Below are 55,326 nucleotides of genomic sequence, written 5' to 3'. Positions count from 1 at the left end.
ATAGTGGTAGTCCAGCGCGACGTTGTTCGGGATGTGATCGTAGAGCAGCGGCGCACCGGGCTTTGTCGCTTCAGCCGCGTCGGTCACGGCGGGTAGCGGCTCGATCTCGAGTTCGACGGCCTCCGCCGCATCGCGCGCCTGCGCCAGCGTTTCCGCGACCACAAAGGCGATGGGGTCGCCGACAAAGCGCACCTTGTCGGTCGCCAGCGCCGGACGATTGGTCTGCAGTAGCGGCGAGCCGTCCCGGCTCTTCAGCGGCAGACCGCAGGTGAAGGGGTTGTAGCCGGCGGCTTCCAGGTCCTTGCCGGTCCAGATGCCGAGCACGCCGGGCATGGCCTTGGCGGTGGCCGTGGCGATCCCCTTGATGATTCCGTGGGCATGGCTGGAGCGCACCATCCAGCAATAGGCCTGGCCGGGCAGGGCGAAATCGTCGGTGTATTTGCCCTTGCCGCGGACCAGCGTGTCGTCTTCCTTGCGGCGCACCGGCTGCCCCACCCCGTATTTTTGCAGTGCGATAGCGTTGTCCAGGGAGGCGGCGCCCGTGTGATCTTGCATCGAAAAACACCTGAAATGCTTGGGATTCTCTTGGATTTTCCCGGTTCCGCGGGTTCCTGCTGAGATAACGCACTGCGTCATGCCCGACAACGCCTGATTGGGCATAGTCCTATGTGATGGGTTGTTGCGTAGCCCCTTGGCGCTGCTAAAGTTTCCGTGAACGGTAATTTTTCTTCGGCGGCCCGGAAGCGGCCTGCGGAAAGACAGTTTTGATGAATGACGATACGCGGCTGCGCGAAGGCCTTGAGGTCTGCGCTAGCCCGTCAGGGTCGGTTGCGGCGGCCACGGCAAACGGTGTCTATGCCGCGCTCGACCTTGGCACCAATAATTGCCGGCTTTTGATCGCCAGTCCGGCAGGCGATGGTTTTCGCGTGGTGGATTCGTTTTCGCGGATCATTCGGCTCGGCGAGGGCATTTCCGCGACCGGTTCCATCAGCGAGGCGGCGATCGAGCGCGCCATCGCGGCGCTCAGCATCTGCAGCGACAAGATCCGCTACCGCAAGGCCCACCGCCTGCGGTTGATCGCCACCGAAGCCTGCCGTGCTGCCGCCAATGCCGAAAGCTTTCGCGCCCGCGTCGCGAGTGAGACCGGCATCCGGCTCGAGGTGATCGATCGCGAGACCGAGGCGGCGCTTGCCGTGATCGGCTGCTCGCCGCTGCTGGACGCAAGAGGGCGGGGCGCGATCCTGTTCGACATCGGCGGCGGCTCGACCGAGCTGGTCCGGATCGAGCGCGATCCCGCCGAGCAGAATGCGTCGCCGCGGATCAAGGCGTGGATGTCGATCCCGCTCGGCGTCGTCACCTTGGCCGAGCATTTCGGCGGACGAGACGTCACGGCGGAATCCTATGCGCGGATGGTGCGCGAAGTCGCGCAATATGTCGCGCCTTTCGCTGGCGAGCACGGCACGGATTTGCACGACATGCATATGCTGGGCACCTCCGGCACCGTGACCACGCTCGCCGGCGTCCATCTCAATCTGGCGCGCTACGACCGCCGCCGCATCGATGGCATCTGGATGCACGGTTCCGACATTACCGCGGTGATCCAGCGGCTGCGCGGCATGAGCTATCTGGAGCGCGCCAACAATAATTGCATCAGCGTCGAGCGCGCCGATCTGGTGCTGGCCGGCTGCGCCATTCTGGATGCGATCCGCGATGCCTTCCCGCTGCCGCGGCTGCGCGTCGCCGACCGGGGCCTGCGCGAGGGCATGCTGGTCGAGATGATGCGCGAAGACGGCGCGCTCAGGGCGTGTTAATGCGCCGCGTGGCGTGATGTGCTAGATCGCGTCTGACACCCCAAGGCACCGACAGACATGGCAAAAGACACCACCGGACGCCTGCACGTCACGGTCAAGAGCGGTGGCAAGCGCAAGCTGTCATCAAAACTCTGGCTGGAGCGGCAGCTCAATGATCCCTATGTGGCGCAAGCCAAGCGGGACGGCTATCGCTCGCGCGCGGCCTACAAGCTGATCGAGATCGACGACAAGTATCACTTCCTCAAGCATGGCATCGCTGTGGTCGATCTCGGCGCCGCCCCCGGCGGCTGGAGCCAGATCGCGGCGAAGCGTGTCGGCGCCGTCAACGGCAAGGGCAAGGTGGTCGCGATCGATCTCCTGGAGATGCCGGAAATTCCTGGTGTCAATTTCGCCCAGCTCGATTTCCTGGCTGAGGACGCGCCCGAAAAGCTGATCGCGATGATGGGCGGGCGGGCCGATGTCGTGATGTCCGACATGGCGCCCAACACCACCGGCCATCGCAAGACGGATCAGTTGCGCATCGTCGGCCTGATCGAAACTGCGGCAGCGTTTGCCGCCGACGTGCTCAATCCCGGCGGAACGTTTCTGGCCAAGGCCTTTCAGAGCGGCGCAGACGCCGAACTGGTCGCGCAATTGAAGCGCGATTTCGCCAGCGTGCGCCACGTCAAGCCGGCTTCGAGCCGGCAGGATTCGTCGGAGCGCTACGTGCTGGCGATGGGATTTCGCGGGCAGCCCACCCGGCTTTAAGCGCAACCTTTACGCGGCCGCGGTCGATGAATGTCTGCCTGGTTGCGGGGTGAGCGGCGTTGACGCGCCTGAGTAATGCCATTGGAACTTTTTCCCGGATGGCGCATATTACCAGCTCGGCGCGGTCTGTTTATTCGCATGCAGCCTGACGCCAGCAGCAGTTCTGCAGCGTACGGCGCATCCGTCTGGGAAGGAGCTTTCCCGTGATGGAGCACAGGGCCAGAGTTGGTAATCGACTGTTAGCTGGATTGCCGCCAGCGGATCTTAAATTCCTAGTGCCTCATTTCCGAATGGTCCCGCTTGAACGTGACGCCGTGCTGATGCGGTCGGGTGACGTAGTAGAAAAGATCTATTTCCCTCTTAGCGGCTTGATCGCCTTCATCATGGATATGCCGAGCGGGCAAACGGTCGCGACGGCTCTCGTCGGCAACGAGGGAGCTGTGGGCATCCTGTCGACGCTGGGGCCTTCCCGCTCTCCGATGACCGCAGTGGTGCGGGTGGCAGGGACTACGTTGCAGATTTCGCCAACACGGTTTCAAGCGGCGCTCGACCGCAGCAGCGCCTTGAATGGCGCGGTTCAGATCCTCTCCAGGGCACTGATGGCACAATTTCAGCACGTCGCGGCCTGCAATGCGCTACACTCGGTCGAAGCCCGTCTGGCGAGATGGTTGCTGCACGTCCACGATCGGCTCGACGGGGACACCCTGCCGCTGACGCAGGAGACGCTTGCGGAATTTCTCGGCGTGCGGCGAACGACGGTGACGCATGCCGTTTGCAAGCTCCGTGACTCGGGTGCGGTCCGATCCAATCGGCGGTCCTTCATTGAGATCGACAGGCCGCGGCTCGAAGCAGCAGCATGCGAGTGCTACCAGCTCATGCGCCGCAGGATCGGTCGGATCGTCTTGCCGGAGGAGATGACGCCGCCGGGGCCCGTCCGGCATCCCCGGGACCGAGCTGCCTTGTTTGCCGAGGCAGAGGAGGTTCATCGCCGCACGCCAAGCCAGGGAGCGACCGGCCCCCGCTCGAGGGGCCATTGACGGAGTTGCGGCAACGGCTTCAGCGGCCCTACGCGGATTGCAGGCTGAGCGTGGCCTTTGGCTTGAGCCGCCTCTCTGATGGCTCGTGAACCCAGGCCTCCCTGGCAAACCATTCGTGGCTGGCTTTGCAGATCAAACAGAAGGTGCGCGCGAAAAACACCGGACTGCAGCGAAACCGTTCGCGATCCGCTTCCATACCTGTCGGAATGGCACGCCCCGTCTCGGGGCATTTGATCATGACGACGCCCATCTGCTCTTCCGTCCCTGGATTTTTGTGTTGCGGCATGTCAACTCGACGTCGGCTGGAATGCGCCCTTCTTGTGGAGCGCTCGTTCCAGCCGATCCTGTCGGGCTGCGAAAGTGACTTAAAACCAGGACGCTTTCTGCAGCATGCCGGCAAAGCTCTTCTTGATTGGATCGGCACTCTCGGTCGCGATCTTGCGGGTGAGCTCCCACATCTCCCGGTTTTGTGCTGCCGTGGCTCCAAAGTTCTTGCAGCCCTGTGCGGCGGAGAGCTGCAAGATTTCCGAGGGCGACTTCGTGCCCATCAGATGGGTGAGAAAATCGAAGGCGGAGCTGGTGTTGGCGGCCGAGAACTCGATCAATTTCGAGGCGTAGTCCGCGGCGCCTCTTGCGTTGGTTGAACAGGATTCCAGGAGAACGTCGGTGACTGCTCCCGAGGCAACCTTCATGTTCTCGATGCCTTCCTTCGCCCGCGTCATGTTCTGCTCGGCGATCCCATTAAAGATCCCAGGCACCGCGAAGAACGGCATGTCAAATCCGCGCTTTTCGTATGGTCCGGCGGCTTTCGGGTTCGGCGTATTGTTATTCACGTCAACGTTCATATTGGCATCACTCACGGGTTTCATCCTTTCAGCGAAACTGAACTCAACAACGATCGGATTTTTGTTCCCGGACCTTCCGAGGCGCGTGCCGCCGCAGAGACGGAACCGGGAACCATTTCCCCCAACTTCCAACAAGGGCAGGTGCTGCCGCGGATGACCGCCTCGCGCCCGCCTATACCAAAGTATATGGCGGACTGGCGCCGGGGCTTCCGTTCGCTTTGTGACTCTCACGGCGAATTTTTGAATGTCGGGTGTCATACACACCGGCAATGAAAAAACTCTCGGGGAGGCTCGGGCCTTCGGCCTTGCCGGTGCTGCCGTCAGGTGAGGCGTAGCTGCGCCTGGTCAGCCCAGCCGCTGATCGCGTGCGTCCTCGGTGCCTTCGCTGGCGGCCTTGGTAGCCGCCTTTGCCGCGCCCTTGCGGCTGGAAATCTCGACCACCTTGCGCCCGGAAATTTCGTGGCCGGCGTCATCGGGCATCTGCCAGAAGAAATAGGCCGACGCCGCCGAGATGACCGCGACCACGAGGAACGCCGGCGGGAATACGTCGGCGCTCAGTTCGGTGACATGGTGCCACAGCATGGTCGATTCCACCGAGAACGCACCGACCGCGACGCCGGCGGAAATCGCCAGTTGCTGGTTGACACTGACCAGCGTGGTCGCGCGGCTCATCTGCGCCGGCTCGACCTCGGCATAGGCCACCGTATTGATCGCGGTGAATTGCAGCGAGCGGAAGAATCCGCCGACGACCAGGATGATGAAGATCAGCAGCAGTGGCGTCGTCACCGTAAACAGGGCGCAGGCGGCGAGGAAGACCGCGCTGACGACGGCATTGACCGTCATCATGTTGCGGAAGCCGAAGGCGCGGATGATGCGTGCGGCCAGCGTCTTCATGCCCATCGCGCCGACGGCCGAGGCAAACGTCACCAGTCCCGATTGGAATGGTGTCAGGCCAAAACCTTCCTGCATCAACAGCGGCAGCAGGAACGGCAGCGCGCCGATGCCGAGCCGGAACAGGAAGCCGCCGATGATGCTGGCGCGCATGGTCGACAAGCGCAGCAGCGAGAAATCCAGCACCGGCGATCCGGTCCGCCTCGCATGCATCACATAGAGCGTCATCGAGATCGTGCCGACCGCAACGAGGCCGGCGACAACAGGCCAGGGCAGCAGGCCGAGGCCGGCGACCGAGAGGCCGAAGGCGATGCCGGCAAGGCCGATCCCGGCCAGCACCAGTCCGTAGAGATCGAAGCGCTCGGGATCCTCGCTCTTGATCGGGTCGATATACTTCATCGCCATGAAGATGCCGAGCAGCCCGATCGGGATGTTGATCAGGAAGATCCAGTGCCAGGAGAAGTAGGTGGTGATGAAGCCGCCGAGCGGCGGGCCGATCACCGGCCCGATCAGCGCCGGCACCGTCACCCATGTCATCGCATTGACCAGTGCGCTCTTGTCGATCGAGCGCAACAGCACCAGCCGTCCGACCGGCGTCATCATCGCGCCGCCCATGCCCTGCAGGATGCGGGCGATGACGAAATGGGTCACGTTCTGCGACAGCGCGCACCCGATCGACCCGATCATGAACACGCCGATTGCGATCGAGAACACCATGCGCGCGCCGAAACGATCGGCGGTCCAGCCGCTGGCCGGGATGAACACCGCGAGCGACAGCAGGTAGGACGTGATGGCGAGCTTCAGCGTCAGCGGGCTGGTGCCGATATCGGCCGCGATCGCCGGCAGCGAGGTCGCAATCACCGTCGAGTCCATGTTTTCCATGAACAGGGCAGTGGCGACGATCAGCGGGATCAGGCGTTCTTTGGTCATCGGGATCGGGGGATCGGAAAGTGAGGCAGGCGAGGGCGCTGTATCATTCCGCTGTTGCACAGGCCATTGCGGAACGGGGCAAACCACCTAAATCCTGCGTGACGCTGGTATGCACCGCGCCAGCCGCTGGAGGTCCGCATGATCTACGTGCTTGCTGCCTTGTTGCCGCCGGTCGGGCTGCTGCTGAACGGGCAGCCGTTTTCGGCGATCTTCAACCTGGTCCTGATCGTGTTTTGCCTGGTTTTCGGGCTGATTTTCCACGTCCTGCTGCTGGTGCCCTCGGCGCATGCGCTGATCGCGGTTCACATGAAGCGGGAGGACCGCCGGCACCGCGAGGTGGTGGAGGCGATCCGCCAGCACGGCCCGCCGCCGGGATACCGGCCCTAAGGCCGTCGCTAACCCCTTGGGATTGCGGCTTTTCCCGAAAAGCCTGTGCATAGCTGGCAAACGCTTTGATTCGGCGTCCCGCCATGCTATCGACCACCGTCAACCCCACCGATGGGCTTCGATTCGACGGCGATGCCGATAGCATCGCCGAAGGCGGCGTTCATCCATAAGAACTGATCGCGGCGATGAGCCGCCGAAAGGAGTTGGCAATGGCGCAGGGACTTCAGGGTATCCGTGAAGCCTTCACGTTCGACGATGTGCTTCTGAAACCCGGTCTCTCGGATATCCTGCCTTCTGAGGCCGATATCCGCTCGCATGTGACCCGCGCGATCCCGCTCAACATCCCGATCATCGCGTCCGCAATGGACACCGTCACCGAAGCACGCATGGCGATCGCGATGGCGCAGGCCGGCGGCGTCGGCGTCATCCACCGCAATTTCGATCCGGAGGGACAGGCCGCCCAGGTGCGGCAGGTCAAGAAGTATGAATCCGGAATGGTGGTCAATCCGCTGACCATCGGCCCCGATGCGATGCTGTCGGACGCGATGGCGCTGATGAAGGATCACGGCTTCTCCGGCATTCCCGTCGTCACCGGTGCCAGCAAGAATTCGCCCGGCAAGCTGATCGGCATTCTCACCAACCGCGACGTCCGCTTTGCGACCGATCCGAAGCAGAAAGTTTCGGAACTGATGACGCATGAAAACCTCGTCACGGTGCGCGAGGGCGTCAGCCAGGATGAGGCGAAGCGGATGCTGCACAAGCACCGCATCGAGAAGCTCTTGGTCGTCGACGACCAGTATCGCTGCGTCGGCCTGATCACCGTGAAAGACATGGAAAAGGCGGTCGCGCATCCGCTGGCCTGCAAGGATGAGCACGGCCGCTTGCGCGTGGCAGCCGCGACTACGGTCGGCGAGGGCGGTTTTGAGCGCACCGAGCGGCTGATCGATGCCGGCGTCGATCTGATCGTGGTCGACACCGCACACGGCCATTCCTCGCGCGTGCTGGAAGCGGTCAACCGCATCAAACGGCTTTCCAACGCTGTGCAGGTCATCGCTGGCAACATCGCAACGAAAGAGGGCGCGCAGGCGCTGATCGATGCGGGCGCTGACGCGATCAAGGTCGGCATCGGCCCGGGCTCGATCTGCACCACGCGCATCGTCGCGGGCGTCGGCGTGCCGCAGCTCACCGCGATCATGGATGCGGTGGAAGCGGCGAAGAAGGCAAACGTGCCCGTCATCGCCGATGGCGGCATCAAATATTCCGGCGATCTCGCCAAGGCGCTCGCCGCCGGCGCCGACATCGCCATGGTCGGTTCGCTGCTGGCCGGCACCGATGAGACGCCGGGCGAAGTGTTTTTGTGGCAGGGCCGTTCCTACAAGGCCTATCGCGGCATGGGCTCGGTCGGCGCGATGGCGCGCGGTTCCGCCGACCGCTACTTCCAGCAGGACATCAAGGATACGCTCAAGCTGGTGCCCGAGGGCATCGAGGGCCAGGTGCCTTATAAAGGCCCGGTCGGCAACGTCATGCATCAGCTCGCCGGCGGCCTGCGCGCCGCGATGGGCTATGTCGGCGCGCGCAACCTCGCCGAATTCCACGACAAGGCGCAGTTCGTCCGCATCACCGGCGCGGGCCTGCGCGAAAGCCACGTCCACGACGTGACGATCACGCGCGAGAGCCCGAATTATCCGGGCGGGGTGTAATCTTAGGCTGTCATTCCGGGGCGCGAAGCGAACTCAGGTGCGCAATTGCGCACCTGAGAATCTCGAAATTCCGGGTTCGGTCCTAGGCATCGCCCCGGAATGACGGCGTTGGAGGAGACGTTATTCTCCCTCCACCGTCATTGCGAGCCAACGGGTCGCGCGAATGCGCGCCCGATGACAGGCTCCGCGAAGCAATCCATTTCGCCGCTTGCGGAGGCGTGGATTGCTTCGCTACGCTCGCAATGACGAAGAACAACAACACTCGGAGGAACCTTCAATGTCCGCATCAGCAAAGCGCATCGTTCTCGCCGCTCGCCCGGTCGGCGAACCCAAGCCCTCCGATTTTCGCCTCGAGGATTGCCCGATCCCGACCCCGGGCACGGGCGAAGTTCTCCTGCGCACCATCTGGCTGTCGCTCGATCCCTACATGCGCGGCCGCATGAGCGACGGTCCGTCTTACGCGCAGCCGGTGCCGATCAACGGCGTGATGGAAGGCGGCACGGTCAGCGAGGTGATCGCCTCGAACAATCCCGGCTTTGCCAAGGGCGACATCGTGCTGTCGCGCGCGGGCTGGCAGACGCACGCCATCTCCGACGGCAAGGGCCTGGCGAAAATCGATCCGAAGATTGCGCCGATCTCGACCGCTGTTGGCGTGCTCGGCATGCCCGGCATGACCGCGTATACGGGCCTGCTCGACATCGGCAAACCGCAGGCCGGCGAGACCGTCGTCGTCGCGGCGGCCTCCGGCGCGGTCGGCTCAGCGGTCGGCCAGATCGCGAAGATCAAGGGCGCACGCGCGGTCGGCATCGCCGGCGGCAAGGACAAGTGCGCTTACGTGAAGAACGAACTCGGCTTTGACGATTGCCTCGATCACCGCGAAACCGATCTCGCCGCGAAGCTGAAGTTTGCCTGCCCGAAGGGCATCGACGTCTATTTCGAGAACGTCGGCGGCGCGGTCTTTGAAGCGGTGTTTCCGCTGCTCAATGCGTTTGCGCGCATGCCCGTCTGCGGCCTGATCGCGCATTACAACGATACGCAAGCCGTGGCGCCGAAATGGGCGCCGGCGATGATGCGCAACGTGCTGACCAAGCGGCTGACCATCCGCGGCTTCATCGTCAGCGATTTTGCCGCGCGTCACGGCGACTTCCTGCGCGACATGTCGCAGTGGGTTCGCGAGGGCAAGGTCAAGCACAAGGAGTTCGTCACCGAAGGTCTCGACAGCGCGCCTGCCGCGTTCATGGGCCTCTTGAAGGGCGCCAATTTCGGCAAGCAGTTGGTTCGCGTCGGACCGGATAAAATTTGAGCCAACTGGAACTTGCGGCGCGAACCTCACAGCCACTTGAGATGGATGAGGGAACGTGCCTTCAACGCTGTCGTTTGGTTTTGACATCCAATGGAGAAGCCAAATGATGAACTTCAAGAAACTATCGCTCGGTCTGGTTGCCGCAACGATGCTGGCCACTCCTGCAATGGCTCAAGTGGTCTACCAGGAACCCGGCGTGACGGGCTACTATCCGAACTCCGGTTACGTCACAGGAGGCTACGGTGTCAGGGTCACGCCCGGACCGGGCTACTATTACGGCAACCGGTTTCAGCCGGCTCCACGCGTAGGCGCATTTGCGACAGCGCCATGGGACGATGGTTCCTCCTTCTTTGGCCTCGTTGAGCGTCAGTGGTGATGCGCTCTAACGTGTGAAGCATGATCTGAAAATCTTTCGAGAAGGTCGTGCTCAAATCAAAGCGGAAGCAGAGCGGTCCCAAGAACGCCTCAAGAACGCCTCAGTCCTTAGCCGCTTTGCCGAGCAGCTCGTCCAGCCCGACATCGGTCTGGCCGGGCGCCCTGACGTGGCGGACTTCAAAACTGTCGGGCTGGAAACGGTACTCCACCAGCCCGACTTCCTTGACGCCAATCACTTCCTGCATCCGGTCCGGAATGACGAAGCCGGCAGACGGCGCCCAGACTTGGCGGGTATGGCCAAAGGTGAAGTCGCGGCGCTGGTGCACGTGGCCTGAGGCGACCAGCCGCAGATCGACCGCCGAAAACATCTCGATCAGATTCTTGCGCCGGGGCTGCGGAACGTAGCGGATCGCCGACGCCTCGATCTCGGGATCGTCAGGCGTGTTCAGATATAGAGGCTTATGCAGGAATAGCGCGACCGGCTTGCCGTTCACGCTTGCAAGTTCTGAAACCAGCCAGCCGAACTGCTCGGCCTCGCTCTCGATTCCGGTGTTCATGATCAGCGAGTTCAGCCCGATAAAACTCCAGCCGGCAGCATCGAAGCGCCAGCGGTCTTCGCCAGTCACAGACAGATATTTCCGCCGCTCTTCCTCGGTCGCCGGCTGCTTTGGCGCGGGGCCGATCGCTGTCGGGTTGTCGCCGATGTCGTGATTGCCGGGCAAAAGCCTGCACGGCACCGGTAGCGCGTCATGCATTTCTTTCGCAAATTCGAGATCGCTGCGGCTGGTCGGACCGTCGAAGGAGATATCGCCACTGTTGATGACGAGATCGGGCCGCGTCGCGTCGATATGCTCGCTGACGCGGTGAAAATTGTCGGTCAGTTTCTGCAGACGGCGGGCGAGGTGGGTATCGGAAATTTGCGTCAGGCGAAATTCGGACATGCAGCCTTCCTTTCGGGCCGATCATAACCGGACCTGAAGTCGGAACGATGACGAAAGCGTGTGGGTGGCGTCAGCCCAGCGTCCGCCGCCAGAACGCGAGCATATCCGCCCTGAACAGCTCAGCATCGCCGTCGCGGCTTCCGATTCTCGCGCCCTTCCGGCCGTAGCCCGCCTTCAGCGCATAGACCATCAGGTCACGGTCGACGAGCTTGCTGTCCGCGACGCCCGTGAGCGGATGGATGAAGGCGCCGTTGTCGGCGATATAGGACGTCGGCGCGGCGGGGGAGACGGATGCGTCGGGAACATTTTCGATACCTGTGCCGCGGTCAAAGCTGTGCTGCGCGTCGCCGATCAGCCGCATCGTCGCTCTTCCGCCGGAGAGGCGGATCGCCTGGCAATGGCCCTGCACCTGCATCGGCGAGCACCATTCGTCCGCGTCGCCCATGATGACGCGGATTTCGGTTTCATCGATGGATGGATCGAGGAACTGGTGGCCGCTCCAGGGATAGGCGGCGAGCACGCTGCGAAAACCGGCGCCGGCGCCGACCACCGCATCGGCAAAACGTCGCGTCGCCGCCGTCAGCACCGCCGAGCCGCCGCGGCTGTGGCCTTGCGCGCCGATCCGGGAAGCGTCGATCTCGGGATGATCAGACAGCACCATCCACGCGGCCAACACGTCATAGGCGCTGGCGCCAAATGAGAATTGGCTCTGGTTGGCGACGGTGGACGTCACATCGCGCGCGCCAAAACTGTCGAGCACAAAAGCCGCAAAGCCGTCATCGACCAGCGCTTCGGCGTGCGCCAGGTGAGAAGCCGCGACGCCGAGGCTGCCCGGCACCACCATGACAAGCGGCAGCTTCCCGTTGCGCTTGCGATGATCCGAAGTGGGCAGGAACAGCTTGCCGTCGATGACAAGTCTCGGCAGCTCGGCGGCATTGCTGATGACTTGGAAGTAATTGACCGGATTGGCGCTGAGGATGTCGATATTCTGTCCCTTGGCACCGCCAGCGAAAACAATGCCCTGATCGCGAAATCGCAAGTTGTAACCCTCCCGCGGCCACTCTCTTTCGGCGACCGTCGGGGATAAAGTAAAGCGCTGGTTGTTCCCGTCAAAGTAAAAGTGCCCGCGGTCTTGCCATCCTTGTCCTTCAGGGCAAATGGGCAACACAAGCGCTCCAGCGTCTTGGCCGCGTCGTGGCCGCCCAGCGTAGCGCCTCAAAGCACGCGGTAGCGGATCGCGAAGGCGTCGTGAATCTCTGACGTCACCGCGCTGCCATTGGCCGGCACGATGCCGTCGGCCAGATGCCATGGTCCGAACTGGCCGGAGCGTGTCGGGCTCGCCGGCAGCCGCAGCCGGAACGTGCCTTGGGCCTGGCCGGGCAGGTTCAGCACCATCACGCGCTCGGTGGTGCGATAATCCAGCGTCACCATGCCCCGCAAAATGCTGCGGCCGTCGGGGTGGAGGCCAGCGCCTCCTGAACGTTGGCCAGTTTCTGGTTCCGGTCGGTCAGCAATTCGACCTGGGTGTCGGCGGTGGTGGTCAAGGCCGCCTTCGGCAGGCGGATTTCAAATTCCACCGCGGGTTTTGCCGGATTGAGGCCGAGATAGGCCTGCGCCGCGTGCCGCATGTCCGAGATCGCGAAGGCGAGCAGGACCAGCACCGCGGAGGCGGCAAGGCCGTGTTTGAGGAGATCGTGGCGGCTGCGGTAGCCGCTGCGAAAGTAGACCGAGAGCACGATCGCGACCGCCAGCGCCGCCGCGACACCGGCCAACGCCGACATGATGATGCCGAGGCCGCCATCGGGGCTGTCGCTTAACCCGACCGCCCGGAGAAAGGAGGTCATGGAATAGCCGGGCAGCTCGGCCGCGTTGGCTGCGCCGGTCAGGATCGGGGAGGTGATGTTCATCGCCTGCTCGCGGGTTGCTTTGCGGCCGGTTCGAGACCAGAACCATCGGAATTCTCGATAGTTGGTCGCCAAGGCTTCGTCCGTGGTTCAAAAGGCTCGGGCTGTGGTTCAAGCGAGTGTCGGGGAACTGGATTTGTCAGGCGAGGGGTGCCTCGGTATTGCTTTAAGGTCTGGTGCAGGCTTCGGGGGAGATTCTCATGTCGGTTCAAATGGTTTTGCTGCCGGTTTTCGTGTCGGTCGGGCTCACTTTCTTCCTGATGCTATGGATGGTGTCGGCCCGCACAAAGGCGGTGAAGGCCCGGGAAACCAGCCTGAAGGACATCGCGCTGGGGCAGCCGAAATATCCGGCCCGCGTGGCCCAGATCGGCAATTGCTTCAGCAATCAGTTCGAAGTACCCCTCCTGTTCTACATGCTGATCGCGCTGGCGCTGCCGCTGCGCCGGGCCGATCTCTTCATCGTGCTGATGTCCTGGGTGTTCGTGGTGACGCGATTTGCCCACGCCGGCATCTTCGTCACGTCGAACAACATCCAGCAGCGCAGCCTGGCCTGGTTCGCCGGCGCAGTGGTGCTGCTCGTGATGTGGATCTACTTCGCGCTGAAGCTTCTGCTTCTGATTTAGAAAGCCCTTGATGACCCCTGCTGCCCGGCTGTCCGCCGCCATCGAACTGATCGAGACCATCGACGCGCAACGCGTTCCCGCGGCGAAGGCGCTGAAGGAATGGGGCACCGCGCATCGCTATGCCGGCTCGGGCGACCGCGCGGCGATATCTGGCCTGATCTGGGACGTGCTGCGGCGCCGGGCGTCCAGCGCCTGGCTGATGGACGCGGACACGCCGCGTGCGCGTGTGCTCGGCATGATGCGGCTCGAGCGCGGCATGAATACCGAGGCCATCGCCGTGCTGTGCGACGGCGGGCGTTTCGCGCCGGAGCCGCTGAGCGAGGCTGAGCGATCAGCGCTCACCTCGCGCACCCTCGACGGCGCGCCGCCGCACATCGCCGGCGATTATCCGGAATGGCTGGACGCGCCGCTGGCAGCGGTGTTCGGCGACGACCGCGTGGCCGAGGCGACAGCGATGGCGAGCCGCGCCCCGCTCGATCTGCGCGTCAATACGCTGAAGGCCAAGCGCGAAAAGGTACTCGCTTCGCTCAAGCATCTTGGCGCGCGGGAAACGCCGTGGTCGCCGATCGGCCTCCGCATCGAACTCGGCGCCGACGCGCGCAACCCCGGCATTCATGCCGAGGAGGATTTTATCAAGGGCGCCGTCGAAGTGCAGGACGAGGGCTCGCAGCTTGCGGCGCTGTTCTCGGCGGCAAAACCCGGCGAGCAGGTGATCGACCTCTGCGCCGGCGCCGGCGGCAAGACGCTGGCGCTCGCCGCGATGATGCAAGGCAAGGGGCGGCTGATCGCGACCGATCACGACAAGCGCCAGCTCGCGCCGATCTACGAGCGGCTGTCCCGCGCCGGTGTCCACAACGCCGATGTCCGCGCGCCGAAAGGCGACACTGATCCATTGGCCGACATCAAGGCCTCCGCCGATCTCGTGCTGATCGACGCGCCCTGCACCGGCACCGGCACCTGGCGCCGCAACCCCGACGCCAAATGGCGCATGCGCCCCGGCGCGCTCGAAGTGCGGTTGAAGGACCAGGCGGAAGTGCTTGATCGCGCGAGCGCCCTGGTCAAGCCCGGCGGCCGCATCGCCTATGTCACATGCTCGGTGCTACGAAGCGAAAACGGCGACCAGGTCCGCAGCTTTCTGTCGCGCCATCCGGAGTTTTCGATTCAGCCACTGAACGAGACGGCAAGCGTGCTCTGGGACAAGGCGGAAGATTTTGAAAACGCCGCGCTGAAGTCGGCCGAAGGCTGGCTGCTAACCCCGCGCCGCACCGGCACGGACGGGTTTTTCGTCTCAGTGCTCAAGAAGGCATGATCGCGTAGGGTGGGCAAAGCGAAGCGTGCCCACCATCTATCCGCGACCGTTGTCTTGAATGGTGGGCACGCTGCGCTTTGCCCACCCTACGATTCCTCAATCCACAATAAACAGCTTCACGCCCGTCTTCGTCGATGACCGATGCGCGGCGTCGCCGAAATCCGACACCTGATAGCTCATGCCCGGCTTGAGCTTGAACGTGCGGCCGTCGCGCAGTTCGGAATCGAGTTCGCCTTCCAGCACGTAGAGCACATGCCCGCGGTCGCACCAGTGATCGGCAAGGTAACCCGGCGAATACTCGACCATCCGCACGCGCAGATCGCCGATGTTGAGCGTGCGCCACAGCGCTTCGCCGGTTTCGCCGGAATGTTTCGTCGCGGCGACCTGGCTCCAGTCGGTCACGGTGAAGGGTAGGGTTGGAATTTTCATGCGGGGGAGTCCTGCGGTAAGAGGAGGGCGGGGTCTTTCCGCCGTCATTGCGAGCGAAGCGAAGCAATCCATCGTGCGGCACAAAGAAAGATGGATTGCTTCGTCGCTAACGCTCCTCGCAATGACGCGGTTGGGTCGGTGGTCCACGTTGGAACACGTCGCACAGGCAGGGCCTTAATGCGCGAGATGATTGGCCGAACCCTGCCTGATCTTTCCCCTCGCATCGAGCCGCAAATATTCGCAGATCTGCGCGCCGCGCTCGTTCTGGTAAAACACGACCACGCTGCCCGGGCTCACATAGGTGTCGATCAGGTCGAAATGCAGGCCGGGCAACAGTTGAAACGCCTTGCCCCAGTACATCCGCAAGCTTTCCTTGCCGCGCAGCGAGCCGCTTGCTTCCAGGCCGAGCGCCTGAATACGGTCGGAGGTCATTTCGGCATCCTCAGCGTAAAGCGCTAGGATGCGCTCGAGGTCGTGCGAGTTCCAGGCGGCGATCCATTCCCGGCCGAGCGCGGCGAGATCGGCCGCCGCGTAGTGCTGGCTTTGCATGGTTTCCTCCGTTTCCTCGCGATTTGCTCTCGACAACCGTCGAGCGCAAATTAGGTCAATAATACTTACCTAAATTGGATTTGTCCACGGCCCAGAAAGAATGTGGGCCAACCCTTTGCCGCGGTTGCGAGGCCGCGCCCCGTCGCGTAATTCCTGTCCATGACAGCAGCACAACAAGCCCGCGAGCAGACCACCTCGGTGGCCTCGGCGCATGACAAGATTCTGATTGTCGACTTCGGCAGTCAGGTGACGCAACTGATCGCGCGCCGGGTGCGCGAGGAGGGCGTCTATTCCGAGATCGTCCCGTTCCAGAAGGCGGAAGCTGCCTTCGACGAGATGAAGCCGAAAGCGGTGATCCTCTCCGGCGGCCCGGAATCGGTGCACGAGGAAGGCTCGCCCCGCGCGCCGCAAAAGATCTTCGATTCCGGCGTTCCCGTGCTCGGCATCTGTTATGGCCAGATGACCATGGCCGCCCAGCTCGGCGGCGAGGTCGAGGGCGGCCATCACCGCGAATTCGGCCGTGCCGATGTCGAGGTGAAGACGGCGAGCAAGCTGTTCGACGACACTTGGTCGATGGGCGAGAGTCATCCGGTGTGGATGAGTCATGGCGACCGCATCACCAAAATGCCGCCGGGCTTCAGTGTCGCCGGCGTTTCGCCGAACGCGCCGTTCGCGGTGATCCAGGACGAGAAGCGCAAATATTACGGCCTGATGTTCCACCCCGAAGTGGTGCACACGCCCGACGGCGCCAAGCTGATCCGCAATTTCGTCCGCAAGGTCGCAGGCCTCACCGGCGACTGGACCATGCGCGCGTTTCGTGAAGAGGCTATCGAAAAAATCCGCGCCCAGGTAGGCCCGGGCAGGGTGATCTGCGGCCTCTCCGGAGGCGTCGACTCTGCGGTGGCCGCAGTGCTGATCCACGAAGCGATCGGCCACCAGCTCACCTGCGTGTTCGTCGATCACGGCATGCTGCGGCTTGATGAAGCCAAGACCGTCGTCGACCTGTTTAGGCATCACTACAACATTCCGCTGGTGCATGTTGACGCGTCGAAACAATTCCTCGGCGAACTCGCAGGCGTCACCGACCCCGAAATCAAGCGCAAGACCATCGGCCGCCTGTTCATCGACGTGTTCGATGCGGAAGCCAAGAAGATCGGCGGGGCGGATTTCCTCGCGCAAGGCACGCTCTACCCTGATGTGATCGAGAGCGTCTCCTTCACCGGCGGCCCCTCGGTGACGATCAAGTCGCACCACAATGTCGGCGGTCTGCCTGAGCGCATGAACATGAAGCTGGTCGAACCGTTGCGCGAATTGTTCAAGGACGAGGTCCGCGTGCTCGGCCGCGAACTCGGCCTGCCCGAAATCTTCGTCGGCCGCCACCCGTTCCCGGGCCCCGGCCTCGCGATCCGCTGCCCCGGCGACATCACGAAAGAGAAGCTCGACATCCTGCGCCAGGCCGACGCCGTCTATATCGACCAGATCCGCAAAGCCGGCCTCTACGACACCATCTGGCAGGCCTTCGCCGTGCTGCTGCCGGTGAAGACCGTCGGCGTCATGGGCGACGGCCGCACCTACGAATACGTCGTGGGCCTGCGCGCGGTAACGTCAACCGACGGCATGACCGCCGACTTCTATCCCTTCGACATGAGCTTCCTCGGCCAGACCGCGACGCGGATCATCAACGAGGTGAAGGGGGTTAACCGGGTGGTGTATGACGTGACGAGCAAGCCGCCGGGGACGATTGAGTGGGAGTGAATTAGCATCTAGTCACACCGTTTCGCCGTGGCCGTCCACGTTCGCGAAGGGGTGCGGGCTGTGTTTACGCATGTGCAGGGTAGTGGGCAGGCTGTCAGCAATCCGGCTGAGGCGATCCGCGCAAGCGCCATTGCCACGTTTGAACCGCGTGACCGCGCATTAACGCCTGCCGTGATAATCTAGTGGTGAGCTGCGGTGGGGTGCTACCCTGCGCGAATCGCTCATGACAGGGTGGCGCAGGGCATCCGATGGCAACGGTTGAACAGGTCTACCACGACGCAGGCAGGGCGCTGGAAGCGGCGAACCTGCTGGAAACCGAGCTGGGCACATGCCTGCTGGCGCTCGACGCGCTGGAGACGGGCAGCTATGCCAACCCCGATGCAGATGCATATGCACGGCTGCGTGAGGCCATAGACAGCAACACGCTGGGCCGGTCAATTCGCGCGATCAAAGCAAAGCTGCAGATCACTGACAGCGTGGATGCCGTTTTTCAGGACGCGCTGGAGGCAAGAAACTTGCTCGCGCACAGGTTCTTCCCGCACCACGGGTTGAAGGTCCACGATCCTGCTGGGCGCGATGAAATGGTGGCGCATATCGACAGGCTACGCGATGCCATATGGTCCGCGTACACCATCGCCGGCAAGTGGTCGCCGCTACTGGTGGCGGCCGTGAGGGTGCTCATGCGGGCGAAGGCGAACTGAACCCGGTTTGGCGGGCTTTTTTGTGGGCGGTGCTACCGCTGTGGGTATGAACCCAAAGCGCGCCCCAAACGCCCGATAGATCGCGGAATGGCTGCAAGAAAGAAGGCCAGGTCCCCGCTCAACTCGTACTGACATGATGTCGGTGTCAATGACGGTATGGCGAATTCGCAACGCCAGGAAACCAATAAACATGCGGGTTTCGCCGGCTTATTGATTATCGAGTGGGAGTAGGGCCCCTAACAAGGTGTCGTTGGCCTAAACGGGCGAAGGCGACCAGGTGACTTCCAATTCGCGGAGCATTCCACCGGGAAGTCCTTCTTGATTGGGCAGTTCGCGAAATTTCGCCCTGTAAAGCGATGGCAGCGCTTCGAGAAGCACTACTTGCTTATCGAGCCATGACCTCAATTCATCGTATTCTGCGTCAATTCCGCCGTGGCCGGGATGCGTCTTAAGATCGGTTTCGCCGTTATGAAATTTACGTTCCCAGGCCCGATAGATGTTCCAATTGCGCGCCGCGCGTCGCATGAATTCTGTGCCGACGGGGTATAGTTTGAAATTGTCGGAGTAGTCGTCGGGGCCTTCGTCGTACTGAGAAGCGAAATAGTGCGGGGTGCCATCCAGATCAGCGACGCCGGTCCGAACTCCGTCATATAAGTCCCAGATTACATATACTCGTTCATATCGCATTTGAGGCATCCGATCCGCGATTGACACAAGTGCGCGCCTTCGCTGAAGCTGAGGTCGAGCATCACGATAGATACAGCAATGCGCATCCGACGACGATCACCCTAGCCCAAATGCAGGCTGTGCATCGCGCGATCTCATGTTAGGTCACCACGTCGCCCTTGTGGAGTCAGCCTTCATGTCCGTCGCAACCGCCGCCAGCCAGACCGCCACTCCGACCGCCGCCGAGACCGATCCCGAAGCACTCGGCTGGATGCAGGGCTTTCCCCCGCTGCCGGATAAAACCATCACTTTCCATAACGGCTCCTTCCGCAGCTTCCCCGAGCTGCGCTGGGCCTGGAGCAATATCCGCCAGCTGGTGCCGACGGTGAATGTCTGGCGCGGGGCAGGGCCTGTGTCCGCGTTGCCGCGCGAGGAGCAGGATATCGGCGCGTCCGCGTCGGTCACCATGGACGGGCGGCCGATGACGTTTGAGCGGATGCTCGAGGAAACCTATGCCGACGGCATAGCCGTGCTACACCGGGGCAGACTGATCTACGAGCGCTATTTCGGCGCGCTGAAGCCGCACAAGCCGCACATCGCGATGTCGGTGACGAAATCGTTCACCGGCACGCTCGCCGGCATGCTGGTGGCGGAGGGCAAGATCGATCCGCAGGCGCCGGTCACGGACTACGTCCCCGAGCTGAAGACCAGCGCGTTCGTGGACGCGCGCGTGCATGAGGTCATGGATATGACCACGGGCCTCGAATACACGGAAGTCTATACCGACAAGAATTCCGGCGTGTTTGGGCTGAGGCGGGCGAACGGTATGGCGCCGATCGAACCGGGCTATGAAGGCGCAACCAACATTTTCGATTTCCTGTGCGCGCAGAAGAAGCAGGGCGAGCACGGCAAGGCCTTCGCCTACAAGACCGTCAATTCCGACGTGCTGGCCTTTATCTGCCGGCGGGCGAGCGGGATGACGCTGTCCGATCTGCTCTCGGAGCGCATCTGGATTCCGATGGGTGCGGAGGAGGACGCGCATTATCATGTCGACCGCATCGGCACCGAAAGCGGCGGCGGTGGCCTCTCGACCAGCTTGCGCGATCTCGCCCGCTTCGGCGAGACGATCCGCAATCACGGCCGCTTCAACGGCCGCCAGATCGTGCCGTCTCAAGTCGTCGAAGACATCGCGCGCGGCGGCGATCCCGAAAAGTTCAAGCCGGCCGGCTACACCACATTGCCCGGCGCCTCGTACCGGAACCAGTGGTGGGTGACGCACAATGCCCACGGCGCCTTCATGGCGCGGGGTGTTCACGGGCAGGGCATCTATATCGATCCGAAAGCCGAGATGGTGATCGCCCGCTATGCCTCGCACCCGGCGGCCGGCAACGCCGCCAACGACCCCGTGACGCTGCCGGCCTACATGGCGCTGGCAAAGGACCTGATGGCGGGGGGCTGATGCCCCCGCCAAGTGCCTGTGTCTATCCGCGCACCGCCGCCTCGATCTTCGCAACGTCGATCTTCTGCATCGTCAGCATCGCCTCGAACGCGCGCTTTGCCACGTCGCCGCCCTTGGCCATCGCGTCGGTCAGGACGCGCGGGGTGATCTGCCACGACAGGCCCCATTTGTCCTTGCACCATCCGCATGCGCTCTCGGCGCCGCCATTGCCGACGATCGCGTTCCAGTAACGGTCGGTCTCCGGCTGGTCCTCGGTGGCGATCTGGAACGAGAACGCCTCGCTCTGCTTGAAGATGTCGCCGCCGTTGAGGCCGATGCAGGGCACGCCGCATACCGTGAACTGCACGGTCAGGACGTCGCCGGCCTTGCCGCCCGGAAAGTCGGACGGAGCTTTATGAACCCCGTCGACGCTGCTGTTGGGAAAGGTTTTGGCGTAAAACCGCGCGGCCTCTTCGGCGTCATGGTTGTACCACAAGCAGATCGTGTTCTTGTTCACCGTTGTTCTCCTTACATTTTCCGCAGGCGCGAGGCTTGCCGGCACCGCTACCAGCAAAGGACGATCGAACAAGTCGCGTCCCGACATCGCTCAACTCTTTTTTCGCCGCGGGTTCGCTGCCGGCAAGGGTCGTTTGGCCGGCGGGCACGGTCAGGCGGGCTTCGATTACTGATTCTCAACGATGATATCGAACCATCGATCCGGCGTGGCGTGCTGAAAATACCAGTCTTCCGCTTCGTGCCATTGCTGTTCCCAGGGACCGATGCCGCGTTCGCGCAGCCCTACGGGCTGCGATTTTCGCGCGTTCAGAGGAGGCGTCAGGGGGCAAGGTCCATAAGCACGGCCCCGGTCCTGAAATCGACGGGCAGGGAGACCGGCCGCGATAATGACGTTGCGGTCACCAGGCATACGACGGCGGCACATTCTCTAAACGGCCCAGCACAGCCCCGTTCCCCAGTTGGCCGAGCCGATTTCGATTGTGCAACCGGCCGTCTCGCAGAGCGTTCATGCTTCGACACTTAGGCGTGAACCAAAGCCACATGAACTTCGCGATTTCTAGACCCGGAGGAACGGCGATAATGGCACGATGGGCTTTACCAGAGCGGTTCTCGTTCGAGGAACAGGCGATCGCCTGCGGCGCTAGCAGGACGGCCCATATTTGCGGTCATCCACGAGACCGCCGACGCGCTGGCGGACGGTGAGGATCGCGAACGCGCCTTCGCGGCAATGCGCTGGATCTTGCGGCGAGCGCTTGAGCAGGAGGCCCGATGAGCAAGGTCCGAAAGAGCCGGGTTCTGGTTATTGGCGGCACGCGGGGCGCCGGGCTCCTGATCGCGCGCCTGCTGCACCAGCGCGGCTATCAGGTCCGGGTGCTCGCGCGCAACCTGGCCGCAGCCGCAGCCGAACTGGGCCACTCTTTTGAGGTCGTCGCCGGGGATCTCACAAAGGCGGAGACGCTCCCTGCCGCGGTGGCGGATGTGGATCACATCATTTTCACCGCAGGCGCGCCCAGCGGACGCTACGCGCCGGAGCGCCTAGTCAAGGCGACGGACTATCAGGGCGTGGTGGACACGCTTGCGGCCGCGCGCCGAGCCGGGTTCCACGGCCGCTTCGTCTATCTCAACTCGATCGGCATCGGGACGTCCTCTTTGGCCGGGACCCTGATCAACCTGCTCAAGAGGAACACGCTGGTCTGGCGCCGGCGCGTTGAAGACGATATTCGCGCCAGCGACCTGGACTACACGATCATCCGCGTTGGCTTCCTGCTCAATCGGCCTGCCGGGGAGCGCGCGGTCGTCGTCGGGCAGGACGCCCTGCCGCTGGCGCCTCGGAACCGGATCGCCCGCGCTGATGTCGCGGATGCGTTCGTCGAAGCCATGGAGCATCCGCACGCCTCGCGGACGACGTTCGAGATTGTGTGGGGCAAGGGTGCGCGGCAAGGGAGCTGGAACTCCCTACTCGATCGGCTCAGGCCGGACCCGCGATGATGGGCGTCTGACTGAAGGGTCGCACGTGATGAGCGAGGGCGCGATGGAGGCAACGCGTCTCTTTTGCTAGGATTGCGCGGGATTGCGGGGACCACGGTGACACAAAATTGCAACGGTGGCTCAAGGCCGCGTCACAAACCGGCACGACAGGCAAATCACTTCTGATTTTCCGAAATCGTGTCAAGGCCAGGAATCAAAAATATTCCGCTTTCGTTCTCACCCAAATCAGTCCCATAACTCCGCCCGTCTCACGGCGGATGAGGGGCGTTGGCCATCGTCACGAACGCGCGGTGAGATGCGGTGGACGCTGAGGGCGCGCTAGACGTACGCGCCGGAAGCGTACGGCGAAGTCGTGTGGTTCGGGCGCCGCGGTGCTGGCGCTAAGTTGGCGGGAAGTTTCCCGCCGACGACGGAGGCAAAAGAGCCGTTCTCCGGGAAGAGCACGAAGTAAGCCGTAAAGCCATTGCGCAGGGAAGGCCGGAATGCTCCAGCTGCCCTGTATGCTCGTGTGCATTTTTGTTTGCGCAAATCGCACGCGGGACCGCGGGTGCAGCAAGCACCCGGTCTTCCCTGCGCCCTCTGTCTTTCGAGAGGGTAAAATTAAAACAATAGCTCGGGCATTTCGTGCCGCGAGAACGTGGGTCCGTGCCCACGCTGTTTGACAGTTGAATCAGAAAGACCGCATTGCGTTCACGGACGAGCAAGCCGCCGGGGACGATTGAGTGGGAGTAGGGGGCCGAAAGGGCCTGACTCCGGCAGGTCCTCCGGAAGGTCGAGGGCCGGTGGCGACGACAGAAGGGCACGCGCCAAAAAAATGATCGCGGTGCTGTCGGATCTTGTCGATCTGGCTCGTCCTCAGGTTTGGACCGCCACAAGGAGACAGACGATGCGGGTGATGGTGTTCGGAAAAGCCGCTGACGGCAGCGAAAAAAGCGCGCCCCCCACGAAAGAGGCGTTCGCGGCGATGGACCAGTTCACCGAGGAGCTGGTCAAGGCCGGAATCATGTTGGCCGGCGCCGGCCTCCAAAACAGCGCCCAGGCCAAGCGCATCACCTCCGATGGTTCGAGCAGCAAGGTCATCGACGGGCCGTTCGCCGAGACCCGCGAGCTGGTCGCCGGCTTCATGATCTGGCAGGTCAAGGACATGGACGAGGCCGTGGCCTGGGCGAAGCGCAATCCCATGTTAGGTCCGAGCGGGGTGGAGATCCGCCCGTTCTACGAGGCGGCGGATCTGGCTGAGTATCTGACGCCCGAGAAGCCCTCGACGCCCCGTGAAGGCGAGCGCGGGAAGCTCGGCGTCGCCTGATACCGACGGCTGGATAGGCCGTCATCCGTCTCTGCCGGCCGTGAGGTTCCGTTTCTTCTGGAAAGCTGAGGAAATCGCTATGGCGAAGATCGTATTTGGAATGAACCAGTCTCTGGACGGCTACGTCGACCATGACCATCCGGAATTTGCGCCAAGCCCCGCGCTCTTTCGTCACTTCATCGAGCAAGTGCGCGGCCTGGCAGGCAGCGTGTACGGCCGCCGCATGTATGAGGTGATGCGTTATTGGGACGAAGACCACCCTGAGTGGAACGCTGCGGAATACGACTTCGCAGCGGCGTGGCGGAACCAACCGAAGTGGGTCGTGTCGCGCTCCCTGGAGTCAGTCGGCCCCAACGCCACGCTTGTCAAGGATGACCTCGAGGCGGTGATACGGGGGCTGAAGGCTGAGCGCGTTGGGGAGATTGACGTCGCCGGACCCGACCTGGCGCGAAGCCTGACCGATCTTGGTCTTATTGATGAGTATCAACTCTACCTCCACCCCGTCGTGTTGGGTCGCGGCAAACCATTCTTCTCCGGCCCCCGGCCGCCGCTCCGCCTCGTGGCCAGCGATCGAATTGGCGAGGAGGTGATCAGGTTGACGTACGTTTCTGCTTGAATTGCTCCGCTTGTTTGTGGGGCGGGGAGGATGATATGACCAGTTCGGTGACGATCGCTCCGCTGATCGCAGGCGCCGTTTCAAATCTCCGACTTCAGGTCGGCGAACGCCTCTTTTAGATAAATGGCGATAGGTCGCTTCCCCTGGTCGCGGTTCCAGTTGTCGATCGCAAGACGAAGTGCTCCGATCGACATCATGGCGACAATGCGCAGCGCAGGCTGCCGCTTGGGCTGCGGCCACATCTGGCAGAGCGCGTCGAATACCGCTTGTTCCTTCTCTACATATTTCGCCTGGTGTCGAATGCGAAGCGACTCGTTCGCACACATCAGGCGTTCGATCACCCTGGTTTGCTTGTAATCGGCCTGAAAGCTGCAGCGATAGATGCCGGTTTCGCCCCCATACGCCGTCAGGCCCACCTCAACCTTCGCGACTTTGTGGCCTTCAAATATTCGGTCGCGCGCTGCTCGAAGAAGTTAGCGCGCGCGACCAGTTCTCGGCGTCGATCACACGGTCGTAGATCGATTACTGCTCCTTCTTGAACAAATCCTGGAAGATGAGCTGGCCCCAAGTGCGACCGCGTGCGTGCACCAGCGCGCCACCCTCGTTGAGCTTTCCCAGCTTGACGGGTGCGAACCCGAGTTGTTTGGCCAAGGCCGCCACGGGAGCGATCGCGTCCTCGTCGTCGCTCGACAGAAAGACGACCCGGTGCCCGCCCTCGACGATCGGATCGGCAGCCAGGGTGGCCGCAATCAGATGATTGAAACCTTTCACGAGCTTGGCGCCGGTGAACGCCTTCGCGACGAAGGCGGAGGACGGTAGACCGTCCAGCTCTTCAGGGACTGGAAACGCATTCATCGCGTCGATCACTGTCTTGCCTTTCCAGCTCGGCAGGGCCTTCGCAACCTCGCGATGCTCCCCGAACGGGACCGCCAAGATGATTGTGTCGGCCTCGAGTGCTTCCCGCAACGACTTGGCGACGACCGTGGGTCCAATCGCCCGAGCCTGCGGCGCCAACGCCTCGGGCGGCCGGCGGCTCGCGACGGTCACCTCGATGTTTTTACGGGCGAAGGCGTGGGCGAGGGCCTGGCCTATCTTACCGAATCCTACAATCGCGTAGCTCATAATGGTTCTCCGATCCTTGTTGATATTGATTTCCCGGCCTTCAACGGCGCCTGCCGATCAGCCACTTCCGGCGATCCGGCGCGAATTCAGATGGCCGAGAAGCCGCCGTCGACAGACAACTCCACCCCATTCACGAAGCTCGAATCGTCTGAAGCAAGAAACAGCGCGACCGCCGCAATTTCCTCAGGACGACCCATCTTTCCCCGCGGGATCAGGGATTCGAACATCCGCTTCGCTTCCTCGGTGAGAACCTGGTCCTGCATCGGTGTGGCGATCGGCCCCGGGCTCAACACGTTCACCCGGATATTCCTGCCCTTCAGTTCGTTGAGCCAAGTGCGTGCGAATGAGCGCAACGTCGCCTTGCTCGCCGAGTACACGCCGTAACCAGGAAAACCTTTCACCGAGGCAACTGACCCCGTCATGAAGATCGATCCGCCATCGTTGAACAGCGGCAACGCCTTCTGAACCGTAAACAGCGTGCCGCGCGCATTCAGGTTGAAGGCCGCATCGAAGTGCTGCTCGGTAATCTCGCCCAGTGGGACGGCTTCGCCCATGCCGGCGCTCGCGTACAGGACGTCGATCCTGCCCTTTTCCCGCTTGACCGTGTCGAACAGACGGTCGAGGTCGTCGAGATTGGCCGCGTCGCCGCGCACGCCGGTCACGTTCCGGCCAATCAGCTTGACGGCCTCGTCGAGCGCCTCCTGCCTCCGGCCCGTGATGAAAATATAGGCGCCTTCTTCAACGAACCGCTTGGCGCTCGCCAGCGCCATGCCGCTCGATCCACCCGTGATGACTGCAATCTTACCCTCAAGCTTTCCCATGACTTCCTTTCAGACTCCGTCTTTGGTCGTTCGGGGATGCCCCCGAGAACCTCAACATGGGTCCGCCAGCGTCAGGCGTTGAGTGCAGAAGCGCGCACATCGGTGGTGCGAAATCGATCCGGCTGGACGACTGACGCCAGCCGCGACGATCGGTGTCCGCCGTTCGGAATTGGGCCGCGCTCGTCGACAAAGGCTATGACGACCGCCCGTATTGCTGCACGATATGTTAGATACGGGCTTTGGAAGGCGCACCGTGCGGTGCCGGAATGCACCATGATCGACTGGGATGACGTTCGCTACTTTCTGGCCGTCGCGCGCGGAGGCTCAGTGCGGGCTGCGGCGGAGCGCCTCGGGGTGAATCACTCGACCGTGCTGCGGCGTATTGCTCAGCTCGAGGAACACCTGGGCGCGCAGATGTTCGAAAAGTTGCCTTCGGGCTACCGGCTGACGGCTGCGGGCGAGGAGGTTCTCGAGCTCGCGGACCAGATGGAAGCGTCGTCGCACCAGCTGGAGACGCGCGTCTTCGGTCGCGACCAGAGCGTGCGCGGGCTTCTGCGGGTGACGTTGGCGCCGCCCTTAGCGACACACCTGCTCATGCCGGATTTCGCCGATTTCGCGCGTCTGCATCCGGACATCGAGATGGAAATCTTGTCGTCCGGCGAGCTGGCAAATCTGACCAACCGAGAGGCAGACGTGGCGATCCGCGTTGTCTACGATCGCAAAACCCTGCCGCTCAATCTTCACGGCCTGAAGGGACCGGAGCTGTTCGGAGGCGTCTACATGTCCCGCGATCGACTATCCGCGTCGCGTGCGGGCGCGCCTGATCCCATCCGGTGGATCGTCATAAGCATTCATGGAATCCCGGACTGGGCCCGCGAAGTCCGCACCATGGGGGTTCCGTTCAGGACCACAGACGCTGAGGCGCAGATCGTTGCAGTAAGGCAAGGGATCGGGATGACGACACTGCCGTGCTTCGTTGGCGATGCCGACCCCCTGCTGGTGAGGGTGCCGGGCACCGACCTGCACATGTACGGAACGGTTTGGCTTCTCACACAGGGGGAGACACGCAAGACGAAGCGTGTGCGGCTCTTCACGGAGTTCGTATCCCGCAGGCTCGCCGCGTACGCTCCGCTTCTCGCGGGGCTGTCCATATCGCGCGACTGATGCGCAGCAGGTCGCCGGCGACGCTTGCCGTAATCCGGTCGGAAGCCGATTCTCACTCTGCTGAACTGGCGTTTTCAATCCCTGCCGCGCAGGTCCGATCTGCGACCACTTTCAGGATGATGTAAGGTCGCTTCAAAAGGCGGAGTGCTCTAGCTGTGGAGCCTCAAGAGGTTGTTCCCGGCTAAACCGAGTCGGCTGATGGGTGTGTTGGCCTTCAGGCTACCATGCGGCCGGTGCCAATTGTAGCGATGCAGCCAGTTGGGCAGTTCGGCCGTTCGCTGGTCTGAGTTCTGGTAGGCCTGCGCATAAGCCCATTCGCGAAGCGCGGTTTGGATGAAGCGCTCGGCTTTGCCCTTGGTCTTGGGCGTATAAGGCCTGGTGAAGATTTGGCGAAGGCCGAGGCGTTTACAAGCTGCTCGGAAGCTCTCTGAGCGGTAGCACGAGCCATTATCCGTCATCACGCGCTCGACGCGGACTCCGAGCCTGGCGAAATAAGCGACGGCGGCCTCAAGGAAAGCTACAGCACTTTCCTTGCGCTGATCGGTCATGACCTGGACGAAGGCGACGCGCGAAGCATCATCGATGCAGACATGGACGAACTCCCAGCCGATGCCATGGTGGCGGTTGATCGCGCCAGGATACCGCCCGGTGATGCGATGTCCCACCGAGCCGATCCGGCCGAGCTTCTTGATATCGAGATGGATAAGCTCGCCAGGGTGCTCGCGCTCATAGCGGCGGATCGGCTCGGCGGGCTCCAGCGCGGCGAGCCTGTTTAGCCCGAGCCGACGCAGGATGCGGCTGACGGTCGCCGGAGAGATCCCGACCTCGGCCGCGATCTGCTTGCCGGTGTGGCGATGCCGGCGCAAAGCCTCAACTGCGGCGCATGTGGCAGGCTGGGTTTGGCTTGGCGATGAAAGGGGCCTTGAGGAGCGATCACGCAACCCACTCACGCCTTCCGCGCGGAAGCGGTTGACCCATTTGGCCACCGTCTTCGCCGAAACGTTAAATTTCAGCGCGGCTGCGGCGTTGGTCAGGCCACCTTCGATGACGCTCCGCACCATCGCCTCTCGACCTTTCGGCGTCAAAGGCGCATTCTTATGAGTGTCCATTCGGCTCCCCCTGCGAATCGCTGTGTGTTTGGCGACATCAGCGTTCACGGCCGGGGCCGAGTGGACAACCTCCTGAAAGTTCACATCTAGCTAGCGTAGAATAGTGCGCGCAAAGGCGGATCTGCTTCGCGCCGATTGCCGGAGATCGAAGCCTTCAGGAGACAGTCTCGCAATCAGCGCTCGGCTAGCTGCCGCGGGGCAGGGCAACGAGACTTGGCGCTCCATCGTCAGCGGCAAGACAATCTCGGTTCCCGCGCGATTCCATGAGAACCTCCAGCATGTTTCAAGTTTCCATCAGCCTGGAGGACAGGAATTCGATGAAGCGCTGGGTCTTGGCTGGAATAAGGCGAGTTTCGGTGACGGCGTAAATGCTGACCGACGACCCCTGCCATTCGGGCAGGACACGCCGGAGGCGGCCAGAGGCAAGATCTTCGGCGACGATCTTCTCGGCAAGCAGGGCGATGCCCTGGTGGTTGACCGCCAGGGCGCGGGTCATCCCCACGCTGTTGAGCGTGAAGCGGCCGCGAACGCCGACATCGACCTTGTTCATCCCCTGGTGCAAAGTCCAGGTCGGGATCCGCGGCATGCAGATGCATTCATGCTCCGCCAGGTCCGCCGGTGTCGCGGGCTCGCCTGACGCTTCGATATAGCCAGGAGACGCATAGAGGTGGCGCGAATGCCGCCCGATCAGGCGAGCGATCAGACTGGAATCTTCCAGTTTGCCGATGCGGATCGCCACATCGAACGGCTCGGCCACCAAATCGACGCGGCGTGGGGTCAGGTCGAATTCGAACGTGATGCCGGGATAGTGCCGCGCGAAATTGGCGATGATCGGCGTGAGGTAAAGCGTAGCGAAGTCGACCGGGAGCGAAACCCGCAGGACACCGCTCGGCTGCTCAACCATCGCGCCGAGTTGTTCGTGCGCGAGCCGTGCCTCGTCGACGATTCGCTTGCTTCGTTCATAATAGATCTGGCCGGCTTCGGTGAGCTCGATCTTGCGCGTCGTGCGATGCAGCAGTCGCAGGCCGATCGCCTTCTCCAGCTCGCTGATACGTCGCGACAGCGTGGAGTTTGGCATGCCGAGAGCCTCCGCGGCCTTCCGAAAACTCCTGGCTCTGGCCACCTCCACGAACAGCGCCATGTCGTTCAAACGGCTCAACTGATTGCTCCATATATGGAAATATGATTCCAATTCTATCGGATTTATCCCGAAATCGGAATGGTGGACAAGGACTCCAGCGAATGGGGAACCCAAATGAATCCACTGTTCACCCCGGTCCGCATTGGCCCCTGCATGCTTCCCAACCGGCTGGTCATGGCGCCCATGACCCGCAGCCGCGCCGCCTTCGACCGTCCGCGATCGCGCCGGGGACGGGCATGTTCACGGCGCCAATCCGGATTTCGTCGTTCGGCTGAAGGCTGATGCGGCGATGAACGAGCCAGACCACAACACTTTCTTCGGCGGCACCGCGCGAGGCTACGTCGATTACCCCGCCCTGAGCGCCCGAACCAATACCAGTTCATGACCGGAGATTTTAAATTGACCCAATCACCGCATACTTCGACTACCTCGGATAGGAAGGCACTTGCCGAGACCGTAAATTCAAGCGCGACGGGAAAGAAAAAGGTCTTGCTCGTCGGCGCCACAGGATTCCTCGGAGCCAAAATTCTCCGCAACCTGGCGCATGATGCGAATGTGGCCGTCGTTGCGATGTCGCGTAAGGGCGCGCCCTCAAATGAGAGCGCCGATGTCGAATGGGTGCGCGGCGACATGATGGATCCAGGGTCACTGGATCGTGCTTTGCAGGGCGTGGACGTCGTCGTCAGCTCGGCTAACAGTTACATGAAAGGAAGCCTCGACACGGACTTCCAGGGCAACAAGAATCTTATAGAGGCCGCAGCAAGAGCCAATGTTGGCCGATTTGTCTTTCTCAGCATCGTTAGCTGCGAGTCTGCGTCAGCAGTGCCGCATTTCCATGCCAAGAAAGTGGCCGAGGATCTGATCAAGGCCTCCGGGGTGCCGTACGTATTTGTCCGCGCGCCTACATTTCTCGATCAAAGCTCAGACTATATTGCGAAGGGTGCGAAAGCTGGCCGGTTCCTGGCGGTCGGCGATAAAGCCACGAGGTGGTCCTATGTGCTGACGGATGATCTTGCCTCATATCTCGCCAAAGCCGCGACATTTCCTGGTAGTGAAATCAACAACCAAACGATCGATGTCGGCTGGCGCGATGGTCCCAAGAGCCAGCAAGAGATCGCCGATATCGTCTCCGAAATTACGAAGAGACGTCTCAAGGTCCGGGTGGTGCCGTGGCTGGTTCTCCGCTTGCTCGCACGCCCGGTAAAGCTGTTTTCCGAGCTTGGGTATGATCTGATTCAGATGTTTCTGTTCTTCAAGAAGGGCGTCTATGTTTCGAACATTTCGCAACAAGAGCACTTCTTTGGACCCGCCCCTACATCCCGAGATGCGATCACACGATGGGCGAAAGTCATCGGTTAATTTCCTGATTCAGGCGACCGCGTGGTGATCAGTGCTAACGGTCTTTTCGGCCGCTGAGCGGATGGTCGTTCGTTGCGGCTGATAACAAAATCAACCGATCGGTACCGATAGTCGATGAACCCGAAAAAATTTCTGATCGCCGAAATTCCCTATTGAAATCAAGAGCGCAAGTTTCTGACGGACTCTGTGAGTCGGTCTTTGGCGACGCGCGGAAAAAGTTTGGCTGATAAGCCAGAATGCTAATATAGCTCTGAGCAATCGAGTGGGAGTAGGGGGCCAAGTAGCTAAGCGGCCGGGATAAACGCATATCCCTGCCCTTCCTCAATTATTCTACCGAGGCCTGGTCGACCTAGGTGAGCGCCGGCCAGCCAAGTATGTGCATCCGCTGCGTCCTGGAGCAACTTGATCCGGGTCGTCCTCGCCATGGACTCGTCATCGTCATAGGCCCAGGTAAGCTCGGGACGGGCAAACTGTGCAGCAGGAACGTGGATCAGGTCGCCGCAGAATAAGATATCGTCCTCGCCAGTGCTGAGGAGATAACCCATATGGCCCGGAGCATGCCCAGGCATTGCCAACGCCAGCAAATGATCGGCCAACCGGTCTCCTCCGTTAATGGGAGCAAGGAGTGGACGAAACTCCGCTAGTTTTGGCTCGGCAAGAAACCCCTCAACGGCGTCCTCCCCGATCACGATCTTGCTCAGGTTGTTAAATGCTCGTCGACCGTCAGGCGTTAGAAGACCATTGATGTGGTCGCCATGAGCATGGGTGAGGGCGACTATGGTGATCGATGACGTGTCGATGCCTGCCTCTGCCATCGCCTCCTCGAGGTGACCCATGGACGGGTCCCAACTCGCACCCGCCCCACAATCAATCAAAACGCGGTCGATGCCAGAGCGATCGAACAAGAAGCAGTTGACCGACAATCGAACCAGCAAATCGTCTCGCTGAGGCGGTTCGGTCTGCCTACCTATTTTGTTGTTGGGATATCTGAGGGATTCGGCGGGCAGGTCGACATGTCCGTCAGAGAGTGACCAAATCTTCCATGATCCCGAAGCGCAGCCCAGGGCATTGGGGCTTTGTGACAGAAATTCCACGGACAACCTGCCAAGCGTATGATTCACTTTTGTAAAATAGCGCCGAAGCCGTTAGGTTTTCGAAGTCATGACTTTCTGAGCGATTTTCCAGGTTCCGTTGACCTTTAAGCATGACAACATGTCGGTGAAGTAGCGCGGTGGAATTTGCAATTTCAACTTCAAAAGCGCGAGCTCTCCATCAACGTCTATTGATAGGATCTGATCGTGGCGCTCCAGGCCCTGTTGTTTCGGAGCTTTCATATTACGGACGGCTGCTAGCCACATCCCAATCGGCGTCACGCTCACGTTGCCGTCGTCGCCGACTTTGGTCACGGAACTCGAGGGATGAAATATGGACGCAAATTTGTCAGCATCCATTTCATAGGCACCGTCGAAATAGGTCTGCGCTAGAGAGTGCAAGGCACGAGCATCGGCATCCATAAGCTTGTTATCCATAAGGTTGTTATTTGGAACGGGAGGAGACTGCGCATGGCTGAAAGTCCGATCTCCAAGCATCAAACCAGGAGTGCTGACGAGCGTAGCTCCAACAATCACGCTGGCAGATCGACTCAAAAATGCTCGTCGATCCATTTTTGACATTCTGCTCTCCAAAAGTCCCTGTGGGCTTAAGTTGCGTTCTTCAGATGAGATTAAAATCGCCGGGTATAGTCATCCCAAAAGTTGTTACAACGAACCGCTTTCATAGACCCAGCTACACGTGCTGAGCGTCAAGCCGGCCGAAACCTGCAGAAGGTTGCCTCAAGTTTCCTTGTTGGCAAACTCTAGGACAAAGTGGCTTATGAGACTAGACATGTTGCAAGGCATAGAGTCATGAGCGATATTCATAAATCATGAGAAACGAACTGAACGAACTAGCTACGTTTGCAATCGTCGCCAGTGAACGAAGCTTTACACGGGCTGCGGCAAAGATTGGTGTGTCTCAGTCTGCCCTGAGCCACACGATCCGGGGACTTGAGCGGCGGCTCGAGCTGCAGCTTCTTGCTCGAACAACCAAGAGCGTCGCACCAACCGCTGCAGGGGCAGCTCTTTTGAAAGAGTTGTCTCCGGCACTTGAGCAAATTGCTCGTGCCCTCAACAAAGCCCGAAGCGTTCGGCACCGACCCGCGGGGCGCCTTCGAATTGTAATGTCCAGGTCGGCTGCCGTGATGGTATTGTTGCCGCGGCTCACGGCATTTGCTGAGACCCACCCCGACATCGTTCTTGACGTTGTTACTGTCACTGGCCCTGTAGACCTCGTTGCGGGCGAGTTCGATGCCGGTATTCAACTCGGCGAGTACATTCAAAAGGATATGATCGCGGTGCGGGTCACGCAGGAGCTGCGATTGGCGGTGGTCGGATCGCCCGGCTATTTTGCATCACGAAGCATTCCCCAGAAGCCCAAGGATCTGAATGACCATCGATGCATAAGCCTGCGTCTTCCGGGCGGTCCGTATCGGTGGGAATTCGAGCAAGGACGAAAGGCGGTTACGATCGGCGTGAACGGCCCGCTCATAATCGATGATACCAACCTGGTGATTCAGGCGGCACTCGCTGGAGTCGGCGTAGGCCTCGCATTTGAAGAGCAGGTCGCAGAGTATGTTGCGAAGCGCCGCCTTATCCGTGTGCTGGAGGACTGGACGCCGCCAATTCCCGGCTTTTTCATGTATTACCCCAGTCGCCAGCATCAGCCTGCTGCGCTGTCTGCACTCGTCAACGCGCTGCGACTCTCTTAACAATAAATAGTCGGCGCGCGACGATCGGTAGCCGTGGCGATCGGAACTGACGTGTGGAGTGCGCGAGTCATCGCGCGGGCCTCAGCCCCGCCGCTGCCAGGCCGACGCCGTCTATATCGACCAGATCCGAAAAGCCGGCCTCTACGACACGATCTCGCAAGCCTTCGCCGTGTTGCTGCCGGTGAAGACGGTGGGCGACGATCGCACCTACGAATACGTCGTGGGCCTGCGCGCGGTGACGTCGACCGACGGCATGACCGCCGACTTCTATCCCTTCGACATGAAATTCCTCGGCGAAACCGCGACGCGGATCATCAACGAGTGAAGGGCGTGAACCGGGTGGTGTACGACGAGCAAGCCGGGGACGATTGAGTGGGAGTGAAAATCAAGTATAGCGAGATTCTTCTCGCTTTCAATTCTTGATTGTGCAATCTCATGCTATCTCGCCTGCGCTGCAGGGCTGACTACGCCAAATTGCTTCCGAGCCGCGGCGAAATGGCCTTGGTCTTAATAACTTTCTCTATATCGCTATTCTCATTGAGCATTTTCGCAAACGTGCAACGGACCACCAGTGATCCCGAGGAGTCCGACGCCGTCGTGTGCCGGCTCGCGCCGCAGGGAGCGCCGCTGCTCTTTCCGGACAACCTCGTCGCTCCCTGCAGCAAATGCTGGCGCATGGTTCAATTCAGGCCGCACGCGCCGAAGAAGCCGCGACGGGTGTGCGACGAATGCATCCGTCCGGAGATCGAGGAGCACCGGAAGACTGAGGGTGTAAAATACATCATCACGCCGAACACGGCGACCGATCTCGCGCTGTATTTCCATAGGAAGGGCCGGCCGCAATGAGCGACTATCGCGGTTTCCGCATCACCGAGATTCACGCGATCACCGGCGTAGGCGATGACGATGAGGAGAGCATCCCGGCGTGGTTCGCCGCGACGGGACCGATCCCACTGATCCCTGCCGACCCGAAGCGTCTCGAAGACATCAAGGCAATGGCGCAGCGCATTGCCGATGCCACTGCCCAGAGCTTCAAGATCACCCAGTTCTCGGTCCGCGAGGACATCGGCGAGATCAAAAGCACGAAGACCAATTAAATGAGAACGCGCTCGATCATCGCCATTTCGCTCGGCATCTACGCGGCCTACCTGCCGGCCGCGATCTTCGTTCACCGGGATTATGTCGCGTCGCCGCGACCGGCAGGCCAAGTAGTCGAATTGCTGGGCAGGTTCTGGTTCGACCATCCGAATCATTATGCGGTAAGGCCGTATGTCTTCCGGGCCGCTCGGTTTCCTGACACTTCGCGGTTTGTTGTTTACGAGAATATGACGCCGCTGCCTCGCGAGAATTTCGGGGCTATCTGGGACAAGGTCCCGACGGAAAATGGTTCGCTTGTCGATTCATATGCCATTCGTTTCCGCACCAGTGACGGCTCAGACCCGCGCGTCAACGGTCGGCAATACTGGATAGTTGGAAAATAGGGGGATACTTCTCGTGAAGATTGGCTGGCAAATCCCGTTCGCCACGCTTGTGTCGAGCGGCTCGGTCCTCATCCTCCTGAACGGCGCGATCGGCAGCAGCGGCGTGCCGGCGCTGACCGTCGCGGTCATCGGCGGTTCGGTCGTAGCACTCTTCCTGCTCGGTCGCTTCCGCGCGTTCGAGATCAACCTGGTCGACATCCTCTTCGCCGCGTTTGCCGCCGTCGCGATCTTCTCCTTGATCCGAATGCCGCCGTCGCCGCGCGATGCGGCGCTCTTCCTGCTCGCGCTTGCCGCCTACCCGGCTGGCCGCCTTATCCCGACTGACAGCAAGCTCGGCCTCTTCCATCGCATCACGGGCCTCGTTGCGCTGCTCGGCACCGTGGCAACCTTCTTCGCGCTCGGCGCGCAATGGAACGATCCGCATGGCAAGCCGATCGTCTTCGGCTTCGCGCATGCCGCGACGGTCTTCACAATGTCATTCGGCTTCCTCGTGCTTGCGGTCGCCTGCTATGGCGATCTGCGCCGCATCAGGTTGATCCTCGCGATCCTGGTGCCTCCGCTCGTGATCTTCGCCGCGTCGCAGGTGCGGTTCATCTTCGTCGCGCTCGCGCTCGCTCTTGTCGCTGCGTTCTTTGTCTCGCCATCGGACCGAAGGCGGCCGATCGCGATGATCCTCGGCGCGGCGATCATTTCGGTCCTCATCGGGCTTGCGGTTCGACCGCAGACCAGTGGCATCTTTCTAAATTACATATTCAGCCCGGCACGTGCCGGCGATACCGTGCCTGGGCGTCCACCCAATCCGGTGGCCGGCGAGTGCGGCGAACTCGACAATTCGGTCGCGATCAGGAAGTCACTCCTCAAGGAGGCGGTGAAGGCTGTCCCTGGTGCCGGAATTTTTGGCGGCGGCCTCTCCTCGTTCGAGCGTGCCTCCTGCTTCAAGGCCTACCCGCACGTCACGCTGCTGCAGACAATCATCGAGTTCGGCTTTCTCGGCGGCACGCTCGTCATTCTCCTCGTCGCTGCCGCGCTTGGCGGCCTGATCCCGGCGGACTCTCCTCAAGTCCGCTTTGCCCTGACCGCGCTGGTCTTCGTTGCCTCGCTCGAAATGGCACACGGCGGCCTGACCGGGGCATTCCTGCTGTTCACTTTCCTCGGCATGGCTGCCGCACACCGGAGGGTGCCGGCATGAGACGCCTGTCGTTCCAGGAGCGGCACCCGCGCATCTGGCTGGCGATCCACATCGCGCTCCTTGCCTACATCCTCGGAATTGCACCAAACTAGCCGAAGACTATCCCCGAAGCTGCGTTTTGTTCCTGCCGACAAGCAATCGACCTCCGCTTCGGCAAGGGCGCTGTGGATTGCTTCGCTTCGTCCGCAATGACGAATAAGAGTTTTCGCATGCGACTAATGGGCACGATGGGCAATTAATTCTGATTTTCCGAAATTGTGTCAAGGCCAGGAATCAAAAATATACTGCTTCGTTCTCACCCAAATCAGTCGCATAACTCCGCCCGTCTCACGGCGGATGAGGGGCGCGTACGGCGAAGTCGTGTGGTTCGGGCGTCGCGGTGCTGGCGCTAAGTTGGCGGTTGCGCATCGATCCTATCGGATCGAGCGCGGTGTCCCGCCGATGACGGAGGCAAAAGAGCCGTTCTCCGGGAAGAGCACGAAGTAAGCCGTAAAGCCACTGCGCAGGGAAGGCCGGGATGCTCCGCCTGTACCTGTATGCTCGTGTGCGTGTTCTTTTTGCACACGAGACCGCGGGTGCAGCAAGCACCCGGTCTTCCCTGCGCCCTCTGAACAAGAGGAGGGCAAAAGAAGATGCAAAGCTCGGGCGAGATACGCCGCGAGATCGCGGAACCATATCCCCGTCATTGCGAGCGCAGCGAAGCAATCCATTGTCACCTCATACGCGGAAAGATGGATTGCTTCGCTTCGCTCGCAATGACGACGCAAAATCCTCGCGAGACTGCAACGCGCATCATCAACGAGGCGAAGGTTGTCAACCGGTTGCATGTTCGACTGTATTAAGGGTCTTGACTTATATAAGCTAAAGCCGGTATTCATCGCCCGAAAAGTACAAGGAGGACCGAATGGAGATCGACGTCGCCAGGGTATTGGGGCTTGTCACGCGCTCAGTGCGCAATTTCGAGAAGGACGGGAAGGCCGCGAGCGCGGTGACGCTGACACGGCTTTACGACACTGATGTCGATGACCTCTGGGACGCATTGACCAGCAAGGAACGCATTCCGCGATGGTTTTTGCCGGTCGAGGGAGACCTCCAGTTGGGCGGAAAGTACCAGCTCAAGGGGAATGCGGGCGGGACCATCACGGCGTGTACACCGCCTGATCATTTTGCAGCGACGTGGGAATTCGGCGGTGCGACGAGCTGGATCGACGTCAGTCTGGCGGCAGAGCGCGACAAGGCGCGGCTGACGCTGGAGCACACCGCGATCATCGAGGATCATTGGAATCAGTTCGGTCCAGGCGCTGTGGGGATAGGTTGGGACCTCGCCCTTGCGGGGCTTGAGCGGTATCTTGCGACGGGGGCATCCGTCGACCATGAGACCGCCGAGGCATGGATGGGCTCTCCAGACGGCAAGGAGTTCATGACTCAAAGCGGTGAGTTTTGGCGCGCAGCGCATGTCGCGAGCGGAGTAGATCCGGCCTCGGCAAAAGAGCGGTCAGACCGGACCATCGCTTTCTATCGCGGCGAGATTCCGCTTGATATGGCGCACCCGGGCACAGGAAGCTGATGCACGTCTTCGAAGTCCTTTCCGATCCGGTGCGCCGTCGCATCCTCGAGCTGCTGGGCCCTCGGGAAATGGCGTCCGGTGAAGTAGTAGAGGCGATCGGAGCCGAGTTCGGGATCACGCAGGCCGCCGTGTCGCAGCATCTCAAGGTGCTGCGCGAGAGCGGCTTTGCACGGGTCCGGGCGGACGCGCAAAGACGGCTTTATTCGGTGGATGCTGCGGGGCTTCAGGCGGTGGATGCATGGATCGGTCAGTTCAGGAGCTTCTGGGAACCGAAGCTCGACGCGCTGGCGACCGAGATCGCGCGAGGCAAACGGGAGCGGCGTAACGCACCAATGACCAAACGTACTGGGAAGAGAGCTTAGGTCAGATTGCGCACGAGCGGTGCGGCAGACCTGCCATTCTGATCGAGGGGCTGCAGCCCGCTGTCTGTCGTGGCATGTTCGACGGAATGTTCGAAGGCTTCATCACATCCTGGATCGCGCCGCGTGTCTGACGAGTTGAACTGGCTTTCCGCCCGCGAGATGGCGCGGCGCTTCGCCAAGGGCGAGTTGTCGCCGATCGATGTGCTGGAAGCTACTCTCGCGCACCTGCACACGGTCAATCCGGCTCTCAATGCCATCTGCCTGCTGGATGAAGCGCAGGGGCGGCGTCTGGCCGCAGAGTCGGCGGAACGTTGGCACAGCGGTGCGCCGCTCGGGCCGCTCGACGGCGTGCCTGTCGCGATCAAGGATACAGCGCATGTCGCGGGCTGGCCGACGCGCATCGGCTCGCACGCGACGCCAGCTGTGCCGAGCACGGAGGATACGCCCGGTGTCGCCCGCCTGCGCGAGGCCGGCGCGGTGTTCTTCTGCAAGACATCTACGCCCGAATTCGGATGGAAGGGCATCACGCATGGCCCGCTGACCGGCATCACGCGTAATCCCTGGGATGTTTCCCGCACGCCCGGCGGCTCCAGCGGCGGTTCGGCCGCATTGGTGGCGGCAGGCGTTGTGCCGCTGGCCACCGGCGGCGATGGCGGTGGCTCGATCCGCATCCCGGCGGCGTTCAGCGGCGTGTTCGGATTGAAGCCGAGCTACGGCGTGGTGCCGAATTTTCCGGGACCGATGGGTACGCTCGCGGTCTATGGCGGCCTGTCGCGCGATGTCGCTGACAGCGCTCTGATGTTGAACGTGCTGACGCGGCCGGACGTGCGCGATTCCTTCGCCATTCCCTATCGCGGCATCGATTATCTCGATGGCCTCGACGACGGGGTGGCGGGGATGCGGATCGCATGGTCGCCCGATCTCGGCTTCCCGGTCGCCGATTCTGCCGTCGTGGCCGGCATGCAGCCGGCCATCGATGCGCTGGTGAAGGCTGGCGCTGACGTGCAGCGTGTTGCTCTCGATCTTTCCGGTGCGCAGCATACGTTGGAAGTGATCTGGGGCGCATCGCATGCCGCATTGGTGCGTGATTTCGATGGCGCGCAACTGGTGGCGCTCGATCCGGGCCTGCTGCGGCTGGTCATATCAGCCCAGAATATTTCCGCGATCCAATTGCAGGCGGCCTATGCCGAGATGCGCGTGCTGAGCCAGAAGATGCAATTGTTTCACGGGGACTATGATCTGCTGCTGACGCCGACCATTCCCATCACCGCTTTCGCGGCCGGCGTCGACACGCCCGACGCCACGCGCTTTCCCCAATGGTTCGACTGGACGCCGCTGACATGGCCGTTCAATCTCACCCGCCAGCCTGCCGCCTCGGTGCCCTGCGGTTTTGTCGAGGGGCTGCCGATCGGGTTGCAGATCGTGGGGCCGATGTTCAGCGAGCAGAACATCCTCCGCGCCAGCCGCTGCGTCGAGCAGGCCTGCGCCACCGGCGCGCGGCCGAGCCTTGCAGCGGGCGGTCTTCCTCGCAAGGACAAACAATAGCCCGGATAACCGAATGGCAGTGGGGGGCATAGGCAGCGGAATGACCGACATCTACGACCCGCAATTCGTAAAGACCGTCTTCGATCGCTGTTCGGATCGGTACATCACCTTCAGCCTGATCTGCTCGTTCGGTTTCACCGAGCGCTGGCGGCAGCAATGCGTGGCGGCGATGCCGTCGCCTGGGGCCGGCGGCGCGCGCGGCTATGATCTGATGGCGGGGACCGGCGAGGTCTGGCCGCATCTGTTGAAGCGCTTTGACGATATTGGATCAATCACCGTCGTCGATATCTCCTCCGGCATGCATCGCCGCGCCATGGAGCGGCTTCACGCCCACCGCGCCCACCGGATCGAATTCATCGAGGATGACGTGCTGGCAAGCGACCTGCCGTCGGAGAGCGCGGACTTCGTCATCTCCACGTTCGGGCTGAAGACATTCAATCCCGAGCAGCATGCGCGGCTCGCCGCCCTGATCGCGCGTGTGCTCAAACCCGGCGGCGTCTTTTCCATGATCGAGGCGTCGGATCCCAAGGGCTGGTGGCTTCGTCCGCTGTACCTGCTTCATCTCAAGGTGGTTCTGCCGCTCATCGAGCGCATCCTGCTTCGCGGCGCACAGGATTTTGCGATGATCGGTACCTACAGCACCAATTTCGGCAACGCCGCTGGGATCGCGGCTACGTTGCGCAGCCACGGGCTTGAGGTGGAGTTCTCAAAATACTTCTTCGGCTGTGCGACGGGCGTTTCGGGCCGCAAGGTCGGGCCCAGCTCGTAGGGCACACCATGTTCCGAAAATTACTACCGAAACTGCGGACAACGATGCACGTAATCCCAGGGAATATCATACACGCACGTGTAACGGAGGTCGTCTGATTGCTTTAGCGGCGGAGCCACGACCACCGGTTCGTCGACCGTATCAGGTGCTAGACCATAGAAGACCCCCGGGCCTCCCGCCCATAAGCCGCCGCCCCGGTGATGGTGATGATGCATCGATCGGGGGAATGACGGGAAACCCGGGCGCGCCGGAGCAATCCCTGCACCTGCACCGCGCGCTACGCCCGGATCGGCAAATGCCTCGCTCGCGGCAAGGACAAGCGCGACTACACCGAGGGACGCGATAAACGTCGTTCTATAGGTCATGGCACTCACCCGTTGGTAGGTTACTGAGCAGCATTCCTAAGACGCTAAGCCGAGCCTTTTGTGCCCGCAAAGGCATAATTAATTATTAGTTAAGACGTAATCTTAACGGAGGGGCGCATTCATCTCAACTGCGCGACATCTTTTCAAAACGCTTGATCAGCCGCTCGCGCCTGAGGCGGGACAGCCGTCTGATCCAGAACAGGCCGTTGAGCTGATCGATCTCGTGCTGGTGGCAGACCGCGCGCAGCCCGTCCGATTCCTCGGTCTGCAGGTTGCCGTGGACGTCCTGATAGCTGATCCGGACCCGCGCATGACGACTTACCTCGTCGTTGACCCCTGGCATCGAGACGCTGCCTTCCCGGTGCAGGATCGTCTCTGACGATGCCCAGATGATCTCCGGATTGACATAGGTCCGCGCGCCCTCGGTTGCGTCGAGGTCGAGCACCACGAGCCGCAGGGGGATGCCGATGTGCGGCGCGGTGATCCCGATCCCCGGCGCGGCGTGCATGGTCTCCAGGAGGTCGCTCGCAAGGTCGCGCAGCGCGCCGTCAAACACGGTGACGGGCTGCGCCGGGAGCGCAAGCCGAGGGTCGGGGTAACGAACGATGGGGCGGATGGTCATGATCCGGTTGGCATCTGGGAGCGGAATGTGTCCGGCCGGAGCGGGATGATCTTTCTTCGAATCGTCATCCCGCTCTGGCTTTTCCGGATCATGCCCTAAGCCGGGAAGAACTGATAATCGACGAGGATCCGGCCTTCGCCGTCGATGATCAGAAACTCCAACCCCCTGACCAGGACGGTGTCACCGTTGGCGGGCAGCATCTCCCAATGGAACGTGATGACATTGTGCAGGCGGCGAGCGCCGGGCGCTGCGCGAAATCTGTTGCCGTTATCCCTGACGTTCTTTTCGTGTGATCCCCGGACCCGCTTCTCCAACTCCTCATAGCCTCGGGCCTGCCGGCCTTCGACGAAGTGCTCGCCGTTTGGCACCCAAAGCGCCGATATGGCATCCCGCCTGCGTTTCTCGTCGGCTTCATTCCATACGGCAACGTATCGATCGGCCAGCGTCTGTGGGTCGAGCATTGATTTTTCTCCAATTGGCGATCTGGCGTCCTGAGCGAGGGCAGGGATCGCAAGCACTGCGCTCATCAGAAGTGCGAGCAGGTAGTGATCAATCCTGGGCATGTTCCACCTCGAAGTTTCGCGGTCTCAAGTTCGAACCAAAGCCCCGCATCAGCATTCGCTTGAGCGTCGTCCGAAATCGATGACCCCAGAGGTCAAAAAGCGGAGGTTCCGCGCAGCCAACTTGACCTCTGAGGTCATTGAGAACAGCCGGGCCGGACGCTAGATTCGCGCGATGAGTGCCTATTAGCTTCCTTTCGGCATCCTGCTTCGGCGTTGGCGCGAGCGGCGGCGCATGACGCAGGCCGACCTCGCACACGCAGCGGAGAGCTCGACCAGGCATCTGTCGTGTCTTGAGACCGGAAAGTCGCAGCCCAGCCGTGAAATGATCATGCGACTTGCCGAACACCTGGATCTCCCGCTTCGCGATCAGAACAAGCTGCTTCTCGCCGCAAGCTTCGCTCCCGCTTTCCAGGAGCGCGCGCTGGAGGAACTGGAGGCGGCAAAGAGCGCCATTGATACTGTGCTGAGCGCTCACAGGCCGTATCCGGCGTTCGCGGTCGATCGGCACTGGAACGTGGTGCTGTCGAATTCGGCGCTTCCGCAACTTTACGAAGGTTGTTCGGCGGAGCTCCTGCGCAAGCCTGTCAACGCCATGCGTCTCATCCTGCATCCAGCCGGAATGGGGCCGCGCATCGTGAATTTCGCGCAATGGCGCGTGCATTCACTGAGTGTCCTTCGCCAGCAGATCGAGACGGGGGCGGATCCGGCGATTCAGCGGTTGCATGCAGAAATAGCGGCCTATCCCGTGCCGCCCAATTCCGAACCGCTCGCCGGCTTCGAGGCTACGCAGCATCTGGCAACGCCGCTTCGTATCGCGACGCGCCTTGGCACGGTGTCGTTCCTCAATACCGTGACCGTTTTCGGCACTCCTAACGACGTGACGTTGGCCGAGCTTGCGTTGGAAATGCTCTTTCCTGCCGATGCCAGGACAATTGAGATTGTGAGAAGCATGGTGCGGGAGCAGCTCCAGCTCGACAACGTGCCCAGCGCCAACGCTCAGCTGTTCGCGACTTAGCTCGCAGGGTGGAATAGCGTAGCGTATTCCGCCAAATCGGATGTGACCGCCGCGATACGTTTCGCCCTATGAGCCGGTTACCGCCCCGTAAAGCCGTTGATCCCACCACACCGGCTCGGGCAAAGTGTGCGTGATGCCCCTGGCGTCGGGGTGAGCCGGGTTGATCAGAAAGTTGCGCTCCAGCCGCGCCGGAATGGAGGGGACGAGCAGGAGCGCCGAACGCTTCTCCTCGTACCATCCCTGGCCGAAGGTCTTGCAGATCGTCTCGTTGCGCGAATCCCAGCCGGGATGCGCCGCGGTCTGGAAAATTTCATACGAGACGCCGTTTGGAATCGTGATCTCGATGAAGTGCTGGTTGGCGGGCATCACCAGATTGGTGTGCACCAGCTTTTCCAGGAGCGCGGTGGAATAGTGCTCCGAAGCGTAGATGGCCGGGCTCGCATGCGTATTCCAGCGTCCGGGATACAGGCGGGCGCCTTCGGCATCATAGATCGGGAAGGCGCCGTTCGGGTCCCCGATGCGATAGCATTTCAGAACGCGATCGGTCTTCTGCACGCCTAGACGCCGCCGCTATACGCCGCCCGGCCCATCAGGTTGATCACCGCATCGGCGCCAGGGCCGGTCGCAAGCGCCACTTCGAGCGGAGCGTTGTTGTCCAGCATCGGGTGCGGACGCTCGAGAAAGTCGCGGACCTTGGCTTCGTCACGGAACACGTCGATCCCGAAGGCGAACACCTTGGCGACGCGCGCGAGGCGGTCGCTTTCCTCGATGGTCAAGAGCTGCTTGTGTTTGCGCCGGCGTTCCAGCGTCGGCTTGGGCACGATCCGGTAGGTGAAGCGGCGGACATCGTTCGGGCTGACACGGTCAGCGAACTTGTCCAGTGCCGAGACCGGCAGGCCCTTCTCGACGGAGTAGGCCAGCGTCAGCGTCGTCTCGGTGTTCTTCGGTTTGACGCCGAGCAGTTCGGCGGCGGTTGCGGCCTGGTAGCCCATGAAACCCTCACATCAGTTGAGGCAAAGATATGCCTCAAGTGAGGCGAAGTCAAGGTGCGGGAGGAGGCCAGAGCCGGTCTGCTACGCCTCAGGCCGGATCAGCTTGATGTCCTGGTCGGCGGCCCACCCGGCGACGTCCTCGCGCTTCAGCGCGGTCGCCATCAGGTCCGGAAACTGATCGGGCGTGCAGGCGAACACGGGGATGCCGAGGGCTGCGACCTTGGCCGACAGAGCAGGATCATAGGAGGGGCGCCCGGTATCGGTCAGCGCCAGCAGCACGATCACGTTGACGCCGCGCACCGACAACCGCGCCAGCCGGTCGACCAATGCGTCGGCGTTGCCGCCTTCATAGAGGTCGGTGATCAGGATCAGATGCGCTTTGGTCGGCCGCTCGATCCGCTCCTCGCAATAGGCGACCGCGCGGTTGATGTCGGTGCCGCCGCCGAGCTGGACGCCGAACAGCACCTCGACGGGATCGGCCAGTTCCTCGGTCAGGTCGACAATTGCGGTGTCGAAGCACACCAGCTTGGTCGCGACAACAGGCAGCGACGCCATCACGGCCGCAAAGATCGAGGCATAGACGACCGACGTCGCCATCGATCCCGACTGGTCGACGCACAGCACCACCTCTTCGAGATCGACGATGCGCCGCTGCTGGCGCAGGAAGCCGATCAGCCGCTCGGGGACTACAGTGCGATGCTCGGCCTGATAGTGGCGGAGATTGGCCTTGATGGTGCGCGGCCAGTCGATATCGGAAAAGCGCGGGCGGTTGGTGCGTTGCGACCGGTTCAGCGCGCCGCGGATCGCATCCGCCGTGCGCCGCTCCAGCCGCTCCATCAGCTCCTTGACCACCTTGGCGATCACGATCCGCGCGGTTTCCTTGGTCTTGTCCGGCATCACGCCGCGCAACGAGACCAGGTCGGCGATCAGGTTGACGTCGGCCTCGACCGTGGCGAGGAATTCCGGTTCGATCAGCATCTGGCGCAGGCCCTTGCGCTCGAACGCGTCCTTCTGGATCACCTGCACTACGGGCGCGGGAAAAAATTCGCGGATGTCGCCCAGCCATTTCGCGACGCGCGGCGCCGATCCGCCGAGGCCGCCGCGGCCTTTCTTGGGCGCGTCATCGCCGTCGCCATAAAGCGCCGTCAGTGCGTCGGACATGCGGCGGTCACTATCGGACAGGGCAAAGCCGCTCTCGGCATCAGGGTCGATACCGAGCGCGAGCGTCCAGCGGCGATTGCGTTCGTCGGTCTCGCTCATCGCGCCGCTCCGGATTTCAAAAGTTCGATCACCCGTGCCTGATGCTTTGGCCAGATATCCGCCGCGCCCGCGATCAGGCGATAGCCCTTGGCGCCGCCGCCGCGGCGTTCGAACAGCGCGTCCATCAGCCGCCGCCGCTCGGCCGGATCGAGCGCCGAGAAGACCCGGCGGAACAGCGGCAGGTTGGCGGTGAATGCCTCTTCGTCGAGCGCCATGAGCCAGGCGTCGACCGCGCCGCGCAGCGCTGCGTCGTGGATCAGCCGCTGGCCGGCGCCTTCGAAGAAGCCCTCGAAGAAGCCGGCCGCTTCAGCGACCGGCGTGCCCGGCGACAGCATCCGTGCCAGCAGGTCGGAGGCTTGCCCGGCGGTGAGCAGTTCGACCTCATAGAGCAGCCGCGCGGCGGTGCCGGCGACAAGCCGCGTCGCCTGACCGTCGCGCAGCAGCGCCTGCAGCGCGTCGCGCCAGCCGGCCACCGCGTCCGCCTCGAGCTGGGCAAGTTGTATTGCGCTGTCGGCGGCGAGGATCGCGCCGCGCAGCTTGCCTGCCGCAGCCGCATCCAGATTGCGCGCGGCGTAGGGCAGGGCGAGCGCGGCCTGCACGACGATGCGCGGCATCAGCGTCGCCAGATGCTCGACGGTGCCGGCGCGCGCCTCGCCATAGCGCAGGATGTCGGCCATCGGCGGCAGCGCGGCGAGCAGGGCTTCGCAGTCGCTGGTGAGCGCCGCCTTCTCCTCCAGCGCGGCGATGCCGAACTCGGTCGCGCGCGGCAGATCGGCGATCATCGCGTTGCGCACCTGCGTTGCCAGCGTGCCGAGTTCTGTAGCGCTGCGCATCGCTTCCATCAGGCGGCCGCCGGCGGCTTCCGCAATGGTCGAGCCGTAGATCAGCTTCTCGACAAGCTGCACCGCGAACTCAGGCTCCCAGCGTAGCTGCCAATTTTCGCGAAAGGTGCCTCGGCTGCGGCCGGCATCGGTCAGTCGTCCCCAGGGCACGTCGAGCGCGTTCAGCCGGTGCAACAGCGTCGAGCGCGTCAATCCGCTTTCGCTGCGCAGGTCGAGCGTCAGCGCCCGCTCCAGCGCCTCGGGCTTGAGACGTGTAGCCTTCTGCTGGCGCTGCAGGTCCTCGAGCAGCGGCGCGAGGGGCGTCGCGGCGGGGATCGATCCTACGCCCGAGCCGATCAAGAGCTCGGCTGCGACATCGTTCCAGAGCGCGCGCTCGCCGCCGCACAGGCAGGCGATCGCGGCTTCGCGCAATTCCTCGAAGCCGGGCGCGGGGCGGTCGCGAAGCGCGGCCAGCGCGGTGCCCAGCCGCTGCGCCTCGATCACCGAGGCGGTCGAGACGAAATGCCCGCGGTCGCGCAGCACATACGCGACCCTGGCAAGCCACACCGCGCCGCGATCGGCGCCGTCGCGCGTTGCCCACAGATGCGCGCACCAGCCGGGCGCGACCACGCCCGCGCCATAGCCGCTTGCGCGCGCCAGCCGCGGGGCGGTCCACGGCGCCCAGGTCGCCTTGATCTTCGCCTTCGGCCGCCCCTTGAGCAATTCGCGATCGGCCGCAAGGCTGCGGCGCTCCGCAAGCGCCGGCACATGCCAGGCGCCGCACACCACCGCGATCGCGCCGTCGCATTCCTTTGCGGCCTTCGCGATCTCGATCCGCATATGCGCCTCACGCGCGGCTTCGCGGGGCAAGAGCGGTTTCGATTCCGCGCGCAGCGCCGTCATCGCATCGGCGACCGCGGCGAACACCGGGCCCGAGGCGGGATTTTCCTCAATCACGTCGGACCACCAGGATTCGCCGTCGTCGTAGCCCGCCGCCGTTGCCAGCACGCCGATCGGGTCGCGGCTGATCGGATCATCATCGGCGCTCGCCGCCATCTCGTCCTCGATGCCGCCGCCGGCTGTGCCCAAGCGGTCCGATGCCGGCAGGTCGATGAAGCGCAATGCTGTGCCGTGGCGTATCGCCCAGCGCGCCGCCTGATATTCCGGCGAGTATTCGGCAAAGGGGAAGAAGCTGGCGTTGGCGGGATTGTCCTCGGCATAGATCAGCAACGCCACCGGCGTCGCCATCTCGGGATCAGCGAGCATCGGCAGCAACTCCGATGCTTCCGAGGGCCCCTCGATCAGCACGGCTGATGGCTTGAGGTCGTCAAGCGCCTGCACCAGCCGCCGCGCCGATCCCGGCCCGTGGTGGCGAATGCCGAACAGGGAGACCTGGCCCGCCATGGTCTCAGATCAGGTCGGTCAGCGATGCGTAATAGCCCTCGAACCCACGCCGCTTCTTCAGCACGGTTTCGAGATATTCGCCGAGCACGGCCGTATCCTGCACCGGGTCCTTCACCACGGCGCCGAGCATGTTGGCGGCGAGCGTCTCCGGCGTCAGCTTGCCGTCGTTGAAGAAGGTCGCCTGGCTGATGCCGCCGATCATCACTGCGATTGCTTCCGCAGTCGAAAGCCCACCCGAAGGCGATTTGAGCGCGATCTTGCCGTCCTCAGTCGCGCCGGAGCGCAGCTCGCGGAAGATCGACACCACCCGCGCCACCTCGTCCGCGACGTTCTTCGGCGCCGGCAAATCGAGGCTCTGCGCCATCTCGCCGACGCGCTTGATGATGATCTCGACCTCCTGCGCGGCATTGTCGGGCAGCGGCAGCACGACGACGTTGAATCGGCGCTTCAACGCCGAGGACAATTCGTTGACGCCCTTGTCGCGGTTGTTGGCGGTGGCAATGATGTTGAACCCGCGCTGCGCATAAACGGCCGTGTTTAGCTCCGGGACCGGCATCATTTTTTCGGAGAGCACGGTGATCAGCGTGTCCTGCACGTCGCTGCCCATGCGCGTCAGCTCCTCGAAACGGCAGAGCTTGCCACCCTCCATCGCGCGCATCAGTGGGGTAGGGACCAGCGCCTCACGTCTCGGCCCGTGTGCGAGCAATTGCGCATAGTTCCAGCCATAGCGGATCTGGTTCTCGTCGGTGCCCGCCGTGCACTGGATGACGAGCGTCGAATCGCCGGTGATGCCGGCGGCGAGATGTTCCGATACCCACGACTTGGCCGTGCCGGGCACGCCAAGCAACAAGAGCGCGCGATCGGTGGCAAGCGTCGCGACGGCGGTCTCGATCAGCCGCTTGTCGCCGACATATTTCGGCGTGATGATCGTGCCGTCGCTGGTTTTGCCGCCCATCAGATAGGTCACGACAACCCGTGGCGAGAGCGCCCAGCCCGGCGGGCGAGACCCGCTGTCGCCGGCGGCGAGCGCCTTCAGCTCGGCCGCATAGCTCTCCTCGGCGGGCAACCGTAGTTTCTCGCTCATGGTTCTGCTCCATTGTCGTCCAACGCGGCGTTGAGCCGCAGCATGTCGAGGCGTGGGTCGCCCTGCAGCAGCCCTGCGCCGTTCAACCGTTCCAGCGCCTGACGCGCGGCCGCGCGCGAGGCGATCAGGCCGAGCGCAAAGAGCTCTGTGAGCTCATCGGAAGGTTTTGCATCGTCGCGCCGGAGCGCCGCAAGCAGCGCGGTGCCTGCCGGTGCGGTCATTGGATTCTCCAGCCGCGCCGTGCCGCCCGCAATGGTCTTCGCCACGTCAAAGCTGAAGCCGCGCGTGCGCAAAACCTTCTCAGCGAGTTCAGATCGCTGCCCGGGCACGAGACGAGGTGTCAGCGTGGCAAGGAAGGCGCTCGCATTGCATTGGCTCGCGGCTTCGGCGGTCTGGGCGACCAGCGAGTCCGTTCCGGTGCGCGCGACAAGACCAACCAGCGCAGCGTCGGCCTGTCGATCCACGTCCCAATTCCAGGCGTCGACCAGCTCCTGTGGGGTCAGCATGAGCGCCCGCGCGAGCGAAGCGATATCGGCACTTTCGAGCAGCGCCGCCCTGCGGTGCATTTGTGCTGGCGTCTTGACGTTCTCGAACTGGATCACGCGCGAGCGGCGCAGCAGGCCCTTCATCTTCACCGAGAAGAAGCCGGCGAGTTCGGCGATATCCTCGCCGACCGTCGGGCCGCGGCTGAGCCGGGCCAGCAGCGATGCCGCCAGCGCCTTGACCTTTGGCGCGCGATCGTTCGCCGCGATGCCCTCGAGGAAGGGAATATCGGCTTCCGATAGTCCCGTTGCCAGCAATGAAAGCAGGGGCAGTCGCACGTCCGCATTCTCGCTGGCGAGTTTGGCCTCCAACACGGCGCGGGCCACTTCGGGATCGCGACGCCTGAGTTCGGTCAGCGCAACCTTGCGCGCCGCCGGCCAAAAGTCCTCCCAATTGTCCGCGGTGAGCCGGTCCCCGGCCTGCCGTCGCACCACGCAGTTGGATGCCGCGATCCCGGCCCAGTCGCGCCACGGCGCGTAGACGTCGGGCGCGTCCTCGTCATTCGCCGTCGGCATCCATTCTGCGGGATGCGTGGTCCAGCCGCGCGCGGCGAGGAAGTCGAGCAGCTCAGTCTTGCGCTGCGTCTCCTTGAATGCGTTGAGGATGCGATGCACGAGCGGGCGCAACGCCTCGGGCACGGTCGGCAGCGCGAGCGCGGGAATATCGGGCAACACGCGCAGCTCCGGCGGCTCGGCCGTCACCGCGACACCGAGGAACTGGCCCGATAGCGCCAGCAGGCGCAGCTCCGCTTCAGCGGGTTCAGCGCCAAGCTCCGCACTCCATACCGCGGCGGCGGGCGCGGCGGCCGATCCCATGGTCCAGCGCGTCAGGACCGAACCCATCGCATCGTAGATCGCCTCAGCCATGGCCGCTGACGCGCCCCCATGAAGTTTGCGCGGCCAGGATCGTCAGCCGGTTGCCGGACCAGATCGCGGCCGTGCGTTTCAGATCGGTGCCGCACAACAGACCTTCGGCGCTGCCCGCGACCGGCAGCGTGCTCGCGCCATCGGCCGACCGCCACCACGGATGTCCGGCGTCGTCGAGCGCGATCCGCCCTGCCGGCAGCAACACCGGAATTTCGATCGTCCATGGCTCGGCGAGCAGGGGACTCGTCAAGGTATCGGCAAGCACCATTTCCGGTGTCGGCCATTCCGGGCTAGTCGCGTCTTCCACAGCTTCGCGCGCGACGAGCAGGGCGCGCAGTGGCTGCCGGGACGGATAGAACGCGAGCTCGCCTTGAAACCGTTCGCCCGGGGTAAACACCGACCCGCGGCGGCCCACGCTCGCCGGGAAAAAGTCGAGCAGCATCGCAAAGCGGGGGCCATCATTATTGAGACTGAGCAGCCATGTGGTCTGCGACACCAATCCGTCGCGCCGTGTCTGCACCTGTTCGGCGAGCACTTCCCAGCGAGCGTTCACGCGCAGCGTCTGCGGATTGGTAAGCACCGCCTCGCGGGTTTCCGAGGCCGCAACCGCGCGCCGAATCTCGGCATCGCGCGGCGTGGTGCGGAAGGCGCGCGCGAGCAGCACCAGCTTGCCGAGTTCGACCACCGCGCCACGCGGCCGGTCGCCCGGCGGAAGCGCGAGGAGCCGGCCCGGCAACTCGTCGATCCGCCCGGCCAGTACGGCTGCCTTGCCGTCGACCAGCCGCGCCGCGATCCGCCGGCAACGCGCGGTCACGTCGTCGACAAACGCGGAAAGCCCCATGCGCAGTTGATCGCCGATCCATTGTTCGAGCGCATCGAGCGCATCAAGAATCGCGCGCTCGGTATCCTCGCTTCGCTTGGCCGCCGCAGCTTCGCGGCGCGCTGCGTCCTTCGGGTCCTCGACCACCTCCGGTTCGGTCTGCCGCGCGGCGCGCAAATCCTTGGCGGCGGATGGTGCAACGCTGGGCGGCGCTTTGGATGTGCCGGCGCCGGCGCGCCGCCGGCCGAGCCAATCGCTGACCCAGGCAGGCGTATCGGCCGGGGCGAACGGCACGACCGCCTCCGCCTTCAGCCACAACAGGCCGAGTACGTGCTTGCATGGGAATTTGCGCGACGGGCAGGTGCATTTGTTGCCGAGATCGCGCAGATCGGCCATCACGCGATAGGGATTGGCGCCGGAGCCCGCGCATTCGCCCCAGACCAGTGCGCCGTCATAGCTCACGCCGACGCCCGACCATTTGGCCGGCTTGGCGAGCCCCGCCGCCGCCTTGAGCGAGGATTGATCGGTGGCGAGTTGCTCGATTGCTTTCAGATCAATCGCCACGCAGTAATCCCGACCGAATCCAGAATAGGCAGTATATAACGGGATATATCGGGGGACAATGAACGCCCCATGTCGGTGCCATCGTCAAAAACGGCGGGCGTGTGACAGGGGCAACACCTGTCCCGAATGTTCAGTTATTTCCAACGGGCTATCGCCGCCCTGTTTTTCCGATCCGTTCAGTCCCTGCTTTACGCATTTGCAAGCCAGCCGCGCCAGGTAAAAGCGGCGTAGAACAACTCCACATCCCTGAATCCGGCCTCACGCAGAATTTGCGCGTCCTGTTCCGGGCTGAACAGGTTCAGGTTTGCGTCGACTGCGGCACGCGCATTGTTGGCCAGGTCCGGATCGGCGCCGGAGGCGATCGCATAGGCGGCATAGCGCGACAGCCACCGGGCACGCTCAGCGTCGGCTTGCGGAAAACTGGAATGGGCCACCACAAAGGGCGCGCCGGGCCTGAGCCGCCGGTGGATTTCCCTTGCCGTCCGCCGCCGTTCGTCGGCATCGAGGAAATGAAACGTGAGCAGGCAGGTGGCGGCATCGAACGGCCCGTCGGGCGCATCATCGATGTAACCTTGCTGCAGCTCCACGCGCCCGTTGAATGGCCCGAGCGTCTGCTCGGCGAGCTTCAGCATCGCCAGAGCGGGATCGACGCCAACGAAACTCCAGCGAGGCTCGGCCTCCGCCAATGCCTTCAATTCCAGGCCGCCACCGGCGCCAAGCACCAGCACCCGCGCATCTTGCGCAACCTGTTCCGCCAGCAAGATGCGGGTCATGCGGTGAAGGTCCGCAAACCCGGGCACGAAGCGCGGCGGCCCATCCGCATAATGCCGCACCGCCTCGGGATCGGAGAAGTGGGCCAGCCAGGGCTGGACGGCTGTGTCACGATGCATGGGCGGTCTCCAGACGATGGCGGTTGCGCCGGTCGCCCAGGCGCTTTTGAAAGTCGGCGCTCAGCATCGCAAGCGTCACGTCGCCCAGGCGCGACAGCAGCAGCGCCTCCGCGTCATCGAAAGCCCGGTCGAGCGCGGCATTGACGGCCTGCTCGACAAGACAGCCCGGCGCTTCCGTTCGGTTTCCTACCGCGAACAGCGAGGGGTGACCGAGGGCCTCATAGATATCGCGCAGCGATAATTTCGCGAGGTCGCAGGCGAGGGACCATCCGCCGCCATGCCCTTTCTCCGATCGCACATAGCCCTGATCGCGCAGCCCGGACATGATCCGCCGGATCACCACCGGATTGGTATCCATGGCCTTTGCCAGCACCTCTGATGTCACCGGCGCATCGCGCTCGGCCATGTGGAGCAGGACGTGGAGCACGCCTGACAATCGACTGTCCCGTTTCATGTAACTATCGGTATTACATGAATGGCCGCCGGTCAAGACACTCGGCAACGCGGAAGAAAATGACGTGACGTCCTACTTCTTGCGCCGGCCTGACGCAGGGCGATATCGCACATGGTCGACCAGCGCGCGCAGCTTCGGCGGAAGATTTCGGCGGTCCGCGAAATAGAGGAAGAAGCCCTGGAAGGGCGGGCAGTACCGCTCCAGCAGCGGCACCAGCTCCCCTCGCTCGATGTAGGGTCTGAAAGTCTCCTCCATGCCGAACGTCAGACCGCCGCCGGCGCAGGCGGTCCGCAGCATGACCCACATGTCATTGGTCGTGATCCTGGGGTTTACCGCGACGTCGAATTCGCGGCCGCTCTCCTCAAACTCCCAGCGATACGGCGCCACCTCTGGCGCCGGTCGCCAGCCGATGCAGCAGTGCCGCGCAAGCTCGGCCGGGTGAGATGGCGCTCCGAAACGCTTCACGTAGGACGGTGCGGCCACCACCATCTGGCGCTGATCGCCCGAGACCGGCACGGCAATCAGGTCCTGCTCGATGACTTCGCCGAGCCGAACGCCGGCATCGTAGCCCTCAGCTACGATATCGAATTCCTCGTCAGTCACGGTGATGTCGATCTGCACAGCGGGATGAGCGTGTGTGAAACTCGCAAGCAGCGGTCCGCAGATGAAGCGCTCGGCGATCGAGGAGACGGCGAGCCGTAGCTGCCCTGTTGGCTTGGCATCCCGGTCCTGGGCGGTATCGAGTGCGTGTTCGACTTCCGCAATCGCCGGTGCGACACGCTGGTGCAACTGGACACCGGCCTCGGTGAGGCTGACGCTGCGCGTCGTCCGCTGGACGAGGGCGACGCCCATCCGGTCTTCCATGCGTCGAATGGCTTGGCTCACCGCGGATCGGGTTACCCCCAGCCGCTCGGCCGCGCCGCGAAAGCTCTTCGCCTCTGCGACCGCAAGGAAAACAGCAACAAGATTCAGATCCAATGCCATTGGTTAGTATAGCTTACCAAGCTGGTTACGATTGGGCAAATTGTTTCACATGTCGCCCTGTCGTATGTCCGCCTTCGACATGAGTTGGAGGCAAAGACAATGACGTCCCTTGATCATTACCGTCTGCTTGGCCGGTCCGGCCTGCGTGTATCCCCGATCGCGCTCGGCACGATGACCTTTGGCCAGGATTGGGGCTGGGGCGCCGATGCGGGCGAGGCGCGCCGGATCTTCGATCTCTACGTCGATCAGGGCGGCAACTTCATTGATACGGCCGTGAACTACACCGATGGCGCCTCCGAGCGCCTCGTCGGCGAATTCATCAAGGACAAGCGCGACCGCCTCGTGCTCGCGACCAAATTCACCATGGCGCGCGAGCCGGGCAACCCGAATTCAGGCGGCAACCATCGGCTCAACATGCTGCGTTCGGTGGAGCAGAGCCTGCGGCAGCTCGACACCGACCGCATCGACCTGTTCCACCTGCACAGCTGGGACATGACCACACAGCCCGACGAAGTGATGCGCGGGCTCGATGATCTCGTGCGCTCGGGCAAAATTCACTATGTCGGCATCTGCAATACGCCGGCCTGGCGTATCTCCCAGATGCAGACGTCAGCCGATATGCGCGGTTGGTCACCCTTCGTGGCGCTGCAGATCGAGTACAGCCTGATCGAGCGGACGGTCGAGCATGAGCTGATTCCGATGGCCGCCGCGCTCGGTATGGGCGTGCTGCCGTGGTCGCCGCTCGGCGGTGGCGTGCTGACCGGCAAGTACGCCCGGTCCGATGTCGCGGACTCGCGCGACGCGAGCGTCGCAATGACGCGCAAGGGCGTCATTGCGTCGTCCGGCCATCTCAATGCGCGGTCGATCGAAGTTGCCGATGTCGCGCGCGCCGTGGCCGAAGAGATCGGCGCGACCCCGTCGCAGGTAGCCATCGCCTGGACGCTCGCGAACCCCGCGGTCTCGTCGCCTGTCATGGGGGCGCGCACATTGGCCCAGGCGAAAGACAATCTCGGCGCCCTCGAGGTCGCACTTTCAGCTGAACATCTCGATCGGCTCAATCAGGCGAGCGCGCCGGATCCGATCTTTCCCGGCCGCTTCGTAGGCCGTCCCATGGTTCAGCAGCTCATCTTTGGCGGCGCATCCGTCGCCCGGCAGGATTGAACGTAAGTCAACGCAAAAGAAGGAAGAGAGCAGAAAAGGCGACTGACGTAACGGCCTTTCTCGACCTCGCCCCATACGAAGATGTCCTGCGGCGCATTCCTGCACCTTAGAAGCAAGACGGCGGCCGATCACCGGAGGAGAACGAGATGAAGTACCGACCAGTTACGATATCTGTCGTGATACTGGGATCGATTTGTGTCATCGGACCATCGATGG

General features: G+C 62.6%; 59 protein-coding genes and 2 pseudogenes (1 of these 61 cut by a window edge). 30 read left to right on the top strand and 31 right to left on the bottom strand.

Annotated elements, in window-relative coordinates; all coding sequences use genetic code 11:
- Positions 1–555: the 5' portion of a xanthine dehydrogenase family protein molybdopterin-binding subunit gene (locus V1286_RS17915; protein ID WP_334481374.1), read on the bottom strand. The gene continues 1,818 nt to the left of window position 1, outside the view; only the first 555 of its 2,373 coding nucleotides appear in the window; it begins with the start codon at positions 553–555; the stop codon falls past the left edge of the window.
- A gap of 212 nt (positions 556–767) precedes the next feature.
- Between V1286_RS17915 and V1286_RS17910 the strand changes: the two genes are divergently transcribed.
- The 3 genes from V1286_RS17910 (at position 768) to V1286_RS17900 (ending at position 3,595) form a co-directional block, all read left to right on the top strand.
- Complete coding sequence (locus tag V1286_RS17910) at positions 768–1,811, top strand: Ppx/GppA phosphatase family protein (protein ID WP_334481373.1); 1,044 nt, start codon at positions 768–770, stop codon at positions 1,809–1,811.
- A 57-nt stretch (positions 1,812–1,868) separates the two neighbouring features.
- On the top strand, positions 1,869–2,558 hold the full coding sequence (locus tag V1286_RS17905; RefSeq protein ID WP_334481371.1) for an RlmE family RNA methyltransferase: 690 nt from the start codon (positions 1,869–1,871) through the stop codon (positions 2,556–2,558).
- 206 nt (positions 2,559–2,764) lie between these two features.
- Entirely contained in the window at positions 2,765–3,595 is an 831-nt protein-coding gene (locus V1286_RS17900; RefSeq protein ID WP_334489715.1) for a Crp/Fnr family transcriptional regulator, read from the top strand.
- Positions 3,596–3,623: 28 nt separating this feature from the next.
- Here V1286_RS17900 and V1286_RS17895 read toward each other — a convergent pair whose 3' ends face one another.
- The 3 genes from V1286_RS17895 to V1286_RS17885 form a co-directional block, all read right to left on the bottom strand.
- Positions 3,624–3,845 (bottom strand): hypothetical protein, encoded by a 222-nt coding sequence (locus V1286_RS17895; protein ID WP_334481370.1) that lies wholly within the window; start codon positions 3,843–3,845, stop codon positions 3,624–3,626.
- Positions 3,846–3,960: 115 nt separating this feature from the next.
- On the bottom strand, positions 3,961–4,575 hold the full coding sequence (locus V1286_RS17890; protein ID WP_334481369.1) for a phasin family protein: 615 nt from the start codon (positions 4,573–4,575) through the stop codon (positions 3,961–3,963).
- 210 nt (positions 4,576–4,785) lie between these two features.
- Entirely contained in the window at positions 4,786–6,261 is a 1,476-nt protein-coding gene (locus tag V1286_RS17885; RefSeq protein ID WP_334481367.1) for a DHA2 family efflux MFS transporter permease subunit, read from the bottom strand.
- A 138-nt stretch (positions 6,262–6,399) separates the two neighbouring features.
- Here V1286_RS17885 and V1286_RS17880 point away from each other — a divergent pair, with 138 nt between their 5' ends.
- The 4 genes from V1286_RS17880 to V1286_RS17865 all read left to right on the top strand — a co-directional run bounded on the left by V1286_RS17880 (position 6,400) and on the right by V1286_RS17865 (position 10,027).
- Positions 6,400–6,648, top strand: a complete 249-nt coding sequence (locus tag V1286_RS17880) for a hypothetical protein (RefSeq protein ID WP_334481365.1) — start codon at positions 6,400–6,402, stop codon at positions 6,646–6,648.
- Between the two features lie 209 nt (positions 6,649–6,857).
- Entirely contained in the window at positions 6,858–8,348 is a 1,491-nt protein-coding gene (gene guaB, locus V1286_RS17875; RefSeq protein WP_334481364.1) for an IMP dehydrogenase, read from the top strand.
- A gap of 277 nt (positions 8,349–8,625) precedes the next feature.
- Entirely contained in the window at positions 8,626–9,651 is a 1,026-nt protein-coding gene (locus tag V1286_RS17870) for an NADP-dependent oxidoreductase (protein ID WP_334481362.1), read from the top strand.
- A 103-nt stretch (positions 9,652–9,754) separates the two neighbouring features.
- Positions 9,755–10,027 (top strand): hypothetical protein, encoded by a 273-nt coding sequence (locus V1286_RS17865; RefSeq protein ID WP_334481360.1) that lies wholly within the window; start codon positions 9,755–9,757, stop codon positions 10,025–10,027.
- Positions 10,028–10,127: 100 nt separating this feature from the next.
- Here V1286_RS17865 and V1286_RS17860 read toward each other — a convergent pair whose 3' ends face one another.
- The 4 genes from V1286_RS17860 to V1286_RS17845 all read right to left on the bottom strand — a co-directional run bounded on the left by V1286_RS17860 (position 10,128) and on the right by V1286_RS17845 (position 12,874).
- The gene (locus tag V1286_RS17860; protein WP_334481358.1) at positions 10,128–10,967 is read right to left on the bottom strand and encodes a metallophosphoesterase family protein; all 840 of its coding nucleotides are present in this window, start codon (positions 10,965–10,967) and stop codon (positions 10,128–10,130) included.
- A 70-nt stretch (positions 10,968–11,037) separates the two neighbouring features.
- Positions 11,038–12,006, bottom strand: coding sequence for a dienelactone hydrolase family protein (locus V1286_RS17855; protein WP_334481356.1), 969 nt, complete (start codon positions 12,004–12,006; stop codon positions 11,038–11,040).
- Between the two features lie 176 nt (positions 12,007–12,182).
- On the bottom strand, positions 12,183–12,398 hold the full coding sequence (locus V1286_RS17850; protein ID WP_334481355.1) for a hypothetical protein: 216 nt from the start codon (positions 12,396–12,398) through the stop codon (positions 12,183–12,185).
- On the bottom strand, positions 12,392–12,874 hold the full coding sequence (locus V1286_RS17845; protein ID WP_334481354.1) for a hypothetical protein: 483 nt from the start codon (positions 12,872–12,874) through the stop codon (positions 12,392–12,394). The genes V1286_RS17850 and V1286_RS17845 overlap by 7 nt, the downstream gene beginning before the upstream one ends.
- A gap of 197 nt (positions 12,875–13,071) precedes the next feature.
- Here V1286_RS17845 and V1286_RS17840 point away from each other — a divergent pair, with 197 nt between their 5' ends.
- Complete coding sequence (locus V1286_RS17840) at positions 13,072–13,494, top strand: MAPEG family protein (protein WP_334481353.1); 423 nt, start codon at positions 13,072–13,074, stop codon at positions 13,492–13,494.
- Between the two features lie 10 nt (positions 13,495–13,504).
- Positions 13,505–14,803 carry an RsmB/NOP family class I SAM-dependent RNA methyltransferase gene (locus V1286_RS17835; protein ID WP_334481351.1) on the top strand — a complete coding sequence of 433 codons (1,299 nt, stop codon included), beginning with the start codon at positions 13,505–13,507 and terminating at the stop codon, positions 14,801–14,803.
- A 96-nt stretch (positions 14,804–14,899) separates the two neighbouring features.
- On the opposite strand, the gene V1286_RS17830 is transcribed toward V1286_RS17835, so the two are convergent.
- Both V1286_RS17830 and V1286_RS17825 read right to left on the bottom strand, forming a co-directional pair.
- Positions 14,900–15,232: a DHCW motif cupin fold protein gene (locus tag V1286_RS17830; protein ID WP_334481349.1), complete on the bottom strand. Its 333-nt coding sequence runs from the start codon at positions 15,230–15,232 to the stop codon at positions 14,900–14,902.
- Between the two features lie 174 nt (positions 15,233–15,406).
- Positions 15,407–15,781 carry a nuclear transport factor 2 family protein gene (locus tag V1286_RS17825; protein WP_334481347.1) on the bottom strand — a complete coding sequence of 125 codons (375 nt, stop codon included), beginning with the start codon at positions 15,779–15,781 and terminating at the stop codon, positions 15,407–15,409.
- Positions 15,782–15,940: 159 nt separating this feature from the next.
- Here V1286_RS17825 and guaA point away from each other — a divergent pair, with 159 nt between their 5' ends.
- Together guaA and V1286_RS17815 are read left to right on the top strand one after the other, a co-directional pair.
- Complete coding sequence (gene guaA, locus V1286_RS17820) at positions 15,941–17,536, top strand: glutamine-hydrolyzing GMP synthase (RefSeq protein ID WP_334481345.1); 1,596 nt, start codon at positions 15,941–15,943, stop codon at positions 17,534–17,536.
- Positions 17,537–17,784: 248 nt separating this feature from the next.
- Positions 17,785–18,237 (top strand): hypothetical protein, encoded by a 453-nt coding sequence (locus V1286_RS17815; RefSeq protein WP_334481344.1) that lies wholly within the window; start codon positions 17,785–17,787, stop codon positions 18,235–18,237.
- Between the two features lie 255 nt (positions 18,238–18,492).
- On the opposite strand, the gene V1286_RS17810 is transcribed toward V1286_RS17815, so the two are convergent.
- Complete coding sequence (locus V1286_RS17810) at positions 18,493–18,924, bottom strand: hypothetical protein (protein WP_334481342.1); 432 nt, start codon at positions 18,922–18,924, stop codon at positions 18,493–18,495.
- A gap of 175 nt (positions 18,925–19,099) precedes the next feature.
- Between V1286_RS17810 and V1286_RS17805 the strand changes: the two genes are divergently transcribed.
- Positions 19,100–20,362: a serine hydrolase domain-containing protein gene (locus V1286_RS17805; protein WP_334481340.1), complete on the top strand. Its 1,263-nt coding sequence runs from the start codon at positions 19,100–19,102 to the stop codon at positions 20,360–20,362.
- A 22-nt stretch (positions 20,363–20,384) separates the two neighbouring features.
- Here the strand turns inward: V1286_RS17805 and V1286_RS17800 are convergent, their stop codons facing one another.
- A complete protein-coding gene (locus tag V1286_RS17800; protein WP_334481338.1) occupies positions 20,385–20,858 on the bottom strand; it encodes a VOC family protein in 474 nt (157 codons plus the stop codon).
- A gap of 767 nt (positions 20,859–21,625) precedes the next feature.
- Between V1286_RS17800 and V1286_RS17795 the strand changes: the two genes are divergently transcribed.
- From V1286_RS17795 to V1286_RS17785, 3 genes are all read left to right on the top strand, one after another.
- On the top strand, positions 21,626–22,345 hold the full coding sequence (locus tag V1286_RS17795; protein WP_334481337.1) for an SDR family oxidoreductase: 720 nt from the start codon (positions 21,626–21,628) through the stop codon (positions 22,343–22,345).
- Between the two features lie 814 nt (positions 22,346–23,159).
- A complete protein-coding gene (locus V1286_RS17790) occupies positions 23,160–23,651 on the top strand; it encodes a YciI family protein (protein WP_334481336.1) in 492 nt (163 codons plus the stop codon).
- A gap of 79 nt (positions 23,652–23,730) precedes the next feature.
- Entirely contained in the window at positions 23,731–24,267 is a 537-nt protein-coding gene (locus tag V1286_RS17785; RefSeq protein ID WP_334481334.1) for a dihydrofolate reductase family protein, read from the top strand.
- An 80-nt stretch (positions 24,268–24,347) separates the two neighbouring features.
- Here the strand turns inward: V1286_RS17785 and V1286_RS17780 are convergent, their stop codons facing one another.
- The 3 genes from V1286_RS17780 to V1286_RS17770 form a co-directional block, all read right to left on the bottom strand.
- Positions 24,348–24,683 (bottom strand): acyl-CoA-like ligand-binding transcription factor, encoded by a 336-nt coding sequence (locus V1286_RS17780; protein ID WP_334481333.1) that lies wholly within the window; start codon positions 24,681–24,683, stop codon positions 24,348–24,350.
- 106 nt (positions 24,684–24,789) lie between these two features.
- Positions 24,790–25,389 (bottom strand): NADPH-dependent F420 reductase, encoded by a 600-nt coding sequence (locus V1286_RS17775; protein ID WP_334481331.1) that lies wholly within the window; start codon positions 25,387–25,389, stop codon positions 24,790–24,792.
- A gap of 86 nt (positions 25,390–25,475) precedes the next feature.
- Positions 25,476–26,210 (bottom strand): SDR family NAD(P)-dependent oxidoreductase, encoded by a 735-nt coding sequence (locus V1286_RS17770; RefSeq protein ID WP_334481329.1) that lies wholly within the window; start codon positions 26,208–26,210, stop codon positions 25,476–25,478.
- 273 nt (positions 26,211–26,483) lie between these two features.
- On the opposite strand from V1286_RS17770, the gene V1286_RS17765 reads away from it, so the two are divergent.
- Positions 26,484–27,374, top strand: coding sequence for a LysR family transcriptional regulator (locus V1286_RS17765; protein WP_334481327.1), 891 nt, complete (start codon positions 26,484–26,486; stop codon positions 27,372–27,374).
- A 149-nt stretch (positions 27,375–27,523) separates the two neighbouring features.
- On the opposite strand, the gene V1286_RS17760 is transcribed toward V1286_RS17765, so the two are convergent.
- Entirely contained in the window at positions 27,524–28,483 is a 960-nt protein-coding gene (locus V1286_RS17760; protein WP_334489714.1) for an IS481 family transposase, read from the bottom strand.
- A 283-nt stretch (positions 28,484–28,766) separates the two neighbouring features.
- A complete protein-coding gene (locus V1286_RS17755; RefSeq protein WP_334481326.1) occupies positions 28,767–29,642 on the bottom strand; it encodes a LysR family transcriptional regulator in 876 nt (291 codons plus the stop codon).
- 229 nt (positions 29,643–29,871) lie between these two features.
- Here V1286_RS17755 and V1286_RS17750 point away from each other — a divergent pair.
- Both V1286_RS17750 and V1286_RS17745 read left to right on the top strand, forming a co-directional pair.
- Positions 29,872–30,009 (top strand): annotated as a pseudogene (locus V1286_RS17750) (alkene reductase); the annotation flags it as partial.
- Between the two features lie 14 nt (positions 30,010–30,023).
- Positions 30,024–30,983: an SDR family oxidoreductase gene (locus V1286_RS17745; protein WP_334481325.1), complete on the top strand. Its 960-nt coding sequence runs from the start codon at positions 30,024–30,026 to the stop codon at positions 30,981–30,983.
- A gap of 284 nt (positions 30,984–31,267) precedes the next feature.
- Here V1286_RS17745 and V1286_RS17740 read toward each other — a convergent pair whose 3' ends face one another.
- On the bottom strand, positions 31,268–32,077 hold the full coding sequence (locus tag V1286_RS17740; protein WP_334481324.1) for an MBL fold metallo-hydrolase: 810 nt from the start codon (positions 32,075–32,077) through the stop codon (positions 31,268–31,270).
- Positions 32,078–32,128: 51 nt separating this feature from the next.
- A complete protein-coding gene (locus V1286_RS17735) occupies positions 32,129–32,656 on the bottom strand; it encodes a nuclear transport factor 2 family protein (RefSeq protein ID WP_334481322.1) in 528 nt (175 codons plus the stop codon).
- A gap of 251 nt (positions 32,657–32,907) precedes the next feature.
- Between V1286_RS17735 and V1286_RS17730 the strand changes: the two genes are divergently transcribed.
- From V1286_RS17730 to V1286_RS17685, 10 genes and pseudogenes are all read left to right on the top strand, one after another.
- A complete protein-coding gene (locus V1286_RS17730) occupies positions 32,908–33,789 on the top strand; it encodes a LysR family transcriptional regulator (RefSeq protein ID WP_334481321.1) in 882 nt (293 codons plus the stop codon).
- A 97-nt stretch (positions 33,790–33,886) separates the two neighbouring features.
- A pseudogene (locus V1286_RS17725) lies at positions 33,887–34,171 on the top strand (GMP synthase (glutamine-hydrolyzing)); the annotation flags it as partial.
- A 173-nt stretch (positions 34,172–34,344) separates the two neighbouring features.
- Positions 34,345–34,635 (top strand): hypothetical protein, encoded by a 291-nt coding sequence (locus tag V1286_RS17720; RefSeq protein ID WP_334481320.1) that lies wholly within the window; start codon positions 34,345–34,347, stop codon positions 34,633–34,635.
- Complete coding sequence (locus V1286_RS17715) at positions 34,632–34,886, top strand: hypothetical protein (RefSeq protein WP_334481319.1); 255 nt, start codon at positions 34,632–34,634, stop codon at positions 34,884–34,886. The genes V1286_RS17720 and V1286_RS17715 overlap by 4 nt, the downstream gene beginning before the upstream one ends.
- Positions 34,887–35,270: a hypothetical protein gene (locus V1286_RS17710; protein ID WP_334481318.1), complete on the top strand. Its 384-nt coding sequence runs from the start codon at positions 34,887–34,889 to the stop codon at positions 35,268–35,270.
- Positions 35,271–35,283: 13 nt separating this feature from the next.
- On the top strand, positions 35,284–36,459 hold the full coding sequence (locus V1286_RS17705) for an O-antigen ligase family protein (protein ID WP_334481316.1): 1,176 nt from the start codon (positions 35,284–35,286) through the stop codon (positions 36,457–36,459).
- Positions 36,460–37,363: 904 nt separating this feature from the next.
- Entirely contained in the window at positions 37,364–38,026 is a 663-nt protein-coding gene (locus tag V1286_RS17700) for an SRPBCC family protein (protein WP_334481314.1), read from the top strand.
- Positions 38,026–38,388: an ArsR/SmtB family transcription factor gene (locus V1286_RS17695; RefSeq protein WP_334481313.1), complete on the top strand. Its 363-nt coding sequence runs from the start codon at positions 38,026–38,028 to the stop codon at positions 38,386–38,388. The genes V1286_RS17700 and V1286_RS17695 overlap by 1 nt, the downstream gene beginning before the upstream one ends.
- 123 nt (positions 38,389–38,511) lie before the next feature.
- The gene (locus V1286_RS17690; RefSeq protein ID WP_334481311.1) at positions 38,512–39,933 is read left to right on the top strand and encodes an amidase; all 1,422 of its coding nucleotides are present in this window, start codon (positions 38,512–38,514) and stop codon (positions 39,931–39,933) included.
- A gap of 40 nt (positions 39,934–39,973) precedes the next feature.
- Positions 39,974–40,702, top strand: a complete 729-nt coding sequence (locus V1286_RS17685; RefSeq protein ID WP_334481309.1) for a class I SAM-dependent methyltransferase — start codon at positions 39,974–39,976, stop codon at positions 40,700–40,702.
- A 489-nt stretch (positions 40,703–41,191) separates the two neighbouring features.
- On the opposite strand, the gene V1286_RS17680 is transcribed toward V1286_RS17685, so the two are convergent.
- Together V1286_RS17680 and V1286_RS17675 are read right to left on the bottom strand one after the other, a co-directional pair.
- Positions 41,192–41,689: a peptide deformylase gene (locus tag V1286_RS17680; RefSeq protein WP_334481307.1), complete on the bottom strand. Its 498-nt coding sequence runs from the start codon at positions 41,687–41,689 to the stop codon at positions 41,192–41,194.
- A 95-nt stretch (positions 41,690–41,784) separates the two neighbouring features.
- The gene (locus tag V1286_RS17675) at positions 41,785–42,252 is read right to left on the bottom strand and encodes a hypothetical protein (protein WP_334481306.1); all 468 of its coding nucleotides are present in this window, start codon (positions 42,250–42,252) and stop codon (positions 41,785–41,787) included.
- 199 nt (positions 42,253–42,451) lie between these two features.
- On the opposite strand from V1286_RS17675, the gene V1286_RS17670 reads away from it, so the two are divergent.
- Entirely contained in the window at positions 42,452–43,267 is an 816-nt protein-coding gene (locus tag V1286_RS17670; protein WP_334489713.1) for a helix-turn-helix transcriptional regulator, read from the top strand.
- A 66-nt stretch (positions 43,268–43,333) separates the two neighbouring features.
- Here the strand turns inward: V1286_RS17670 and V1286_RS17665 are convergent, their stop codons facing one another.
- The 10 genes from V1286_RS17665 to V1286_RS17620 all read right to left on the bottom strand — a co-directional run bounded on the left by V1286_RS17665 (position 43,334) and on the right by V1286_RS17620 (position 53,949).
- The gene (locus tag V1286_RS17665; protein ID WP_334481305.1) at positions 43,334–43,822 is read right to left on the bottom strand and encodes an RES family NAD+ phosphorylase; all 489 of its coding nucleotides are present in this window, start codon (positions 43,820–43,822) and stop codon (positions 43,334–43,336) included.
- A gap of 2 nt (positions 43,823–43,824) precedes the next feature.
- Positions 43,825–44,259 carry an antitoxin Xre/MbcA/ParS toxin-binding domain-containing protein gene (locus tag V1286_RS17660; protein WP_334481303.1) on the bottom strand — a complete coding sequence of 145 codons (435 nt, stop codon included), beginning with the start codon at positions 44,257–44,259 and terminating at the stop codon, positions 43,825–43,827.
- Between the two features lie 81 nt (positions 44,260–44,340).
- The gene (locus V1286_RS17655; protein ID WP_334481302.1) at positions 44,341–45,519 is read right to left on the bottom strand and encodes a VWA domain-containing protein; all 1,179 of its coding nucleotides are present in this window, start codon (positions 45,517–45,519) and stop codon (positions 44,341–44,343) included.
- Positions 45,516–47,744 (bottom strand): DUF5682 family protein, encoded by a 2,229-nt coding sequence (locus tag V1286_RS17650; RefSeq protein WP_334481301.1) that lies wholly within the window; start codon positions 47,742–47,744, stop codon positions 45,516–45,518. The genes V1286_RS17655 and V1286_RS17650 overlap by 4 nt, the downstream gene beginning before the upstream one ends.
- 4 nt (positions 47,745–47,748) lie before the next feature.
- Positions 47,749–48,828: an ATP-binding protein gene (locus V1286_RS17645; RefSeq protein WP_334481300.1), complete on the bottom strand. Its 1,080-nt coding sequence runs from the start codon at positions 48,826–48,828 to the stop codon at positions 47,749–47,751.
- On the bottom strand, positions 48,825–50,237 hold the full coding sequence (locus tag V1286_RS17640; RefSeq protein WP_334481298.1) for a DUF5691 domain-containing protein: 1,413 nt from the start codon (positions 50,235–50,237) through the stop codon (positions 48,825–48,827). The genes V1286_RS17645 and V1286_RS17640 overlap by 4 nt, the downstream gene beginning before the upstream one ends.
- A complete protein-coding gene (locus V1286_RS17635) occupies positions 50,230–51,621 on the bottom strand; it encodes an SWIM zinc finger family protein (protein ID WP_334481297.1) in 1,392 nt (463 codons plus the stop codon). Before V1286_RS17635 ends, V1286_RS17640 begins: the two co-directional genes overlap by 8 nt.
- A gap of 188 nt (positions 51,622–51,809) precedes the next feature.
- Positions 51,810–52,511 (bottom strand): class I SAM-dependent methyltransferase, encoded by a 702-nt coding sequence (locus V1286_RS17630; RefSeq protein WP_334481296.1) that lies wholly within the window; start codon positions 52,509–52,511, stop codon positions 51,810–51,812.
- Positions 52,501–52,965 carry an Rrf2 family transcriptional regulator gene (locus V1286_RS17625; RefSeq protein ID WP_334481295.1) on the bottom strand — a complete coding sequence of 155 codons (465 nt, stop codon included), beginning with the start codon at positions 52,963–52,965 and terminating at the stop codon, positions 52,501–52,503. Before V1286_RS17625 ends, V1286_RS17630 begins: the two co-directional genes overlap by 11 nt.
- Positions 52,966–53,037: 72 nt before the next feature.
- On the bottom strand, positions 53,038–53,949 hold the full coding sequence (locus V1286_RS17620; RefSeq protein WP_334481294.1) for a LysR family transcriptional regulator: 912 nt from the start codon (positions 53,947–53,949) through the stop codon (positions 53,038–53,040).
- A gap of 99 nt (positions 53,950–54,048) precedes the next feature.
- On the opposite strand from V1286_RS17620, the gene V1286_RS17615 reads away from it, so the two are divergent.
- Entirely contained in the window at positions 54,049–55,110 is a 1,062-nt protein-coding gene (locus V1286_RS17615) for an aldo/keto reductase (RefSeq protein WP_334481293.1), read from the top strand.
- The last annotated feature ends 216 nt before the right edge of the window (positions 55,111–55,326 follow it).

The organism is Bradyrhizobium algeriense, from assembly GCF_036924595.1.
GTDB classification, from domain to species: domain Bacteria; phylum Pseudomonadota; class Alphaproteobacteria; order Rhizobiales; family Xanthobacteraceae; genus Bradyrhizobium; species Bradyrhizobium algeriense.
This window is presented reverse-complemented; position numbering and strand designations above follow the sequence as displayed.

Excerpts from the sequence above, each read along its gene's own strand:
- V1286_RS17730 (WP_334481321.1), top strand. The coding sequence starts at position 32,908 with ATGAGAAACGAACTGAACGAACTAGCTACGTTTGCAATCGTCGCCAGT.
- guaA (WP_334481345.1), top strand. The coding sequence starts at position 15,941 with ATGACAGCAGCACAACAAGCCCGCGAGCAGACCACCTCGGTGGCCTCG.
- V1286_RS17885 (WP_334481367.1), bottom strand. The coding sequence starts at position 6,261 with ATGACCAAAGAACGCCTGATCCCGCTGATCGTCGCCACTGCCCTGTTC.
- V1286_RS17900 (WP_334489715.1), top strand. The coding sequence starts at position 2,765 with ATGGAGCACAGGGCCAGAGTTGGTAATCGACTGTTAGCTGGATTGCCG.
- V1286_RS17810 (WP_334481342.1), bottom strand. The coding sequence starts at position 18,924 with ATGCGATATGAACGAGTATATGTAATCTGGGACTTATATGACGGAGTT.
- V1286_RS17645 (WP_334481300.1), bottom strand. The coding sequence starts at position 48,828 with ATGAGCGAGAAACTACGGTTGCCCGCCGAGGAGAGCTATGCGGCCGAG.
- V1286_RS17620 (WP_334481294.1), bottom strand. The coding sequence starts at position 53,949 with ATGGCATTGGATCTGAATCTTGTTGCTGTTTTCCTTGCGGTCGCAGAG.
- V1286_RS17700 (WP_334481314.1), top strand. The coding sequence starts at position 37,364 with ATGGAGATCGACGTCGCCAGGGTATTGGGGCTTGTCACGCGCTCAGTG.
- V1286_RS17675 (WP_334481306.1), bottom strand. The coding sequence starts at position 42,252 with ATGCCCAGGATTGATCACTACCTGCTCGCACTTCTGATGAGCGCAGTG.
- V1286_RS17650 (WP_334481301.1), bottom strand. The coding sequence starts at position 47,744 with ATGGCGGGCCAGGTCTCCCTGTTCGGCATTCGCCACCACGGGCCGGGA.
- V1286_RS17680 (WP_334481307.1), bottom strand. The coding sequence starts at position 41,689 with ATGACCATCCGCCCCATCGTTCGTTACCCCGACCCTCGGCTTGCGCTC.
- V1286_RS17910 (WP_334481373.1), top strand. The coding sequence starts at position 768 with ATGAATGACGATACGCGGCTGCGCGAAGGCCTTGAGGTCTGCGCTAGC.
- V1286_RS17655 (WP_334481302.1), bottom strand. The coding sequence starts at position 45,519 with ATGAGCGAGACCGACGAACGCAATCGCCGCTGGACGCTCGCGCTCGGT.
- V1286_RS17795 (WP_334481337.1), top strand. The coding sequence starts at position 21,626 with ATGAGCAAGGTCCGAAAGAGCCGGGTTCTGGTTATTGGCGGCACGCGG.
- V1286_RS17790 (WP_334481336.1), top strand. The coding sequence starts at position 23,160 with ATGATCGCGGTGCTGTCGGATCTTGTCGATCTGGCTCGTCCTCAGGTT.
- V1286_RS17825 (WP_334481347.1), bottom strand. The coding sequence starts at position 15,781 with ATGCAAAGCCAGCACTACGCGGCGGCCGATCTCGCCGCGCTCGGCCGG.
- V1286_RS17715 (WP_334481319.1), top strand. The coding sequence starts at position 34,632 with ATGAGCGACTATCGCGGTTTCCGCATCACCGAGATTCACGCGATCACC.
- V1286_RS17695 (WP_334481313.1), top strand. The coding sequence starts at position 38,026 with ATGCACGTCTTCGAAGTCCTTTCCGATCCGGTGCGCCGTCGCATCCTC.
- V1286_RS17760 (WP_334489714.1), bottom strand. The coding sequence starts at position 28,483 with ATGGACACTCATAAGAATGCGCCTTTGACGCCGAAAGGTCGAGAGGCG.
- V1286_RS17735 (WP_334481322.1), bottom strand. The coding sequence starts at position 32,656 with ATGTCAAAAATGGATCGACGAGCATTTTTGAGTCGATCTGCCAGCGTG.
- V1286_RS17840 (WP_334481353.1), top strand. The coding sequence starts at position 13,072 with ATGTCGGTTCAAATGGTTTTGCTGCCGGTTTTCGTGTCGGTCGGGCTC.
- V1286_RS17765 (WP_334481327.1), top strand. The coding sequence starts at position 26,484 with ATGATCGACTGGGATGACGTTCGCTACTTTCTGGCCGTCGCGCGCGGA.
- V1286_RS17685 (WP_334481309.1), top strand. The coding sequence starts at position 39,974 with ATGACCGACATCTACGACCCGCAATTCGTAAAGACCGTCTTCGATCGC.
- V1286_RS17770 (WP_334481329.1), bottom strand. The coding sequence starts at position 26,210 with ATGGGAAAGCTTGAGGGTAAGATTGCAGTCATCACGGGTGGATCGAGC.
- V1286_RS17775 (WP_334481331.1), bottom strand. The coding sequence starts at position 25,389 with ATGAGCTACGCGATTGTAGGATTCGGTAAGATAGGCCAGGCCCTCGCC.
- V1286_RS17660 (WP_334481303.1), bottom strand. The coding sequence starts at position 44,259 with ATGGGCTACCAGGCCGCAACCGCCGCCGAACTGCTCGGCGTCAAACCG.
- V1286_RS17880 (WP_334481365.1), top strand. The coding sequence starts at position 6,400 with ATGATCTACGTGCTTGCTGCCTTGTTGCCGCCGGTCGGGCTGCTGCTG.
- V1286_RS17905 (WP_334481371.1), top strand. The coding sequence starts at position 1,869 with ATGGCAAAAGACACCACCGGACGCCTGCACGTCACGGTCAAGAGCGGT.
- V1286_RS17845 (WP_334481354.1), bottom strand. The coding sequence starts at position 12,874 with ATGAACATCACCTCCCCGATCCTGACCGGCGCAGCCAACGCGGCCGAG.
- V1286_RS17710 (WP_334481318.1), top strand. The coding sequence starts at position 34,887 with ATGAGAACGCGCTCGATCATCGCCATTTCGCTCGGCATCTACGCGGCC.
- V1286_RS17815 (WP_334481344.1), top strand. The coding sequence starts at position 17,785 with ATGGCAACGGTTGAACAGGTCTACCACGACGCAGGCAGGGCGCTGGAA.
- V1286_RS17835 (WP_334481351.1), top strand. The coding sequence starts at position 13,505 with ATGACCCCTGCTGCCCGGCTGTCCGCCGCCATCGAACTGATCGAGACC.
- V1286_RS17830 (WP_334481349.1), bottom strand. The coding sequence starts at position 15,232 with ATGAAAATTCCAACCCTACCCTTCACCGTGACCGACTGGAGCCAGGTC.
- V1286_RS17870 (WP_334481362.1), top strand. The coding sequence starts at position 8,626 with ATGTCCGCATCAGCAAAGCGCATCGTTCTCGCCGCTCGCCCGGTCGGC.
- V1286_RS17625 (WP_334481295.1), bottom strand. The coding sequence starts at position 52,965 with ATGAAACGGGACAGTCGATTGTCAGGCGTGCTCCACGTCCTGCTCCAC.
- V1286_RS17785 (WP_334481334.1), top strand. The coding sequence starts at position 23,731 with ATGGCGAAGATCGTATTTGGAATGAACCAGTCTCTGGACGGCTACGTC.
- guaB (WP_334481364.1), top strand. The coding sequence starts at position 6,858 with ATGGCGCAGGGACTTCAGGGTATCCGTGAAGCCTTCACGTTCGACGAT.
- V1286_RS17615 (WP_334481293.1), top strand. The coding sequence starts at position 54,049 with ATGACGTCCCTTGATCATTACCGTCTGCTTGGCCGGTCCGGCCTGCGT.
- V1286_RS17630 (WP_334481296.1), bottom strand. The coding sequence starts at position 52,511 with ATGCATCGTGACACAGCCGTCCAGCCCTGGCTGGCCCACTTCTCCGAT.
- V1286_RS17850 (WP_334481355.1), bottom strand. The coding sequence starts at position 12,398 with ATGGTGACGCTGGATTATCGCACCACCGAGCGCGTGATGGTGCTGAAC.
- V1286_RS17865 (WP_334481360.1), top strand. The coding sequence starts at position 9,755 with ATGATGAACTTCAAGAAACTATCGCTCGGTCTGGTTGCCGCAACGATG.
- V1286_RS17895 (WP_334481370.1), bottom strand. The coding sequence starts at position 3,845 with ATGGGCGTCGTCATGATCAAATGCCCCGAGACGGGGCGTGCCATTCCG.
- V1286_RS17805 (WP_334481340.1), top strand. The coding sequence starts at position 19,100 with ATGTCCGTCGCAACCGCCGCCAGCCAGACCGCCACTCCGACCGCCGCC.
- V1286_RS17860 (WP_334481358.1), bottom strand. The coding sequence starts at position 10,967 with ATGTCCGAATTTCGCCTGACGCAAATTTCCGATACCCACCTCGCCCGC.
- V1286_RS17640 (WP_334481298.1), bottom strand. The coding sequence starts at position 50,237 with ATGGCTGAGGCGATCTACGATGCGATGGGTTCGGTCCTGACGCGCTGG.